This window comes from Geodermatophilus pulveris (assembly GCF_900188375.1).
Taxonomy (GTDB): domain Bacteria; phylum Actinomycetota; class Actinomycetes; order Mycobacteriales; family Geodermatophilaceae; genus Geodermatophilus; species Geodermatophilus pulveris.
In genome coordinates this window covers 168,324-220,159 of the sequence record NZ_FZOO01000008.1, presented here as the reverse complement: position 1 = coordinate 220,159, position 51,836 = coordinate 168,324, and the positions used below count along the sequence as shown (strand labels likewise).

Sequence of the window (51,836 nt, the reverse complement as noted above, 5' to 3'; positions counted from 1 at the left end):
CCACCAGCTCCTCGCAGTACAGCCCGCCGTCGGGACGGCGGAACTGGGTGTGCCGCTTGCGCGGGACCTCACCCACCTGCCGGTAGAACGCCATCACCACTCCTCCTGACGAACTGGATCGGCCACCCTCCAGGGTCCCGCGCCGAGCCTGCGAGGCGTGGGGGACGGGTGGTCCTTCTTCAGAAGTTGCCGCGCTTCTCCTGCTCGCGCTCGATCGCCTCGAACAGCGCCTTGAAGTTGCCGATGCCGAACCCGAGCGAGCCGTGCCGCTCGATGAGCTCGAAGAAGACCGTCGGGCGGTCGCCGATGGGCTTGGTGAAGATCTGCAGCAGGTAGCCGTCCTCGTCCCGGTCGACCAGGATGCCGCGCTGCTGCAGCTCCTCGATCGGCGCCCGGACGCTGCCGATGCGGGCGCGCAGCGCGGGGTCCTCGTAGTAGGAGTCCGGGGTGGCGAGGAACTCGATGCCCTCGGCGCGCAGGGCGTCGACGGTGCCGAGGATGTCGTTGGTGGCCAGCGCCACGTGCTGGGCGCCCGGGCCGCCGTAGAACTCCAGGTACTCGTCGATCTGGGACTTCTTCTTCCCCAGCGCCGGCTCGTTGAGCGGGAACTTCACCCGGTGGTTGCCGTTGGCCACCACCTTGCTCATCAGCGCCGAGTAGTCGGTGGCGATGTCCTCGCCGACGAACTCGGCCATGTTGGTGAAGCCCATGACCCGGTTGTAGAAGTCCACCCACCGGTCCATCGCGCCGAGCTCGACGTTGCCGACGACGTGGTCGACCGCCTGGAAGAGCCGCTTGGGCGCGCCGTCGCGCTTGACGTGGGACGACCTGCGGGCGACGTAGCCGGGCAGGTACGGGCCGGTGTAGCGGGACCGGTCGACGAGGGTGTGCCGGGTGTCGCCGTAGGCGGCGATCGCCGCGGTGCGCACCGTGCCGTGCTGGTCGGTGAGGTCGTGCGGCTGCTCCAGCACGGTCGCGCCCTGCGCGGCGGCGTGCGCGATGCACCGGTCGACGTCCGGGACCGCCAGGGCGATGTCGGAGATGCCGTCGCCGTGGGCCCGGTGGTGGTCGGCCAGCGGGCTGGCCGGGTCGTACGCGCCCGTGACGACGAAGCGCGCCGCACCGGACGTCAGCACGAACGCGCGGTGGTCGCGGTTGCCCGTCTCCGGGCCGGAGTAGGCGACCAGCTCCATGCCGAAGGCGGACTGGAAGAAGTGCGCCGTCTGCGTCGCGTTGCCGACGACCCACACCAGGGAGTCCCAGCCGGACACCGGGAAGGGGTCACCGGAGGCGTCGTACTCGACGAGGCCCACCAGCTGCCTGAGCTGGTCGACGTCCAGCTGGGCGAGGCGCTCCTCGTCGTTCAGCGTGTCCTCGAGGCTCATGGTCGTCTCCCCTCCACCACGGGTCCGTCCGGCGGTGCCGTGGTCACTGCACACCAGCCCGCAGGGCTGCACAAGCAGTGCCGGACTCCATGGTCAGACTGCCTGATCGGGCTAGGCTCCTCCGAGTCGAGCTGAGCAGCCAGCACAGTTCCTGCCGGCAGGTGGAGAGGTCACGGTGACCGCAGGACGGACCTTGGACGCGCTGGACGTGGCCCTGCTGGACGCGATCCGGAACCACCGGCGGGTCGGCGACCTGGAGCTGTCCCGACTCACCGGCGTGGCCCGGGCGACGGTCACGGCACGCCTGGAGCGCCTGGAGGCGGCCGGCGTGGTCACCGGGTACGGCCCGGACGTCGACGTGTCCGCGGCGGGGTTCGGCGTCCAGGCCTTCGTGACCCTGGAGATCGCGCAGGGCGCGATCGACGCCGTGGCCCGCGACCTGGAGGCCATCCCGGGCGTGCTCGAGGCCCATGCCACGACCGGCGTCGGGGACGTGCTGTGCCGGGTGGCCGCGACCTCGCACGAGGCCCTGCAGCAGACGCTGGTCGACCTCAACCGGTCGTCGTCGGTGGTGCGGTCCACCAGCGTGATCGCGTTGTCCGAGATCGTGCCGTGGCGGACGCTGCCGCTGCTGTCGGCCGGCGCCACCCCCAGCGCCGGCCGGTCGGCCATGCGGCCGGCCGGACCGCGGGGCCTCCCCTGCAGGCGGCCTTCGTGACCGGCACCACCCGTCCCCGCTCGGCACCGGTCGCCACGGGGGTGGACGACGCCCGGCTGGCCGGCCTGCGGCGCTGGAACCTGGTGCTCGCGGTGCTGCACGCCGCGCAGGCCGTCGCGGTGCTGCTGCTGGCCAGCGACTTCGCGATCACCGTGACGTCGTCGTTCCCGGCCGGTCCGCCCGGGACTCCGGTGCCGGCCCCGGAGCCGCTGGTCGACGTCGGCGTGGGTGCGGCGATCGCGGTCTTCCTCGCCCTGGCCGCGGTCGACCACGCGGTGACCGCCACGGTGGGCCGCCGCCGCTACGAGGAGGACCTGCGCGGCGGCCTCAACCGGTTCCGCTGGCTGGAGTACTCGCTCAGTTCGACGGTCATGGTGCTGCTGATCTGCGCCTACACCGGCATCACCGGGCTCGCCGCGCTGATCGGCATCGCCGGCGCCAACGTCGCGATGATCCTGTTCGGCTGGCTGCAGGAGCTGGTGAACCCGCCCGGCCGGACCCGGACGACGATGCTGCCGTTCTGGTTCGGCTGCGTCGCCGGGGCCGCCCCGTGGGTGGCGATCACCGCCAACATCCTCGGCGCCGAGCAGATCCCCGGCTTCGTCTACGGGATCTTCGGGTCGCTGTTCGTGTTCTTCACGAGCTTCGCGGTCAACCAGTGGCTGCAGTACCGGCAGCTCGGCCCGTGGCGCAGCTACGCCTACGGCGAGCGGGCCTACCTGGTGCTCAGCCTGGTGGCCAAGAGCGCGCTCGCCTGGCAGGTCTTCGCCGGCTCGCTGGCCACCTGACCCGGCCGCCGGGGTGCGGCGGCGCGCACGCGACACGCCCGTCCCCACGGCACGGGAACACCCCGAGATGTGAAGTGTGTTTCCTGATTCACAGAGCGGTAGTGTGGTCATCGACCGGTCGCCGGTCGGGCGGCCGGTGGACGAGGGAGTGGTCGCCGTGTCGGAGTTCACCACGTGGCTGGCCCTGGGCCTGTGGACGGCCGCCGTCTCGCTCCGGGTGCACCCGCGGACGCACCGCTGGGCGCCCCGCGGCATCGCCGGCGGGTGGGCGGCGCGGTACGCGGCTGCGCCACCGGGCCCGGTCACCGGCACACCCACCCTGCCGGTGCCCCGGCTTGGACCGGCGCCTGGCCCTGGTCGAGGCGGCCCGGCTGCTGGCCGGGGAGGGGCTGGCGGGCCGGCGTCTGGTCGAGGAGCTGATCGACCGCGTCGACCGCCTTCCCGCCGAGGAGAACGTGTTCCTCGCCAGCACCATCGCGCTGCACGACCTGGAGGACCCGGAGGAGGCCACCGCGGTCGTGCCGCTGTTCCGCGGGGTGGGGCCGGACGGGCGGGCCGACGAGCAGTACATCATCACCGAGGCCTCCGACTTCGCCGTCGCCCAGCTGCTCGGCGTCGACCACGCGCTCAGGCTCGTGTGGGCGCGGGGCAGCGGCGGTGACCAGGAGGTCTCCCTGGACCAGGAGGACCGGATGCGGTTCCGCGGCACCGTCGACTTCGGCCCCGAGCGCAGCGTCGAGCCGGCCACCGAGGAGACCGTGGTCCCGGGGACCAGCGTGTTCCCGCCCGCCGCCGTCCAGCCCGGGGCCGTGGCCGACGCCGAGTGGTCCTCGGCCGTGGTGCTGCCCAGCGGGCTGGTGCTCAACGCCCAGGTCGTCGCCAACGACACCGGGCTGCACGACCGCGCCACCGACATCGACGTCCACGACCGGCAGGTGACGATGGAGCTGCTGGACGGCTTCCAGGGCGGCGACCAGCTCTGCTACCACTTCGTCACCGACTCCTCCGACCCCGTCGCGGCCACCCTGGAGGCCGGCGTCTACGCCCCGCGGCTCGCCGAGCTGCCCCGCTTCGGGGAGAGCCCGCTGGACGACCGCTCCGCGCTGCTCGGCCCCTCCCCGAACATCAACGGCCGCGAGGGCCGCGACGACCCGGAGCGGCAGGGGCTGAACTACACGGTGGCCAGCGGCGGGGAGGACCCGATCAACGTCTTCCTCCTGGACCCGGACAACCGGCGCGCGTACGACAACGACCACAGCCCGATGTGGGACGCGCACGTCAACCAGTGGACCCGTGCGGCCGTGGACGCCGGCGAGCGGCGCCGGATCACCGGCTTCGCCGACCTGCGGGCGCTGGTCGACGAGGGGCTGGTGGAGAGCGGGGCGATCAGCCCGGAGGGGCCGGGCAGCCCGTTCGTGGCGGGGCTGCGGCCGAGCAACATCATCATCAACTGCCCGGTGATCCCCCAGCCGTTCGAGACCGAGGAGGACGACGACCCCACCACCTGACCCCGGCGAGAGGGGTGGCGCGGTCCGTCCGGGGAGCGACCCGGGCGGACCGCGCCCACCGGCTCACCGGTCGTGGCCGGCCCGTCGTCGAGCTCGGCGGCGCGTCGCAGCGCGCGGCGCCGCCGCACCCCCCACACCGCGAGGGCGACGCCGACCGCGGGCGTGGCCCAGGGCAGGTCGACGCCCTCGCCCGAGCCCACCCGGGAGACCACCCCGTCCCAGCACGACGGCCAGCCAGACGGCGAGGAGCACGACGACCACCCCGTGGGTCCGGGGGTCGCGCGGCAGCCGGGGCCGTTCCCGCTCGAGCAGCTCGCGGGCCCACTCGGCGGCCACCGGACGCAGCCGCGGGTCGGGCAGCCGGCGTCCCCTCGGGACGTCCTCGGCGATCCGCGACGCGTCCCCGGCCGAGAGCCCGTGCCTCCGGACCGGGTCCCGCCACGGGTCCGGCTCGGCGTCGGGGCGCAACCGCGACCGGAGCGGCCGGCGGGCGACCCACACCGCGAGCAGCGGCAGGCCCACGGCGAGCACCAGGACGGCGACGAGCGGCACGGTCACCCGGGGACGATGACCAGACACCCCCGGGACGACCCGGACCGAACGGCCCGGTCACCCGTCCGGGTGACCGGGGCCGGACCGCCCGGCCGGGCTGCGGGTCCGCCGGGGGCACCCGCCGGCTGCGCTGCGGGTCCGCGGGGGCGCCCGCCGGCCGGAGGGTGCCGCCCGCGGGTCCTCAGCTCAGCGTGCAGGTGTCGAGCAGCGCCGGGTCGGTGGCGCCGTTGCCGGCCGGCCGCGGCACCGTGGCGCTCGCCGGGGGCTCCTCGCGGTCCTCCACCCAGGCGGTGAGGGCGTCGAACGCGGTCCGGGCGCACGGCAGCATCGGCCGCAGGCGCTGCGGGTCGAGGCCGACCAGGCTGTCGACGTGGTTGCCGCCCTCGATGCGGTAGTAGCGGTGCAGCCGGTCCCGGTGCTGGTCGGCGACCATCGCGGCGTACACGTCGCTGTCGGTGCTGATCGGCAGCAGGGTGTCGAGGGTGCCGTGCAGGGTCAGCAGCGGCTTCTTGATCTTGCCCGTGAGGCTGATGCGGGCCAGGGCGTCGTGCACCGGCTGCGATGCCGGGTCGGCGAACCAGGCGTCGTAGTCGGCGTCACTGGCGCAGGGGGCGAGGATCTCGGGCAGCGTGGTGCCCGCCGTCGCCCCGGGGCAGGTGGGGTCGTAGTCCGGGTCGAACTCCGCCCGGTACACCTTCTGCGTCAGGCCCCAGTACACCTGCTGATGGTAGGGCCACAGCGACTCCGACCCGCGCGCGAAGCCGGCGGCGTACATGTCGTCGGCGTCGGCCCGGCCCAGCGTGTAGCGCACCGCCGTGGGCAGGTAGGTGAACAGGTTCGGGCCGTCCGGCGTGAAGAGGGTGCCCTCCCAGTCGACGCCGCCGTCGTACAGCTCCGGGCGGTTCTCGAGCTGCCAGCGCACCAGGTAGCCGCCGTTGCTGATGCCGGCCATGTACGTGCGCTCCGGCGCGTGGCCGTAGCGCTCCTTCAAGGCACCCCTCGCCGCGACGGCCAGCTGGGTGACGCGGTCGTGCCACTCGGCGACGGCGTCGGCGGGCTGCTCGCCGTCAAGGTAGAAGTCCGGGCTGTTGTTGCCCTTGTCCGTCGAGGCGTAGGCGAAGCCCTGGGCGACGACGGAGTCCGAGAACAGGAAGTCCGAGGCGTACTGCTTGCGGTTGCCCGGAGCGCCGGTGACCACCAGGCCGCCGTTCCAGTCGTCCGGGATCCGCAGCACGAACTGGCTGTCGTGGTCCCAGCCGTGCGTGGTGTTGAACGAGGAGGTGTCCGGGAAGTAGCCGTCGACCTGCAGCCCCGGCACCCCGCTGGGGTTGGTCGTCCCGGGGGCGTGCAGGGGGAGCCAGTCGGCCTGGTCGGTGTACTGGCCCGGCGGCGCCGTGAGCAGGCCGGCCGTCGTGATGTCGGGCAGGCAGGTGGTCTCGGCGCGTTCCGCGCCCGGCACCTCGACGCTGTCGGCCGCCGTGCACGGGCGCGGCGTCGCGGGCCGGTCCGGGCCGTGCCCACCGGGGTGGGCGGCCGCGGGCGCCATCTGCAGGGCGAGCGCCGCGGCGGTGCCGAGCGTGAGGACCAACGGGACGGGCCGGCGGCGCAGGTGCAACGGGACTCCTTCGTCCGTGGTGCGGGTGCCGCGATGGTGTCGGAGGCCACACCCCGGCGCAACCCTGCGTATCGCTGCGCGCACGCTCCACGCGCGCGGCCCGGTCGTGATCCCGGAGCCGCACGCACGGCCGCGGCTGTCCGCGGGGTCTGCGATCGCACGCTGTCGACCCGGGACGAGCCGGTGTCCGCCCGTCCGTTCACCCGTATGGGTGACACGCGAGCCGATCGACGCCGCCGCGGTGCCCGACCTGCCGTTGGGGGGACGTCCGGTCCACGACGGAGGTGCACGATGCGGGTCCCGATCCTGCTGTACGGCGTGCTCTACGTCGTCGTGGAGATCGTCGGCGTCCAGCTCGCCACGATCGGCTGGCCGCAGCTCACCGCCCTCGATGTGGCGACCGCGCTGGCCAACGCCTGCCTGACCGTCGCCGTCGGCATCGTCGTCCTGGCCGGCATGGACGTCGCCGGCCGGCGGTGGCGCCGGTCGGTCGAGGCGTGGTGCGAGGAGCGGGCGCTGGCGGCCGGGACGGCGTGGGACGAGCCCAGGACGATCACGGTGCCGTCGTGGCGGACGGAGCCCCTGGCGCTGCCGGCGGGTCCGTCGTCCGGCGGTGCGACGTCCCACGGTGCGACGTCCCACGGTGCGACGTCCCACGGTGCGACGTCCCACGGTGCGACGTCCCACGGTGCGTCGTCCCACCATGCGTCGTCCGACGGTCAGTCGTCCCCCGGGGCACGCGGTGGCCGGCGGCGGGGCCCCACCCCCGGTGGCGACTACGCCGTCCCGCCCCGGGGACGCCCCTTCCCGGAGCAGCCGGGCCACCTGCTCTGAGCAGGCCGCCTCGCCCCCTCCCGCACGCGGACGGCCGGCAGCCGGCCCGGTGCCCGGTGTGGGCGCGGGTCGGCTCCGGCTCGGTCGCGGGTGCGGGTGCGGGTGCGGGTGCGGTGATGGAGCGGCAGTGGTCAAGCGGCGGTGGTGAGCGCTGGTCCGGTTCCGCCTAGTCCGTTGCCGCGCGGCGGCCCGGTTCCGCCCGGTTCAGTACCGCTGGGTCCGGTGCCGCTGGGTCCGGTGTAGATCCGGGTGCCGTCGGGGCTCCAGGTGTGCCACTGCCCGTCGGGTTGACGTTCGACGCGGAAGCCGTGGTGGACCTTGGTGTGGTGCCGTTCGCACAGCAGCGCGGAGTTGGCCAGGCTGGTCTCCCCACCGTTGGCCCACTCCAGCAGGTGGTGCACGTCGCACCACCAAGTGGGCGCACCGCAGCCGGTGAACACGCAGCCGCCGTCACGCACCTCCACCGCCCGGCGCAGCGAGGGTGGGACCAGGCGCAGGGCGCGGCCGTGGTCCAGCGGGATCCCGTCCGGGCCCATCACCACCCGGGTGACGGCCCCGTCGCAGGCCAGCCAGCGGGCCCGCGCCGCGGAGATCAGCGCGCCGGAGGCCAGCTGTGCCGCGCCGCCCCGGTCGCCGGGTCGGTGAGGTCGCCGATGCCGACCGTGACGACCACCTGCGGCTCGTGCCCGCGCAGCACCGGCAGGGCGCCGGCGGCCAGGGCGGTGTCGCACAGCTGCACCAGCGCGTCAGCCTGCTGCTGGGTGCGCGTCCGCTCGGCGGCGGCGGCGGCGGCGGTGCGGCCGGCCTGCACGATGGCCTCGATCGCGGTGCTGAACTCCTCCCCGCCCACGGCGTCCAGATCGCCGCGGAAGCTGACCGACCCGTCGGCGTCCCGCACGATGCTCAACCGCCGGCCCTCGGTCGGATCGGGCTCCGGGCCGTCGGCGTCCAGGCGGTCGCTGTAGTGCCGCACCGCCCTGACGGTGTCGGCATACGGCCGGGTGCGGGCCAGCCCGGTGAGCAGCCCGTCGACCGCGGCCACGCCCACGCCCTGGTCGGCGGCCAGCGCCAGCCTGCCCGGCTCGGCGATCCGGCCGAGCACCGCGGCCTGCTCCCCGGTCACCTCCCCCGCGGCGAACGCCGCCGCCATCACAGGCAGGTGCACCAGCGCGCGGCCGGCGCGCACCACCCGGGCGGCCTCGGCACCCGACAGGTGGGCGTGCCCGCGCAACCGGGGACCCATCGTCTTCAGCCCGTCGTGCTCCACCGCCCCGGACACGTCGCACTCCCGGACCGTGCGGGCCACCTCCGCCGCCAGGCGGTTCTGCGCCAGCAGCAGCGGCCGCAGCCGCTCCAGCAGCGCCGGGCCGAACAGCGGGGCGAGGTCCTCCGCGGCCAGGGCGTCCAGCGCGTCCGACAAGCCGTCCACCACACCTCCTCCCCATCGGCTCGATCACGTGTTCGAAGTCCACCGCGGCAGGCAGGCGTGATCAACGCGAATCCCCAGCTCAGACGCCCGTCCACAGATCCGGCGGGGCCTCGACGAGCGGCGGTCTACCGGTGGAAGAGCGCCCAGCCGAGCGAGCGCGCCGTCCACCCCTCCGGCCGGACGTCCCGGGCCACCGGCAGGCTGGTCACCGGCCGCCGGGCCAGCCCGACGGCGTCGGCCCGGGTCGGACCACCCGGCCGAGGGAGGCACGTCCCCACCTACAGCGAGGCAGGCCCCGCGGAGGTGACGGGTGCCCGGACAGGAGTGGGCGGGTCAGCGGGCGAGCGCGGCGGCCCGGCCGCCCAGGGCGTGCACGACGAGCGCCGCCGCACCGGCGCCGCGGATGCTGCGGGCGAGCGCGATCGCCTCGGCCGCGGTGGCGGGGACGTCCGCGCGCGGCGCCACCGCGCCGGTGAGCACCAGGCGCTCGGCCAGGTCGGCGTCCAGGTCGGCCTCGGCGAGGTCCACGACGTCGACCAGGACGAGGGGTTCGGTGGTCAGCGGGGCGGCGGTCATGGCGGGCGTCCGTTCCTCGGCTCGCCGGGTCCCTCCCGGCACGGACGACGATCCGGGCCGCTCCGCAGGCCGCCGCGCGGGGAGCCGCAGGATCACCGCAAGGTCGCCGACGGCGAAGACGGACCGGCCCCAGCGCCCCGCGGACGCCGTTGTGCGGCTATGGTCGTCCGCGTCGGGAAGGCCTCTGCGCTATGGCAGGACCCCGATGCACCACCTCAGCTAGGAGCGAGCAATGCCCGAAGGAACTGTCAAGTGGTTCAACGCGGAGAAGGGGTTCGGCTTCGCCACCCCTGACGGCGGTGGGCCGGACGTGTTCGTCCACTACTCGGCCATCCAGACCAGCGGGTACCGCTCGCTCGACGAAGGCCAGCGCATCTCGTTCGACATCGAGCAGGGCCAGAAGGGCCCCCAGGCGGCGAACGTCAACCCCGTCTGATCCCCGATCAGCACAGCGCCCCCGTCCGGCTCAGCCGGGCGGGGGCGCTGCCGTTCCCGGGGGTCACCGGGCCCGCGGCACGTAGCCCCCGATGAGCGCCGACATGAGCAGCGCGCCGTCGTCCGGCCCGAGTGACGTCGCCGCCTCGGCCAGGGCCCGCCACCGGGCCCGCTCGACGTCGGTCGGCGCGTTCGACGCCCGCGCGGTGAGCTGCTCGACCAGCCGCTCCCACTCCCCCTGCGGCGTCGGCCACAGCCCGGCCAGCCGCCGCGCCTCGGCCGAGATGCCGGTGAACCGCACGATCTCGCCGGCGTAGTTGGTCAGCGCCTCGACGTAGCCCGCCGACACCAGCGCCCGCGCCGCCGCCGCCACCTGCGGCTTGGGCAGCCCGCTGGCCGGCACCACCTGCCCCAGGTACGGGTTGCCGCCGTGCTCCGACCCGTCGACCAGCCGGGCGATCGCCCGCAGCACGGGCAGGTCGCGGGTGAACCAGACGTCGTCGAGCTGCTCGGGCACCCGGCCAGTCTCCGCCGCGCACGACGGCGCCCCGCCACCCGGGTCACGGGGTGGCGAGGCGCGGCCGCCGGCTCAGCGGGCCCCGGTCAGCTCCGGGCGGAGGAACAGCAGGACGCCGAGCGCGACGTAGCCGACCAGCAGGTGCGCGGCCCCGACGTACTGGGTGACGGCGGGCAGCAGGAACGCGGTCGGGACGACGACCGGCCCCCAGCTCTCGGCGACCAGCGGCCAGAACCGGGCTGCACCGCGCCACCGGCCGGCGATGGCGATCCGGACCCCGAGCGCGGCCATGCCCAGCATGGACAGCGGCCAGAACAGGTCGATGACGAAGAAGAACCCGGTGTCGTAGAGCCCGGGCGTGAACGCCCACATCAGCGACGACACCATGGCCACCGTCAGGAGGCCGTGCTCCACGTGCAGCAGGCCCCGGGCCAGCCGGCCGGTCCCGATGGCCCCGGTGCGCAGCTGCGCGGTCACCAGGAACGCCAGGCCCAGCTGGAAGGCGAAGGCGGCGACGTTCACCACCGCCGCCTGCCAGGTGCCGGCCGGCGGCGTCGTCCCGAGCGCGGCCACGGCGGCGGCCCAGGAGCCGGCGCCGGCGGCGACGGCGATCCCGACCCGGCGGACCAGCCGGGCCGCGACGGCCGGCGCCGCCGTGGCCCCGGGGGCCCCGACCGGGGCGTCGGTGCGGGCGGGGGCGGGGTTGCTGCTGAGGGACATCTGGTCCTCCGTCGTGTCGTCGCGGTGCCCTGTGCACCGGCTGGGAGGACCGTCGCGGGGACGCGTCCCGGGCACCCAGGGCCCGGCGCCCTCGATCCGGTCACGGTCGGTGTCCCGGGTGACACGGGACAGCCGCCCCGTGACGGGCGGGACGCCGGCAGGTGAGGATCTGCGCGTGCAGGTGGGCATCCCGGTGGCCGGGCCGAGCGCCGCGCCGCCGGTCGCCGAGGCGGCGCCCCGCGGGCTGCCCGGGCGGTCATGGCGCCGGAGGGCCGCCGCCTGGACGGTCCTCGGGGTCGCCCTGGGCGCCTCGCTCGCCGCTGCCGTGCTGGACGTGGTGACCCCCGAGGAGTTCCGGGAGGGGCTGGGCCGAAGTGCCGGCTGGCCGGTCACCCTGCCCGGCGTGGCCCTCGCCGTCCCGGCGGCGCTGCTGCTCCTCCGGGCCCCGCGCAACGCCGTCTCCTGGGTCCTGGCCGGCACCGGCCTGCTGTGGGCGGTGGACGGGCTGGCCGACGCGTGGGTCACCCACGCGCTGCGCCACGACCCGCCGCTGGCCGGCGCGAGCCTGGCGTTCTGGACGGTCGAGCGGCTCGGCGCGGCGCTGCTGCTCGGCCTGCCGCTGCTCCTCCTGCTCTACCCGTACGGCCGGCTCCCCTCCGGCCGGTGGCGCCGCTCGCCGTGGCCAGCCTCGCCTCGACCGCGCTGCACGTCCTGCTGCTGCTCGTCGTCCCCTCGGAGGTCGCCTTCTCCCGGGAGGGCACCGGCACCCGGAGGCCTACCGGGCGCTGGACCTCGACCTCACCACCCTCCCGCTGCCGGCCGACGTGGCGCTGTCCCTGCTGCGGGTCGCCTTCCCCGTCGCGGTCCTGGGCATCGTCGTCCCGGCGGCCTCGGTCGTCGCCCGGTACCGGCGGGCGCGGGGCGAGGACCGGCGGCGGCTGCGCTGGCTGCTGTGGGCGGCCGTCGTCGACCTGCTGGTCATGCTCTCGACCCTGCTGCTGCCCGGTGACCCGAGCACCGCCGCCCTGTCGGTCGCCGTGGCGCTGACCGGGACCGCCGTCGCCGTCGCCGTCGGCATCCTGCGGCCGCGCGCGGTCGACATCGACCGGCTGCTCGGCGGCACCGTGGTCTACGGGGTCCTCGGCGTCGGCGTCGTGCTGCTGGACCTCGCGGTGGTCGGCGCCGCCGGCGCGCTGCCCGGCGACCGGCTCGGGGAACGCGACGCCACGCTGCTGACCCTGCTGGTGGTCGCCGCCGTCTACCTGCCCCTGCGCGCGCCGCTGTGGCGGCTGGTCCGCCGGTGGGTGCTCGGCGAGCGGGAGGACCCGTACCGGGTGGTCTCCGGCCCGGCCGAGCGGCTGGAGCGCACCGACGGGGCCGAGGAGCAGCTCATGGCCATCGCCGCGGGCGTGGCCGAGGCCTTCCGCTCGCCCTACGTCGGCGTGGAGGTGGAGCAGGCCGGCGGCGGGCGGGTGCTGGCCGAGCACGGCCGCCGCCCCGCCACGGTGCAGTCGCTGACGATCGCCTACCGCGGCGAGGAGGTCGGCCGGCTGCTGCTCCCCCGGGACGGGGTCCGCGCGCAGCTGGTCACCCGCGACGAGCGGCTGCTCGCCGACGTCGTCCGGCAGGCCGCCGCGGCCGCGCGCGCCAGCTCGCTGGCCGCCCAGCTGCAGCACAGCCGCGAGCAGCTGGTCGCCGCGCGCGAGGAGGAGCGCCGCCGGTTGCGCCGGGACCTGCACGACGGCCTGGGGCCGGCGCTCGGTGCCGTCGTCCTGCGCATAGACACCGCGCGCAACCTGGCCGCGACCCGGCCCGAGGAGTCCGACCGGGTGCTGCGCCAGGTCCGCGACGACGTCGCCGCCGCGCTGGCCGACGTCCGCCGGCTGGTGCACGACCTGCGCCCGCCGGCCCTGGACGACCTCGGCCTGGCCGGCGCGGTGCGCCAGCAGGCCGAGCGGCTGCTCGCGCCCGGGTCGCGGTGACCGTCGAGGCCGGCGACCCCGCCGACCTCCCGGCGGCGGTGGAGGTCGCCGCCTACCGGATCGCGTCGGAGGCGCTGGCCAACGTGGCCCGGCACGCGTCGGCGCGGCGGGTGCGGGTCACGCTGGGACGGCAGGACGACGGCGCGCTGGTGGTGGCCGTCGCCGACGACGGCGTCGGCATCGCCCCGGACGCCCCCGCCGGGGTGGGGCTGGTGTCCCTGCGCGAGCGGGGGGCCGAGCTCGGCGGCCGCTGCGCGGTGGAGTGCCCGGCGTCCGGGGGCACGGTGGTGCGGGCGGTGCTGCCCGCGGACGGAGGGGGTGCCGGTGGAGGGCGCTGAGGAGCCGATCCGGGTGCTGGTCGTCGACGACCACCCGTGTACCGCGACGGGCTGGCCGCGCTGCTCGGCTCGGTGCCCGGGCTGGTGGTGGTCGGCACCGCGGCCGACGGCGCGGCCGCGGTGGCGCTGGCCCGCCACGAGCAGCCCGACGTCGTGGTGATGGACGTGCAGATGCCGGTGCTGGACGGGATCGAGGCCACCCGGCGGGTCGCCACGGAGTCGCCGTCCGTCGGGGTCGTCGTGCTGACCATGAGCGAGGACGACGGCACCGTGTTCGCCGCCGTCCGCGCCGGGGCCCGCGGCTACCTGCTCGAGGGCGCCGACCAGGAGGAGGTGGTCCGCGCGATCACCACGGTCGCCTCCGGCGGGGCGGTGTTCGGGGCGGCGCTGGCGCGGCGGATCGCCGAGTTCTTCGCCGCCGGGCCGACCGGGCCGGAGACGGCGTTCCCCCAGCTGACCGCCCGCGAGCGGGAGGTCCTGGACTTGGTGGCCGCGGGGCGGTCCAACGCGCAGATCGCCGCGACGCTGTACCTGTCGCCGAAGACGGTGCGCAACAACGTGTCCAACGTGCTGGCGAAGCTTCAGGTCACCGACCGGGCCCAGGCCATCGTCCGGGCGCGGGAGGCCGGCCTGGGGCGCTGACCGCGCTGGCGGGCGGCTCGTACCGTGGAGGGCATGACCACGTCCGCGCAGAACCAGCCCCGGGTCACCAGGAGCGACGAGGAGTGGCGGGCCCAGCTGTCGCCGGAGGAGTACGCCGTGCTGCGCCAGGCCGGCACCGAGCGGCCCTGGACCGGCGAGTACGTCGACACGAGGACGCAGGGCGTCTACAGCTGCCGTGCCTGCGGCGCCGAGCTGTTCCGCTCGGAGACGAAGTTCGACTCGCACTGCGGGTGGCCGTCGTTCTACGAGCCGACGTCCGCCGACAACGTGGTGCTCCGCGAGGACCGCGCCTTCGGGATGGTCCGCACCGAGGTGCTGTGCGGCAGCTGCCACAGCCACCTCGGGCACGTCTTCGAGGACGCCCCGCAGACCCCCACCGGCGACCGCTACTGCATCAACTCGGTGAGCATCCGCCTGGAGCCCGCGGAGGGCTGAGCCCCTCGCGTCAGGGGAGGTCGGCGACCAGCTCGGCCACGGGCTTGCGGACGCCGGTGTAGAACGGCACCTCCTCGCGGACGTGCCGCCGCGCGGTCGAGGCCCGCAGGTCGCGCATCAGGTCGACGATCCGGTGCAGCTCGTCGGCCTCGAAGGCCAGCAGCCACTCGTAGTCGCCGAGGGCGAAGGAGGCCACCGTGTTGGCCCGGACGTCGGGGTAGCCGCGGGCCATCTGGCCGTGCTCGGTGAGCATCGCCCGGCGCTCCTCGTCGGGCAGCAGGTACCACTCGTAGGACCGCACGAAGGGGTAGACGCACACGTAGCGGCGCGGCTGCTCGTCGGCCAGGAACGCCGGGATGTGGCTGCGGTTGAACTCCGCGGGCCGGTGCAGGGCCATCTGCGACCAGACCGGCTCCAGGTGCCGGCCCAGCGCGGTGCGGCGCAGCCGGGTGTAGGCCTCCTGCAGCGCCTCGGGCGTCGAGGAGTGCCACCAGACCATCAGGTCGGCGTCGGCCCGCAGGCCGCTCACGTCGTAGGTGCCGCGGACGACGACGTCCTTGCCGGCCAGCTCGTCGAGCAGGCCCTGCACCTCGTCGGCGATCCCGGTGCGCTGCTGCTCGCCCAGCGGGCGGGCCAGCCGGAACACCGACCACATCGTGTAGCGGATGGTGGCGTTGAGCTCGTTCGCGCGCTTGCCGATGCTGCGCTGGTCGGTCTGCTCGCTCATGGACCCATCATCCCCCGTCGGTGGTGCCGGTCCACCGCCGCCCGCCGGTCCGGGGGCGGGCGGCGGCGGCAGGTGTCAGCGGGTCGCCGGAGCGGTGTCCCGCTGGCCCCGGACGGACGCGGCGTGCGCGTCGCGGCAGTCGCCGCAGGCGGCCATCCAGACGTGGTGGCGCAGGCAGCGTGAGGGTCGGAGGACAGGACGGACGGGGTGGTGCACGGTCACGGCAGGTGCAACGGCCCCCGTCCCGCCGCCATGCCGACCGCCACCGTGGCGTCGGGCACGCTCACAGCAGCGCGTCGACGGCCCGCTGCGCGTCGCGGATGCACGCCGGCACGCCCACCCCGCCGAACGCCGCCCCGGCGATCCCCAGCCCCGGCACCGCGGTGACGGCGGCACGGACCGCCGCCACCCGCGCCGGGTGGCCCACCAGGTACTGCGGCAGCCCGCCGCCCCAGCGCACGACCCGGGTGGCCACCGGCTCGGGCCGGGACAGCTGCAGCAGGTCGGCGACGTCGGCGACCACGGCCGCGGCCAGGTCGTCGTCGTCCCGCTGCAGCTGGTGCTCCTCGCCGTACCGGCCCACCGAGGAGCGGACCAGCAGGTGCCCGCCGGGCGCGAGGTGCGGCCACTTGCGGGAGGAGACGGTCACCCCCTTGACCAGCCGGCCGGTCACCGGCGGCACCAGCAGCCCGGACCCGGGGGCCACCTCCTGCGCCGGGAAGGCCATCGCGACCACGGCCATCGAGGCGTACGGGATGCCCCGCAGCGGCTCGACCGCGCCGGGCGCGACCCCGGCCAGCAGCCGGGCGGCCTTGCCGGCCGGCGCGGTGACCAGGACGGCGTCCGCGGCCAGCCGCTCGGGTGCGTCCCCCCGGCCGACCGAGAGCTCCAGGCCGGTCGCCGTCCGGGTCAGGCCGTGGGCCGGGGTGCGCAGCCGGACGTCGGCGCCCGAGGCGGCCACCAGTGCGGCCGGCAGCGAGCCGATGCCGTCGGCGACGGTGACGAACACGGGGGTGCCGGTGTCGAAGCGGCTGCGCGCGCCGGCGTCGCGGGCGGCGGCGGCCGCGGCGAGCACCGACCCGGCGGCGGGCAGCTGCGCGGCCAGCTGCGGCATCGTGGCCTGCAGGGACAGCTCGTCGGCCCGCCCCGCGTAGACGCCGCCGAGCAGCGGCTCCACCAGCCGGTCGACCACCTCGTCGCCCAGCCGGGCGCGCAGCAGGGCGCCGACCGCCACGTCGCCGTCCAGCGTCAGCGGCGGCAGGCCGGCCTCGGCGTGCACCCGGGCCACCCCGGCCGGGGTGAGGATCCCGTCGAGCCCCTCGGCCGACGCCGGGACGCCGAGCACCGTGCCGGCCGGCAGCGGGAACCGGCCGTCGGGCAGCACCACGGTGGCCTGCGTGGTGGCCGGGGCGACCAGCCGGTCGGCCAGCCCGAGCCGCTCGACCAGCCGCACCGCCTCGGGGACCCGCGCGAGCACGGCCTCCGGGCCGGTGTCGTACCACTGCCCGGCCAGCTCGACCCGGTGCACCTTCCCGCCGACCCGGTCCCCCGCCTCCAGGACGACGATCTCGTCGTCCGGGCGCCGGCACCGCCACTCGAACGCGGCGGCCAGGCCGGTGATCCCGGCGCCGACGACGACCAGCCGGGTCACGGGCCCGCCTCGCCGGCGCTCGTGGCGCCCGTGCGCCCGGGTGCTGTGCTCATGCGTGACCTCGCCCGCTCGGTCACGTCGCCGTCAGCTCGTGCACCAGGTCGACGACGGCGGTGAGCACCCCGGGGTCGGTGTCGGGCAGCACGCCGTGGCCGAGGTTGAACACGTGGCCCCGCGCGGCCCGGCCCTGGGCGACCACCCGGCGCACCTCGCGGTCGACGCTGGCCCGGTCGGCGAGCAGGACGGCGGGGTCGAGGTTGCCCTGCAGCGACCGGTCCGGGCCCACCCGGCGGGCGGCCTCGTCCAGGGGCACCCGCCAGTCGACGCCCACGACGTCGGCCCCGGCGTCCCCGAGCAGCGGCAGCAGCTCCCCGGTGCCCACGCCGAAGTGGATGCGCGGCAGGTCCCGGTCGCCCAGGGCGTCGAACACCGCGCGGGAGTGCGGCAGCACCCGCTCGGCGTAGTCGGCCGCCGACAGCACCCCGGCCCAGGAGTCGAACAGCTGCACCGCGGAGGCGCCGGCGTCGGCCTGGGTGGTGAGGAAGGTGGCGGCGGAGACGGCCAGCCGGTCCAGCAGCCGGCCCCACGCCTCCGGCTCGGCGTACATGAACGCCTTGGTGCGGGCGTGCTCCTTCGACGGCCCGCCCTCGATGAGGTAGGTGGCCAGGGTGAACGGCGCGCCGGCGAAGCCGATCAGCGGCGTGCCCCCGAGCTCGGCGACCAGCCGGCGCACGGCGGTGGCCAGGAAGTCCAGCCGGTCGGGCTCCAGCGGCGGCAGCGCGGCCACGTCGGCGACGGTGCGCACCGGCTGGGCGATCACCGGGCCGACCCCGGGCTTGATGTCGATGTCGACGCCGGCGACCACCAGCGGCAGCACGATGTCGGAGAAGAGGATGGCGGCGTCCACCCCGTGCCGGCGCACCGGCTGCAGGGTGATCTCGGTGACCAGGTCCGGGTCCTGGCAGGCCTCGAGCATCCGGGTGCCGGCCCGCAGCGCCCGGTACTCCGGCAGCGAGCGGCCGGCCTGGCGCATGAACCACACCGGGGTGCGCCGCACCGGCAGGCCGCGGGCGGCCCGCACCAGGTCCGACTCGGCGGGGAGGGGCGCGGGCGTCGGAGCGGGAACGGCGGTCACGACGTCCCATCCTCCCAGACCCCGTGCGGCGCGTCGGCAGCAGCGGGCGGTCCGGCGACCTACCCTGCGGACGTGGAGCCTTCCAGCCTCCCCGGTCCCGGGGACCGCGCGGGCGGCGAGCCGCCGGAGGAGTTCCGCGCTGCGCTGGAGGCGCTGGCCGGCGTGACCACCCGGCCCGAGATCGTCCTGGAGGCCATCCCGGCGCCGCAGCGGCTGGCGCCGCACGCGTTCGCGGTGGGGGCGCTGGTCACCGAGCCCGACGGCGACGAGCTCGTCGAGGTCGCCACCGGCCGGTTCATCGTCCTGCACGACCCGGCCGGCCACGACGCCTGGGCCGGCACCACCCGCTGCGTCGGCTACCTGTCGGCCACCACCGACGAGCACATGGTCGACGACGCGATGTTCTCCGAGGTCGCCTGGAGCTGGCTGACCGACGCCCTCGCCGACTGCGGCGCCACGTCGCACGCGCTGGGCGGCACCGTCACCCGCACCGCCTCGACCCGCTTCGGCGAGCTGGCCGGCCCCGAGCACTCGGTCGACGTGGAGATCCGCGCCTCCTGGACCCCGGACGACGGCCGGCTGGACCGGCACCTGAGCGCGTGGCTGGACGTGCTGGGCACCGCGGCCGGGCTGCCGCCGCCCGGCGTCCGGCTGCTCGGGCCGGCCACCCCCTGAGCCCACCACCGACGGCGCACCCCAGCGGGTGCCCGGCCCGGCAGGCCGGGCACTCACTACCATCGGGGTCCCGGGTCTGCCTGGCACCCGCGCGCCGGCGCCCCTCCCCGGGGGCCGCCGCGGTCCGTGCCGCGCGGGCGCGCGCCGTACCCGCTGTCGAGAAGGTGGACCTGCTCTGAGTACCGCGCCCCTCCCGGACGACGAGCCGGCCGCTCCCCCGGCGGTCCCCCTCCTCGCTCCCCGCGACGGGCTGCCACCGGTCATCGAGACCCCACCCGCGCTGGCCGGCTACGCCGAGGCGCTGGCCGCCGGCACCGGCCCGGTCGCCGTGGACGCCGAGCGCGCCTCCGGCTACCGCTACGGCCAGCGGGCCTACCTGGTGCAGCTGCGCCGCGCCGGCGCGGGCACCGGCCTGGTCGACCCCGTGCCGCTGCCGGACCTGTCGGTGGTGCAGGCGGCGATCGCGGACGCCGAGTGGGTGCTGCACGCGGCCAACCAGGACCTGCCCTGCCTGGCCGAGATCGGGCTGGTGCCGACGCGGCTGTTCGACACCGAGCTGGCTGCCCGGCTGGCCGGCCTGCCGCGGGTGGGCCTGGGCGCCGTCGTCGAGTCCCTGCTCGGGTTCTCGCTGCAGAAGGGCCACTCCGCCGCCGACTGGAGCACCCGGCCGCTGCCGGAGGAGTGGCTGGTCTACGCCGCGCTGGACGTCGAGGTGCTCGTCGACCTGCGCGACGCGCTGGCCGGGCTCCTGGCGGAGCAGGGCAAGACCGAGTGGGCGCGGCAGGAGTTCGACGCCATCCTCGCCGCCGGCCCGCCGGCGCCCAAGCCGGACCCGTGGCGGCGGACGTCGGGGGTGCACGGGCTGCGCGACCGCCGGCAGCTGGGCATGCTGCGGTCGCTGTGGCAGGCCCGCGACGAGCTGGCCCGCCGCCGCGACGTCGCCCCGGGACGGGTGCTGCCGGACGCGGCGATGGTGTCCGCGGTGCAGGCCGACCCGCGGACGGAGGCCGCGCTGCTCGAGCTGCCCGTCTTCCGCGGCCGGGCCAACCGCCGGCTGGTCGACACCTGGTTCGGCGCCCTGGCACGCGGCCGGGAGCTGCCGGAGACCGAGCTGCCGCAGCACAGCCGGCCCAGCGAGGGCCCGCCGCCGGCCAACCGCTGGGCCGACCGCGACCCGGCGGCCGCCACCCGGCTGCGGGCCGCCCGCGCCGCGCTGGCCGGGCTGGCCGCGGCGCACGCCGTCCCGGTGGAGAACCTGGTCTCCCCCGACCTGGTGCGCCGGCTCATGTGGAGCCCGCCCGAGCCCCGGGACGCCGACACGGTGGCCGCGGCGCTGTGCGCCGGTGGCGCCCGCGAGTGGCAGGTCGGGCTCACCCGCGACGTGCTCGCCGACGCGCTCACCCGCGCCTGAGAGGTCGCTCGGAGGCATGGGACCGCTTGGTCCGTCGGTTACCGGCGGGTAACTTGTCGGGTGCCGCGCCGTCCCGGCCGGTTCCCCACCCCCGCGGAGGTCCTGTGTCATCCCGAGAGCGGCCGTCACGCTCGCTGCGCGAGGTCGTCTTCGTCGACGGCGTGCGCACCCCCTTCGGCAAGGCCGGCCCGAAGGGCGTCTACGCCGAGACCCGCGCCGACGACCTCGTCGTCCGCGTCATCCGCGAGCTGCTGCGCCGCAACCCGGCGCTGCCGGCCGAGCGGGTCGACGAGGTGGCCATCGCCGCCAGCACCCAGGTCGGCGACCAGGGCCTCACCATCGGCCGCACCGCCGCGCTGCTGGCCGGGCTGCCCGCGTCCGTCCCGGGCTACGCCATCGACCGGATGTGCGCCGGCGCCATGACCGCCGTGACCACCACCGCCAGCGGCATCGCGTTCGGCGCCTACGACGTCGCCATCGCCGGCGGTGTCGAGCACATGGGCCGCCACCCGATGGGCGAGGGCGCCGATCCCAACCCGCGGTTCTTCAGCGAGCAGCTGGTCGACGGCTCGGCGCTGGTCATGGGCTCCACCGCGGAGAACCTGCACGACCGCTTCCCGCACCTGACCCGGGAGCGGGCCGACTCCTTCGCGCTGGCCAGCCAGCAGCGGTACGCCGAGGCCGTGGCCAACGGGCAGATCGGCCCGGAGCTGGTCAGCGTCGCCACCCGCAGCGCCGAGCACGGCTGGGGCCTGGCCACCGCCGACGAGCCGCCGCGGCCGGGCACCACCCCCGACGGGCTGGCCACGCTCAAGACCCCGTTCCGCCCGCACGGCCACGTGACCGCCGGCAACGCGGCGGGCCTCAACGACGGCGCCACCGGCTGCATCCTGGCCGCCGAGGAGGTGGCCGCCGAGCTGGGGCTCACCGCCGGCATGCGGCTGGTCGGCTACGGCTTCGCCGGCGTCGAGCCCGAGGTCATGGGCGTCGGCCCGGTGCCCTCCACCGAGCGCGCGCTGGCCCGCACCGGCCTGGCCATCGGCGACATCGGGCTGTTCGAGCTCAACGAGGCCTTCGCCGTCCAGGTGCTCGCCTTCCTCGACCACTTCGGCATCGCCGACGACGACGAGCGGGTCAACCCGTGGGGCGGCGCGATCGCCGTCGGCCACCCGCTGGCCTCCTCCGGCGTGCGGCTGATGACCCAGCTGTCCCGCCAGTTCGCCGAGCGGCCCGACGTCCGCTACGGCCTCACCGCCATGTGCGTGGGCCTGGGCATGGGCGCCACCGTCATCTGGGAGAACCCCGCCTGGGAAGGAGCAGACGAGTGACCGCCGCGGTGTTCGCCAGCGAGGTCGTGACCGAGGCGAGGGTCCGGTACCTGCGGGTGCCCGGCCTGGCCGGCGAGATCGCGCTGGTCACCCTCGACAACGGGCACGACCACACCCGCCCGTCCACCTTCGGCCCCGGCGGGCTGGCGTCGCTGGACGCCGCGCTCGACGCGATCGAGGCGCACACGCCGGCACCGGCGGCGATCGCCGTCACCGGCAAGCCGTTCGTCTTCGCCGTCGGCGCCGACCTCTCCGGCGTCCCGGCGGTCACCTCGGCCGGCCAGGCGCGGGAGCTCGCCGAGACCGGCCACCGGGTCTTCCGCCGGCTCAAGGACGCCGGCGTCCCGACGTTCGCGTTCGTCAACGGCGGGGCGCTCGGCGGCGGCCTGGAGCTGGCCCTGCACTGCTCCTACCGGACCGTCTCCAGCACCGCCGTCGTCGGCCTGCCCGAGGTCTTCCTCGGCCTGGTGCCCGGGTGGGGCGGCACCCAGCTGCTGCCGAACCTGATCGGCATCGACGCGGCGGTCACGGTGGCCGTGGAGAACGCGCTGGCGCAGAACCGGATGACGCCGGGACCCAGGGCGGCGAGGCTCGGCATCGCCGACGCGCTGTTCGAGCCGGCCGACTTCCTCGAGCGCTCGCTGGAGTGGGCCGCCGGCGTCCTCGCCGGGGACGTGACGGTCACCCGCCGGCCGGTGGACCGGGGGGCGTGGGACGACGCGATCGCCCGCGCCCGCGGCATCGTCGCGGCCCGCACCCGCAACGCCTCCCCCGGCGCCCTGCGGGCCGTCGAGCTGCTCGACCTCGCCCGCGACGGCGTCGACGGCGAGGCGTTCACCGCCGGCACCGCCGCCGAGGACGCCGCGCTGGCCGACCTGCTGATGAGCGACGAGCTGCGGGCCTCGCTGTACGCCTTCGACCTGGTGAGCAAGCGGGCGAAGCGGCCGGCCGGTGCCCCCGACGAGGGGCTGGCCCGCCCGGTCACCAGGGTCGGCGTGGTCGGGGCCGGGCTGATGGCCTCCCAGCTGGCGCTGCTGCTGGTGCGGCGGCTGGAGGTGCCCGTCGTCCTCACCGACGTCGACCAGGCGCGGGTGGACAAGGGCGTCGGCTGGGTGCACGGCCAGCTGGCGGAGCTGGCCGCCCGCGGCCGGCTGTCGCCGGACCGGCTCAACCGGCTCACGGGCCTGGTGACCGGCGCGCTGGACAAGGCCGCCTTCGCCGACGCCGACCTGGTCGTCGAGGCGGTGTTCGAGGAGATGTCGGTCAAGCAGCAGGTGTTCGCCGAGGTGGAGGCCGTGGTCTCGCCGGAGTGCGTGCTGGCCACCAACACCTCGGCGCTGTCGGTGACCGAGATGGCCGCCAAGCTGGCGCACCCGGAGCGGGTGGTGGGCCTGCACTTCTTCAACCCGGTCGCCGTCCTGCCGCTGGTGGAGGTGGTGCGCGCCGAGCGGACCGACGACGCCACGCTGGCCACCGCCTTCGCCGTCGGGAAGGCGCTGAAGAAGTCCTGCGTGCTGGTCGCCGACGCCCCGGCGTTCGTGGTCAACCGGCTGCTCACCCGGTTCCTCGGCGAGGTCACCGCCGCCGTCGAGCAGGGCACGCCGGTCGCCGTCGCCGAGCGTGCGCTGGACCCGCTGGGCCTGCCGATGACGCCGTTCGAGCTGCTCACGCTGGTCGGCCCGCCGGTGGCGCTGCACGTCGCCGAGCGGATGCACGAGGCCTTCCCCGACCGGTTCGCCGTCGGCGAGGGGCTGCGGCGGATGGTCGAGCTGGGCACGACGAGCGTGTACTCCGAGCCGGGCGCGGTCGACCCCGACCTCGCGGGCATCGATGCCGGCGACGCCCCGCTCACCGGGGAGCAGGTGCGCGAGCGCGCGGCAGGCGCGCTGGCCCAGGAGATCCGGCTGATGCTCGACGAGGGCGTCGTGCAGGCGGTGCAGGACGTCGACCTGTGCATGCTCCTGGGCGCCGGCTGGCCGTTCTGGCTGGGCGGCATCTCCGCCTACCTCGACCGCACCGGGGTGTCCGAGCGGGTCACCGGCGCGCGGTTCCTGCCGCGCGGGGTGGCGTCCCTGCCCGCCTGAGGAGCCGAGGGTGTGCGCCGGCGCCCGGTCCCCGGCGGGGGAACGGGGCGCCGGCGCACCCGCTCAGCGGAACCTGGCGGTGAGGCTGTCCATCGTCCGGTCCACCGAGGCGACCTTGACGTGCGAGATCCCGCTGGTCGCACCGGCGGCGAACATCGCCTCGTGCGCCGCACGGAGGGTGGCCCACACCGCGTCGGGCTCACCCTCGATCGTCGTGCCCAGCGCGCCGACCTCGTGCCGGAGGCCGGACGCCTGGATGACCCGGACGGCCGCCTCGACGTGCGCGTGCGGGTCCTCCGGCGTCCCGGCCGGCGAGGGCGCGACCTGGATCTCGGCGATCACGGCGTTTCCTCGCTGCCGCTCGTCAGCACCGTGATCGCAGGCGATGCTGCATCCTCGTGTGACCTCGCGAGCTCGGTCACGGCCGCTCCTCGACCACCTCGGCCACGCCGCCCTCGGCGCGCTCGGCCAGCACCGCCGTCCACTCGGCGATGCGGCGGGCGACGTCCTGCTCGGTGAGGCCCACGTCGGCGAGCACCTGGCCGACGCTGCCGTGCTCGAGGAACGCCTGCGGCAGGCCGAGCGACCGCAGCGGGACGTCGACGCCGCGGTCCTGCAGCGCCTGGGTCAGCGTGGTGCCGACACCGCCGGCCCGCCCGCCGTCCTCGACGGTGACCACCAGCCGGTGCGCGGCGGCCAGGTCCACCAGCTCGGTCGCGACCGGCAGCACCCACCGCGGGTCGACGACGGTGACCTCGATGCCGTGGTCGGCGGCCCGCTCCGCGGCGGCCAGGCACACCGGGACCATCGAGCCGACGGCGACCAGCAGCACCTCGGCCGCCGCACCGCGCCGCAGCACGTCGACCGGCCCGCGCCGCTCCAGCGCCGGGACGTCCACCGGCGGGGTGCCCTTGGGGAACCGCACGACGGTGGGCCCGTCGGTCACCTGGACCGCCTCGCGCAGCGCCTCGCGCAGCGTCGGCTCGTCGCGGGGCGCGGCCAGGCGCAGCCCGGGGACGACGGAGAGGATCGACATGTCCCACATGCCGTTGTGCGAGGCGCCGTCGCTGCCGGTGACCCCGGCCCGGTCCAGGACGACGGTCACCGGCTGGCGGTGCAGCGCGACGTCCATGAGCAGCTGGTCGAAGGCCCGGTTGAGGAACGTCGAGTAGACGGCGACCACCGGGTGCAGCCCGCCCATGGCCAGCCCCGCGGCCGAGGTGAGCGCGTGCTGCTCGGCGATGCCCACGTCGTAGGTGCGCTCCGGGAAGCGCTCGGCGAAGGCGGTCAGCCCGGTGGGGTGCAGCATCGCGGCGGTGATCGCCACGACGTCGGAGCGCTCGGCGCCGATCCGCGCCAGCTCGTCGCCGAAGGCCGTCGTCCAGTCCCGGCCGGCGGTGGCGGCGCTGGCGCCGCTGTCGGGGTCGAACACCCCGGTGGCGTGCCAGGCGTCGAGCTGGTCGGTCTCGGCCGGCGCGTAGCCGAAGCCCTTGGTGGTGACCGCGTGCACGATGACCGGCCCGCCGAAGGCCCGGGCCCGGCGCAGCGCGGACTCCATCGCCCGGATGTCGTGGCCGTCGACCGGGCCGATGTACTTCAGCCCGAGGTCCTCGAACATGCCCTGCGGGGACAGGACGTCCTTCAGGCCCTTCTTGACGGCGTGCAGCGCGTCGAACAGCGCCGAGCCGACGACCGGGGCGCGGTGCAGGGCCTGGCGGACGGCGAGCAGCATCTGCTCGTAGCCCGGGCGCAGCCGCAGCGAGGCCAGGGCGTCGGCGACCCCGCCGATGGTCGGCGAGTAGGAGCGGCCGTTGTCGTTGACCACGATGACCACCGGCCGGTCCCGGGCGCCGGCGATGTTGTTCAGCGCCTCCCAGGCCATGCCGCCGGTGAGCGCGCCGTCGCCGATGACCGCCACGACCGGCCGGTGCTCGCCGCGGACGGCGAGCGCCTTGGCCAGCCCGTCGGCGTAGGACAGCGAGGTCGAGGCGTGGCTGTTCTCCACCCAGTCGTGCTCGCTCTCCGCCCGGCAGGGGTAGCCGGACAGCCCGCCGCGCTGGCGCAGCTTCGCGAAGCCCTCGACCCGGCCGGTGAGCATCTTGTGCACGTAGCTCTGGTGGCCGGTGTCGAAGACGATCGGCTCGCGCGGGGAGTCGAACACCCGGTGCAGGGCGATGGTGAGCTCGACGGCGCCCAGGTTCGGGCCGAGGTGCCCGCCGGTCCGGGCGACGCTGGTGACCAGCGTGTCCCGGATGTCGGCGGCCAGGGCCGGCAGCTGCCCGGCGGGGAGCGCCTTGAGGTCGTCGGGGGTGCGGAGCGATCGCAGGAGCGACACGAGGAGGTGCGTCCTCTCCATCGGCGGCGGGGCACGGCGTCGTGAGGGCCGCCGACCCACTGTAGCCGCGCGCATGCAGGGTCTTCCGGCCGAGCACCGGCTCCGGATGCGGGCCTCAGAGGCGGGGCACCCAGCGCTCCCCCCGCAGCGCCCCGCCCACCGCGGCGACGCCGCGGGCGGCCGCGGCCAGCCGGGCGCCCTCCCGCTCGTAGGCCGCCATCGCCGCCTCCATCGCGTCCGGCGGCAGGTCGTCGGCCAGCTCCACCCGCACGGTGCGCCAGCCCGCGCGGGCGGCCTCCAGCCCCGCGGCCACGTGGTCGCGGGCGAACCGGGCGAGCAGCACCGGGTAGCGGCGCAGCACCTCGTGCGCCCGGTAGTCCGGCGGCACGAGGTCGAACAGCCAGACGACGGCGGTGTGCTCCCAGTCGGGGGCGCCGGGCGGCCGCACGGCTGCCGGCCAGCCGGGGGGCAGCGTCGGGTCCACCGCACCAGTGTGCCCCATCGGTCGAACACGCGTTCGACCGAGCGCGCCGGCCGGGGGGTCAGGAGGTGGGGCGCTTGAGCCAGAACTGCTCGAAGCCCCAGGTGCCCGCGCCGCTGGAGTGGTAGCTGACCAGCTCCCAGCCCTCGCTGCCGAGCCGGTTGAGGACCGAGCTGGTGTCGCCGGCCTGCCGCTCCAGCTGCCCGCCGGGGAGCTTGACGCTCACCCCGGCACGCAGTGACTGCGCGTCGTTGGCCGTGATGACCGAGGCGTACTCCCAGGTGGTCACGGTCAGCCACGGTAGCCGGTCGGCGTCCGCCCGCCCGCGGACGGCCGGGTCCCCGTCGGCAGGACCCTTCCGTCACGGCCGCACCCGCGATACCGTGACGGGGCGCGCCTGATCGAGTGCTCTCCGTGTCCAGAACCGGAGTCGCCCGGCTCCCGGGCCGCCGCACCCGCCGCTTCCCGTGCACGCCGAGGGGACCGCCCGCATGCTCCGCTCGTCCTCGCCCCGCACCGGCGGCTCCGGCCCCTCCCGGGCCGCGGCCACCGCCCTGGGGGTGCTGGCCTTCGTCGGCATGGCCGCCGGGCTGGGCGCCGTCGCGGCCGACGGGGGCGGGACGCCCGGGCCCGGCGCGGAGGCGGCCGTGCACACGGCGGTCGGCGGCGGCGTCGGCGAGGCGGTGCGGGCCGGCGAGATCGGCGACGCCGCCCGGGCCGGGGAGATCGGCGACGCCGCCCGCGCCGCGGACCCGACCGAGCCGGGCGCCTCCCCCGCCGCGCCGCCGCCCTCCTCCCCGGCCGCGCCGCCGCTCCAGGACACCGGGACGCCACCCGCCCCCGGGGCCCCGGCCGCCGACCCGCCCGCCGGAACGGGGACCACGCCGCCCGCCCCCGACGCCCCGGCGCCCGGCACCGCCGCGGGCAGCCTCGCCCCGGCCCCTGCGCCGGTCCCTGCGCCGGCCGCGGCCGCCCAGCCAGCCGCAGCCGCACCGGCCGCGGAACCCGCGCCGAGGGCCACGGCCCCGGCGGCCCCGGCGGCCCCGGCGGCGAAGGCGGCGGCCACGCCGGCCACGACACCGGGGACGACGGCGTCGGCCGTCCCCTCCACCGGCGCGCCCGCCCCCGGCACGCCGGCCCTGGTGCCGCAGGTCCTCCCCTCCCCCACACCGACGACGGCGGCACCGACGACCCCCGCGACGCCGGCGGGGACGACGGCACCCGCGACCGCCACCGCCGACACCACCGGCCGGGCGGGTCAGGGCTGGGACTGAGCGGCGGTCAGGGCCGGGCGAGCAGCGCCACGCACTCCACGTGCGCGGTCATCGGGAAGGCGTCGAACCCGCGCAGCCCGGCCAGCCGGTAGCCGCCCTCGGCGAAGGCCGCGACGTCGCGGGCCAGCGACGCCGGGTCGCAGGCGACGTAGACGACCGCGCGCGGCCCGGCGGCGGCGAGCACCCGGCTGACCGCCGCCCCGGCGCCGGCCCGAGGCGGGTCGAGGACGACGACGTCGGGGCCGGTGCCCAGCTCGGCCAGCAGGCCGGTGAGCCCCTCGGCGTCCACCTGGCCCTGCCACACCTCGGCCTGCGGCAGCGCGGCGAAGTTGGCCGCCGCGGCGGCGCAGGCGGCCTCGTCGGCCTCCACGCAGACCACCCGCCCCGCCGGCCCGGCCGCGGGGGCGAGCGCGCCGCCGAACAGGCCCGCCCCGGCGTAGAGGTCGAGCACCGTCTCCCCCGGCGCGACGGCGGCGAACCCGGCCACCGCGGCGGCCAGCGCGTCGGCGGCGGCCGGGTGCACCTGCCAGAAGCCGGTGCCCTCGACCTCCCAGTCCCGGCCGGCCGCGGACCGGGCGGCCCGGCCGGCCGGCGCCGGCCCGTCGGCGCCGACCACCCGGGTCGACTGCGGCCGGCCGCGGCGGTCCAGCCGGGTGGTGGTCACCGACCCGGCGGAGTCGACGGCCACGTCCACCGCCCCGGCGCCCGGCCACCGGCGGTCCAGCACCGCCCGGGCGGCCGGCTCCACGGTGATCGGGCAGTCGTCCAGCGGCACCAGGTCGTGCGAGCGGTGCCGGCGCAGCCCCGCGACCCCGGCCCGGTCGACGGCGAACCGGGTCCGGGTGCGCCAGCGCAGCGGCCCGCCGGGCAGCTCCTCGACGGCGAGGTCGCGCACCAGCGGGTCCTCGCCGGGCAGGCCGCCCAGCCGGGTCAGCTGCTCCCGGACCACCGCCGCCTTGAGCCGCCGCTGCCCGGCCGGCGCCACGTGCTGCCAGTCGCAGCCGCCGCAGCGCCCGGGCCCGCTGTGCGGGCAGGGCCGCTCGACGCGGTCGGGCGCGGCGTCCAGCACCTCGACGGCGTCGGCGCGGCAGAAGCCGGGCTGGCGGTCCTCGGTGACCCGGACGGTGACCCGCTCGCCGGGCAGCGCGTGCCGGACGAAGACCACCCGCCCCTCGTGCCGGGCCACGCAGTGCCCGCCGTGCGCGACCGGGCCGACGGTCACCTCGAACTCCCGCCCGGCCCACCCGCCGCCCCGGTCAGGCCGGTCTGCGCGTCCGCGGCGGGAGGGTGCGTCAGCCATACGGGGTGGCGTCGTGCTCGTCGGCCAGCCCGCGGCGCAGGTCGCCGGGTGCCGGCCCGGTGGCGCGCAGCCCGGCGTCCTCCCGGCCGATGGAGCTCTCCAGCTGCCATGGCACCGAGGTGATCATCACGCCGGGCTGGAACTGCAGCCGGGCGCGCAGCCGCAGCGCGCTCTGGTTGTGCAGCACGTTCTCCCACCAGTGGCCGACGACGTACTGCGGCACGAAGACGACGACCAGCTCCCGCGGGCTGTCCCGGCGGATGGACTTCACGAAGTCGACGACCGGCCGGGTGACCTCCCGGTAGGGCGACTCGAGCACGGTCAGCGGGACGGGGATGTCGTAGCGCTCCCACTGCTGCTGCAGCGCCCGGGTGTCGGCGCCGTCCACGTTGACGGTGAGCGCGGTGAGGTGGTCCGGGCGGGTGGCGCGGGCGAAGGCCAGCGCCCGCAGCGTCGGCTTGTGCACCCGGGAGACCAGCACGATGGCGTGCACCTTGCTGGGCAGCAGCCGGGAGTCCGCGTCGGGCACGAGCTGCTCGGCGACGTGCGAGTAGTGCCGGTTGATCGCGCGCATGAGCAGGAACAGGATCGGCATGGCGACCAGCACCAGCCAGGCGCCGCGGGAGAACTTGGTGATGACGATGATCACCAGGACGACGGTGGTCAGCGTGCCGCCGACGGTGTTGATGGCCTGGGAGCGGCGGATCCGGGCCCGGGCCCGGGGGTCGGTCTCGGTGCGCAGTTCCCGGTTCCAGTGCCGCACCATGCCCCACTGGCCGATGGAGAAGGCGGTGAAGACACCCAGGATGTAGAGCTGGATCAGCCGGGTGACGTCGGCGTCGAAGGCGACGATGAGCAGGATGGCGAACCCGGCGAGCAGCAGGATGCCGTTGCTGTAGACCAGCTTGTCGCCGCGGGTGTGCAGCTGGCGGGGCAGGAAGCGGTCCTGGGCGAGCACGGAGCCCAGCAGCGGGAAGCCGTTGAAGGCGGTGTTGGCCGCGAGGATGAGCACCAGCGCGGTGGCTGCCTGGACGTAGAAGAAGCCCGGCGAGGTGTCGCCGCCGAACGTGGCGGCGGCGATCTGGGCGATGACCGTGCGCTGCGGCTCGGTCTCGCAGGCGGTGAACCCCTCCAGGTCGCAGGGGAACTCGGTGTACCGGACGTCGGCGAGGATGGCCAGGGCGGTGACGCCGGAGAACATGGTCGCCGCCAGGCCGCCCATGAGCGCCAGCGTTGTGGCGGCGTTGCGGCTCTTCGGCGGCTTGAACGCCGGGACGCCGTTGGCGATGGCCTCGACCCCGGTGAGCGCGGTGCACCCGGAGGCGAAGGCGCGCAGGGCGAAGAACACCAGCGCCAGGCCGGTGACCTCCTCGTAGCCCTCCTCGGGGATGACGGTGTACTGGGCGCTCTCGGCGGTGATGCCGTCGCCGAAGAAGTGCCGCAGCAGGCCGGTCACGATCAGCACGAGGATCCCGCTGATGAACAGGTAGGCCGGGACGGCGAAGGTGCGGCCGGACTCGCGCACGCCGCGCAGGTTCATCGCCGACAGCAGGGTGACCAGGCCGACGGCGATGCTGACCCGGTACTCGTTGAGGGCGGGGAACGCCGAGATGATGTTGTCGGTGCCGGCGGAGACCGACACCGCCACGGTGAGCACGTAGTCGACCAGCAGCGCGCTGGCGACCACCAGGCCGGCGAACTGGCCGTGGTTCTTGATCGCCACCTCGTAGTCCCCGCCGCCCGAGGGGTAGGCGCGCACCACCTGCCGGTAGGACAGCACCACGGTGATGAGCAGCACGACCACGGCCACCGCCAGCCACGGCGTCAGAAACAGGAACGCCGTCCCGGCCAGGGTGAGCACGATGAGGATCTCCTGCGTGGCGTAGGCCACGGAGGACAGCGGGTCGCTGGCGAAGATCGGCAGGGCCAGGTGCTTGGGCAGCAGGGACTCCCCGAGCCGGTCGCTGCGCACGGGGCGGCCCAGCACCAGGCGCTTGGGGAGTTGTCCGAGCTCGGACAGGATCGGCACGGCGGCGATCGTACGGACGCCGCTCCCGCCGGCGCCCCCGCCGGGAGGGTGAGTTGCGGCGCTGCGCGGCACGGCCCCGGCGGCGGCCGGGTGTAGCTTCGCGGCCGGACACGCGCGGGCGGTCGGCGCCCGGGCACCGCACTCGTCAGCTCAGGAGTCCCCCGTGCACGTGGTCGTGATGGGCTGCGGCCGCGTCGGGTCGGCGATCGCCCGCCGCCTCGAGGACGTCGGCCACAGCGTGGCCGTGATCGACCAGGACCCGGAGGCGTTCCGCCGGCTGGGCCCGGACTTCGCCGGCCGCCAGGTGACCGGTCTGGGCTTCGACCGCCAGACGCTGCTGGACGCCGGCATCGACTCCGCCGGCGCGTTCGCCGCGGTGAGCAGCGGCGACAACTCCAACATCATCAGCGCCCGGGTGGCCCGCGAGACGTTCGGCGTCCAGCACGTCGTGGCCCGCATCTACGACTCCAAGCGCGCCGAGGTGTTCGAGCGCATGGGCATCCCCAGCGTGGCCACCGTGCCGTGGACGGTGAACCGGCTGATGCGGGAGCTGCTCTCGGTCAAGGTCAGCGAGCTGTGGCGGGAGCCCAGCGGGCAGGTCCTGCTCATGCGGGTCACGGTCACCGACGTCTGGGTGGGCCGCCGGCTCTCGGAGCTGGAGGTGGCGTCCGGGGCCCGGGCCTCGTGGCTGGTCCGCTACGGCGAGGCCCAGCTGCCGACGTCGTCCACCGTGCTGCAGGACGGCGACCAGCTCGTGGTCGCCGCGACCGACGCGATCAGCCACCGGGTGCACGAGGTGGTCGGGGCCGGCCCCGGAGGAGGGGGACACCCATGAGGGTCGCGATCGTGGGCGCGGGCGCCGTCGGGCGCTCGATCGCCGGGGAGCTGCTCTCCAACGGGCACACGGTCATGCTCATCGAGAAGGACGGCCGCAAGGTCCGCACCCGGGCGGTGCCCGGCGCGGAGTGGGTGCAGGCCGACGCCTGCGAGGTCTCCTCCCTGGAGGAGGCGCAGCTGGCCACCTGCGACGTCGTGGTCGCCGCCACCGGTGACGACAAGGCCAACCTGGTCGTCTCGCTGCTGGCCAAGACGGAGTTCGCGGTGAACCGCGTCGTCGCCCGGGTCAAGGACCCGCGCAACGAGTGGCTCTACACCGAGGCGTGGGGCGTCGACGTCGCGGTGTCCACGCCGCGGGTGCTCGCCGCCCTGGTCGAGGAGGCGGTCACGGTCGGCGACGTCGTCCGGCTGATGAGCTTCCGCAAGGGCGCGGCGAACCTGGTGGAGATCACCCTCGCCGAGGACACCCCGTGGGTGGGCAAGCCGCTGCGGGAGGTGCCGCTGCCGCGGGAGACGGTGCTGACCGCCGTCCTGCGCGGCGACCGGGTGATCACGCCGACCCCGGACGAGCCGCTGGAGGCCGGCGACGAGCTGTTGTTCGTCACCCACGCCGACGTCGAGGAGCAGCTGCAGCAGGTGCTCTCCCCCACCCACCCCTAGCGAGGAGCCCGACGGGTCAGCGCGCCCCGGCCGCGTCGGTGCGGTGCCGGTGCAGCCGGGAGACGACCCACAGGGTCACCCCGACCTCGACGGCGGTGACCGGCAGGCCGAGCACCAGCGAGGCGGTGCCCAGCAGCTCCACCTCGTCGGCGCGGTACAGCACCCACTGCACGGCCACGCGGAGCAGGAAGACCCCGCCCCACATCAGCGTCAGCCACGAGTAGGCGCGCACCATCCGCGGGTCGTCCCGCCAGTGCCGCTCGGGCTCGGGGTCGGCCGGGCGGGCACCGGTGGCCGGGACGGGGCGGGGCGGGGCTGAGTCGGCCCGGCCGGCCCGGCGGAGCAGGCCGGGCAGCGGCGTGGACGCCATCGCCCCCAGGTGGCTGGGCGACAGGAACTCGGCGACGACGCCGACCAGCGGCCACCGGACGGCGATGGAGCCGATCAGCACCACGCCGAGGGCGGCGTTGCGGATCAGGCCCGGGACGAAGAAGTCGCGGGCCTCCCCGGACGCCGCCGCGATGGCCACCGCGATCGCGACGCCGAACAGCCCGCTGAACGCCTGCTGCACGCTCTCCCGGCGGACCAGCCGCAGGCCGAAGAGCAGCACCGCGGCGACGAGCGCGGCCACTATGCCGGCCCGCAGCCCGGCCACCGAGTTGGCCACGATGAAGGCGACCGTGGGCAGCGTGGCGTCCAGCATGCCGCGCCAGCCGCCCAGCGAGCCGAGCACCAGGTGCCGGTCGAAGGTCACGGCGCCGGGTGCCGCCGCGGCGTCACCGGCCGGGCCCGGCGCACCGGCCGCGCCGGGGCGCCCGTCCCCCTCGGGCGCAGCCGTCACCCGGCGCTCAGCTCGTACCGGGGGTTGTAGATGACCTGCCGGCCGTCGAAGGAGGCGAACCGGCCGCGCGCGGTGAGGGTGCGCCCGGGCTCGATGCCCGGGATGCGCCGGCGGCCCAGCCAGACGAGGGTCACCGAGCCCGAGCCGTCGAACAGCTCCGCCTCCAGCGTGGGCACCGTCTCCCGCGGGGTGTAGACCACCGACTTGAGCCGCCCGGTCACCGTGACGACGGCGCCCTTGCGGCAGGCGCTGACCGCCTCGCAGCCCGCGCTGGCCGTGCCGGCGCGCAGCTCCTCGGCGTCGATGGTGGAGTCGTCGGCGGTCAGCCGCTGCAGCGTCCGCGTGAACCAGCCGCCCTGGCGTGTCTGCGTCACGGGACCAGCGTAGATCGGCCGGACCCGCCCCCGGCGCGGGCACGCAGCCAGTCGCGGGCCACCGCCCACGCGCCGCCCGCCGGGTCGACGGGCGCCATGTGGTCCCCGGGCACCAGCCGCACGTCGACCGGGACGCCCCGCGCCGCGGCGGCCTCGGCGTAGCGGGTGCTGTGCTCGGGCGGGACGGTGTCGTCGCCGGTGCCGTGCACGCAGAGCAGGTCGACCCCGGCCGGGACCAGCCGGACCGGGTCGGCCAGCGCGTAGCGCTCGGGGGCCCCGTCCGGCTCCGCGCCGAGCAGCTCCTGCACCGCGCCGTCGCCCAGCCGCTGCGCCGCCGCCCGCTCCAGGTCCAGCACGCCGGCCTGCAGGACCGCCGCGGCCACCCGGACCCGCGGCCGGGCGCCGGGCGCGCCCTCGGGCAGCAGCGGGCGCCCGGCAGCCCAGGCGGCGAGCTGCCCGCCGGCGGAGTGCCCGACGACCGCGACGCCGGAGAGGTCCAGCCGGCCGCTGCCGGGCAGGTCCGGGAGCGCGTCCAGCGCCGCCGCGACGTCCTCGAGGGTCGCCGGCCAGCCGCCGCCGCTCCCGACCCGGCGGTACTCCACGGCGACGGCCGCAAAGCCGGCGGCGGCGAGGTCCGCGGCCAGCGGCCGGGCCAGCTCCACGCCGTAGGCGGCCCGCCAGAAGCCGCCGTGCAGCACGGCCACCACCGGTGCCGGGCTCTCGCCCGGCGGCAGCGTCAGCTCGACGACCTGGTCGGGGTGCGACCCGTAGGCGGTGCGGGCGGCGCTCACGCCCCGGGCGCCGGGGCGCCCGGGGGTGTCCCGCCGGGCCGGCGCGCGCCCTGCTGGGCGGCCAGCTGCGCGGCGGCCTGCGGCGGCAGGGTCAGCGGCAGCTGCTCGCGCACCGGCATGGGCGCGGTGCCGCGGACGACGACGATCTGCCGGAACGCCTGCTCCAGCGGGGCGGCGGCCTCCGCGCTCTCCGCGGCGGGCCCGCTGATCATGCCGCGCAGGAACCAGCGCGGGCCGTCCACGCCGACGAAGCGGGCGGCCCGGCGCACCGGCGGGGGGGCCGGCTGGCCGGGCTGCGCCTGCGGGGTGGCCCGCACGAAGCCGGCCAGCTCGGGACCGAAGGGCCCCTCGACCTCCCGCAGCGAGCCGCCCTGCCCCGAGGCGCTGACGGCGAGGTCGGCGCGGACGTCGTCCCAGATGCCGTTGGCGCGCGGCGCGGCGAAGACCGCGACCTGCAGCAGCGAGTCGCCGTAGCGCAGCGTGGCGCCGACGACCTTCTGCTGGGCGTTCACGTCGACCCGCAGCTCCGTGCCCGGCACCGCGGGCAGCCGCAGCGACCCGAGGTCGATCCGCGCGGTGCCGTCGGCGGGCGCGTCGGTTGCGTCCCAGGGCCCGGTGGTCCGCTCGATCTCGCGCACCTTGTGCTGCGGCTCCGGGGGCACGCCGCGCTCGCGCAGGCTGCGGTCGATCCGGTTGCGTCGCCGTCCGAACGGCATGTCAGTCGGTTCCCTTCGCCGAGACGCTCGGGTGCCCGCCGGTCGAGCCGTGGCCCCCGGCGCCGCGCACGCTGACCGGCAGCTGCTCGACCGGCACGAACCGGGCGCGCGCCACCGGCTGCACCACCAGCTGCGCGACCCGGTCGCCGCGGCGCAGCGTCAGCGGCGTCGTGGGGTCCAGGTTGACCAGGTTGACCTTGATCTCCCCGCGGTAGCCGGCGTCGATCGTGCCCGGCGCGTTGACCAGGGACAGCCCCACCCGGTGGGCCAGGCCGGAGCGGGGGTGCACGAAGCCGGCGTAACCCTCCGGGATGGCCACCGCGACGCCGGTGCCGACCAGCGCGCGCTGGAACGGCGCGAGCTCGACGTCCTCGGCGATCGCCAGGTCCGCGCCCGCGTCGGCGGGCAGCGCGTAGGCGGGGACGGCGCCCGCCGCGGAGGTCAGCCGCACCGGGACCTCCACCTCGGGGACGGCGGGCACGGAGGGGTCGGGCACGCCCGCGATCCTAGAAGGACCTCCTCGCCCCCCACGCCTCGCACGCTCGGCGCGGGGCCCTGCGAGGAGGCCGTTCCATCAGCTCACCGATGGCCGCGGAGGTCGGCCAGCACCCGGCGGGCCAGGGCCTCGGTGGCGCGGCGGTTGGCGCGGCCGCCGAGCGCCGCGCCGACCAGGAAGGGGGCCGCGCCCGGGACGCTGCGGGCCATCCGCCGGGACAGGCGGCGGCTCAGCGTCCGCATGCCGGCCGACCCCAGGACCGCGCCGAGACCGGGCACGGCCGTGTCGTCGACCGCCCGCTGACGGGTCCAGCTGGACAGGTAGGCCAGCGCGCGGGCGCGGGCGTCGCCCGGGGCGGGGCGGCCGTACAGCTCGTGCAGCTCGCCGAGCAGCACGACCTCGACGGCGGCGGTCAGCACCGTCTCCGCGCCCAGCTCCAGCGGCACCGCCAGCAGCGAGGGCGGGGTCAGCCAGTGCGCCGCGGACAGCCCACCGGTGGCCGCGCCCACCCCGGAGGTGAGCCGCGCGGCCCGGGCGACCAGCGCGTCGGCGATCTCGTCGTCGGTCGCGCCGGGGTGGGCCGCGCGCAGCCGCGCCGCGTCGCGGATCGGCAGCCGCGGCACGGCGGTGGCCAGCAGGTCGCCCAGCAGCGCGCTGGGGGTGCGCCCGCCGCCGTCCGCGGGACCGGCCGCCGGGCCGGCCGCGGCGCGGTCCGCGGCAGCGCGGCCGGCGCGGACCCCGGCCGCGGCGACCGCCGCGACGACGTCCCGCAGGGTCGCGGCGGCCGGCCGGCCGCCACCGGTCGGCCCGGGGGTCCCGCCCACGAGGCCGGACACGGCGTCGGCCAGCAGCCGGCCGGCCCGCGCGAGCGGGCCCGCGTCGGCGGGGTGGACCGCCCCCGCCGTGGGCCCGAGCGGGCGCACCGGGGGCACGTCCCGCACGGGCACGGTGGGCTCTCGGGGATCGGTCACGCTGTCCCTCCAGGTGACGAGCTGGATCGGCCGCCCTGCAGGGTCCCGCGCCGAGCGGAGCGAGGCGTGGGGGGCAGGGTGGTCCTCCTGCTAGGCGGCGCAGTCCCGGCAGTAGAGCTGGTCGCCCTTGGTGGCGGCCAACCGGCTGCGGTGCTGGACCAGGAAGCAGCGCGAGCAGGTGAACTCGTCCTCCTGCTTGGGCAGCACCCGGACGGTCAGCTCCTCGTTGGACAGGTCCGCGCCGGGGAGCTCGAGGTTCTCGTTGAAGTCGGTCTCGTCGACGTCGACCGACGAGGACTGCGCCTCCGCGCGGCGGGCCTTCAGCTCCTCGAGCGAGTCCTCGCCGAGCTCGTCGGCCTCGTTGCGCCGCGGGGCGTCGTAGTCGGTGGCCATGGGAAGTGCCCCTCCTCCGGGGTCGTCGCGGGCGGTGCGCCCGCTTCGTGTGCGTCGGCGCGCGGGGCGCCGCCGTGCTGGCCGGTCGCCGGGCGCGACCGGGGGTCCGGGCGGCCGTTGACCGCCTGCGCGGGCACCGGCCGGTGCGGTGCGGACCGAGCCGTCCGACCCACCGTCGGACGGCGGGTCAGCCGGCACGGTCTGACCGGCGGACCCCCCAACGTCGCGCGGCCGTGGTTTGTGCCCGGTCGGCGAGGGGTGGCACCCCGCTGCCGGACCGGGTCGGTCGGGACGCGGAGCGCCAGAGGTTACCCTGCGCCCGTGTCGACTCCCGTGGGTGCTGATCCGGCCGTCGTGGGGCCCTACCTGGCCTCCGTCCTGGGCGACGAGCGGTGGTCCCGGGTGCGGGTCGACCTCATCGCCGCGGGCATGTCCAACCTGACCTACGTGGTCACGCCGGACGGCGGCGGCGAGGACGACGCGGTGATCCTGCGGCGGCCGCCGACCGGCGCCGTCCTCGCCACCGCGCACGACATGGCGCGTGAGCACCGGGTCGTCTCGGCGCTCGGGCCCACGCCGGTCCCCGTGCCGCGCACGCTGCACCTGTGCACCGACCCCGCGGTGCTCGGCGCGCCGTTCTACGTGATGGAGCGGGTGGTCGGCCTGCACGTGGTCGACCGGCTCCCCGCCGGCTACGCCGACGAGCCCGGGCAGCGGCGGGCGATCGGCGAGGGGCTGGTCGACGTGCTGGCCGACCTGCACGGGGTCGACCACGAGGCGGTGGGGCTGGGCGACTTCGGCCGGCCGGAGGGCTTCATGGCCCGCCAGGTGCGCCGCTGGACCCAGCAGTGGGACGCCACCCGCGACCGGGACCGCCCGGGCCTGGACGCCCTGGCCGCCCGGCTCGCCCAGACGGTGCCCACGACCCAGCGCAACGGGGTCGTCCACGGCGACTTCCGGCTGGACAACTGCCTGCTCGACCCGCACACCCCCGGCCGGGTCCGGGCGGTGCTGGACTGGGAGATGTCCACCCTGGGCGACCCGCTGGCCGACCTCGGCATGCTGCACGTCTACTGGCCGCAGGCCGGGGAGGGGAGCGTCGCCGGGCAGAGCACGGTCACCGCGCTCGACGGCTTCCCCACCCGCGCGGAGGTGGCCGCCCGCTACGCCGACCGCAGCGGCCTGGACCTCACCGACCTGCCCTGGTACGTCGCGTTCGCCTACTTCAAGTTCGCGGCCATCGTCGCCGGGATCGTGGCGCGCTCGGCCGCCGGCGCGATGGCCGGCAAGGACACCTCCGGGTACGCCGACCGCATCGACCCGTGCGTCGAGCGGGGACGCGCCGCGCTCGACGACGGTGCGATCTAGGTCGCTGGACCGGCCCTAGACTCCCGCCGACCGTCAGCGACGAGAGGGACCCGGACCGTGAGCGAGTTGGCGAGCTCACGCGAGGGCACAGCAGCGCCGCGAGCGCGGCCGACGAGCGCCAGCGAGGAGGACACGTGAGCGCGCCGCCCGCCGACCGTCCCGCGGTCCGTCCCCGCAGTGGCCGCCGGCCGGTCCCGCCGCTGGTCTTCCTGCTGGTGCTCGCGCTGGCCGCGCTGGTCGTGTGGTGGAACGTGTTCGACACCGAGGGCGAGGTCGAGGCCGCCGAGGCGCAGGCCTGCGCCAGCGCCGAGGCGGCACCCCCCTCGCTGGACCCCGCGACCGTGGCGCTGCGCGTCTTCAACGCCACCGACACCGCCGGCCTGGCCCAGGAGCTCGCCGCCGCGCTGCAGCAGCGCGGCTTCGTCGTCCAGGAGATCGCCAACGACCCCACCGAGCGCGAGGTCACCGGCGTCGGCGAGCTGCGGCACGGCCCGCGGGGCAACGAGGCCGCCGCCTACGTGGCGCTGTACCTGCCCGGTGCCGGCGACCTGCTCGACACCCGCGCCACCGCGGTCGTCGACTTCGTCATCGGCCCGGACTTCGCCGGCCTCGCCCCGCCGGAGCAGGTGGACGCCGCCCTCGCCGCCGGCGCCAGCGCCGCCGCCGCCTGTTGAGGGCCTCAGGTCGCATGCAGCCGGTCGAGGAGGGCGACGAAGTCGTCGGCGACCGAGGGTGCGACGGCGATGCCCAGCGGCTCGGCGAACGGCCGCCCCGGCAGCCCGGTGACGACCACGCCGGCCTCGGCGGCGACGAGCGCTCCGGCGGCGTGGTCCCAGCGGTGCAGGTGCATCTCGTAGTAGGCGTCCACCCGGCCGGCGGCCACGGTGCACAGGTCCAGGGCCGAGGAGCCGTGCCGCCGGATGTCGCGGACCTCCGGCAGCAGCTCGGCGACCACCGCGGCCTGCGCGCGGCGGTCCTCGGCGCGGTAGCCGAAGCCGGTCGCCACCAGGGACTGCCCGAGGGACGCCGGCCGGCTGCCGGTGAGCCGGACCGGCTCGGCCCCCGGGGCGGTGAGGTGCGCGCCGCCGCCCGCGGTCGCGGACCACAGCTCGCCGGTGGCCGCGTTGAGCACCACGCCCGCCACCGACCGCCCGTCGACCTCGGCGGCGATCGACACCGCGTACGCGGGCAGGCCGTAGACGAAGTTGGTGGTGCCGTCGATCGGGTCGACCACCCAGCGCACCCCGCTGGTCCCGGTCCGCTCGCCGCCCTCCTCCCCCAGCAGCCCGTCGTCCGGGCGGGCGTCGAGCAGCCGGCGGGCGACCAGCTCCTCGCAGGCCCGGTCCACCGCGGTGACCACGTCGGTCGGGCTGGACTTCACGTCGGCGCCCTCCGCGGCCGACGCCCGCCCGCGGGCGACCAGGCCGGCTGCCTCCCGGGCGGTCGCGACGGCGAGGTCGAGCAGGACGGCGGGCTCCGGCGTCGAGGGCATCGGCGAGGTCATGGCCCGATCCTGCCCGAGCTGCCCTGGCACCGGCCCGGGCGATCACTACTCTGACCGCGTGCTCGGGTTCGGCGTGGACATCGGTGGCAGCGGCATCAAGGGGTGCCTGGTCGACCTCGACCGGGGCGAGCTGCAGGGCGAGCGGCTGCGCATCGAGACGCCGCAGCCCTCGCTGCCCGAACCGGTGTACGACGTCGTGGGCCGGATCGTGCACTCCTTCGGCTGGGAGGGCCGCATCGGCGTCACCTTCCCCGGCGTCCTCAAGAGCGGGGTGGTGCGCACCGCGGCGAACGTGGACGAGACGTGGCTGGGCACCCACCTCGCCCAGGGGCTGGCCTCCCGGATCCCCGGCACGGTGCAGACGCTGAACGACGCCGACGCCGCCGGGTTCGCCGAGATGCGCTACGGCGCCGGCCGCGACCGGCGCGGCGTCGTCCTCATGCTGACCTTCGGCACCGGCATCGGCAGCGCGCTGTTCACCGACGGCGTCCTGGTGCCCAACACCGAGTTCGGCCACATCGAGGTCGACGGCGAGGACGGCGAGAAGCGCGCGTCGGCCGCGGCCCGCGAGCGCGAGGACCTCAGCTACCCGCAGTGGGCCGAGCGGGTGGACCGCTACCTCGACGTCCTGGAGGCCGCCGTGTGGCCCGACCTGATCATCGTCGGCGGCGGGGTGAGCCGGAAGGCGCACAAGTGGGTGCCCCTGCTGTCCACCCGCACCCCCGTCGTCCCGGCCGAGCTGCTCAACGACGCCGGCATCATCGGCGCGGCGCTGGCCGCCGAGGAACGCATCGGGCAGTGACGCGCCCCGCCGGCAGGAGCCCGGCGGATCACCACGGAGGGTGAGGACCCCCCTCCGTGCGGGGCACCGTCCCAGGTGGAGGGGGAGGCCCCGTGGTGGAACGGTGGACCTGCCCCGACGCGTCGTTACAATGAGGACGCCACGCCCCGTCGCTCCCCAGCCGAGAGGCATCCCCCGCCTGCGCACCGGTGAAACCCGGGGCCGTCCGTCGGGACCCCTCACGCTCCGGACGGCGGCCGAGGCCGCTGCCCAGGGGCCAGACGGGCACCTGGGGGACGCACCCCGCACGGGAAGGAACCTGAGTGCCCGCCGATCAGCCAGCACCGGCCAAGGCCCCCGCTCGCAAGCGGACGGCCAAGAGCGTGGCGCAGCCCGCCGCCGCCACGGGCGCCCGCAAGCCCGCCATCGCGCCGTCGCCGGGCAGCGGCGAGGGTGCCGTGCTCACCGCCGTCGCCTCCGACGGCGCCACGGTCGCCGTGGTCGACGCCGGCGGCGAGGGTCTCAAGCTCGACGAGACGGTGGTCGCCGGCCCCGACGGCCTCGCCGAGGCCCCCGCCGAGCCCGAGGCGGCCGCCCCGGAGGAGACCGCCGAGGGCGGCGACTTCGAGTGGGACGACGAGGAGGAGTCCGAGGCCCTCCGCCAGGCCCGCAAGGACGCCGAGCTCACCGCCTCGGCGGACTCCGTACGCGCCTACCTCAAGCAGATCGGCAAGGTCGCCCTGCTCAACGCCGAGGAGGAGGTCGACCTCGCCAAGCGCATCGAGGCCGGCCTCTACGGCGCCGAGCGGCTGCGCCAGGCCGAGGAGGAGAACCAGAAGCTCTCCCCGCAGATGCGCCGGGACCTCAACTGGATCGTCCGCGACGGCGAGCGCGCCAAGAACCACCTGCTGGAGGCCAACCTCCGCCTGGTCGTCTCCCTCGCCAAGCGCTACACCGGCCGCGGCATGGCCTTCCTGGACCTCATCCAGGAGGGCAACCTCGGGCTGATCCGCGCGGTGGAGAAGTTCGACTACACCAAGGGCTACAAGTTCTCCACCTACGCCACCTGGTGGATCCGCCAGGCGATCACCCGCGCCATGGCCGACCAGGCCCGCACCATCCGCATCCCGGTGCACATGGTCGAGGTCATCAACAAGCTCGGCCGCATCCAGCGCGAGCTGCTCCAGGACCTCGGGCGCGAGCCCACCCCGGAGGAGCTGGCCAAGGAGATGGACATCACCCCGGACAAGGTGCTGGAGATCCAGCAGTACGCCCGGGAGCCGATCAGCCTCGACCAGACCATCGGCGACGAGGGCGACAGCCAGCTCGGCGACTTCATCGAGGACTCCGAGGCGGTCGTCGCCGTCGACGCGGTGAGCTTCACGCTCATGCAGGACCAGCTGACCAGCGTGCTGCAGACGCTGTCCGAGCGGGAGGCCGGCGTCGTCCGCCTGCGCTTCGGCCTGACCGACGGCCAGCCGCGCACGCTCGACGAGATCGGCCAGGTCTACGGGGTCACCCGCGAGCGGATCCGGCAGATCGAGTCCAAGACGATGTCCAAGCTGCGCCACCCCAGCCGGTCGCAGGTCCTGCGCGACTACCTGGACTAGGAGGAGGACCCCCTCGCCCCGAGGGGCCGCTCCAGCGCCTCGCGGCGGCCCCCGACCCGGCCGGGTCGGGGGCCGTCGCCGTGTCTCGGCGAGGTCACGATCTCACCCCGGGGAGCCGGTCGGCCGGTGTACGCCGTCATGCCCCGGGTAGACGGCGTAGCGTGGGCGTCGTCAAGAACAGCAGCGGACCCACCAGCCGGACGACGACCGGCGCACGCGACCGACGAGAACAGCACGATCCGACAGACCGGCACGACACCAGTGACGTCCCTGCTGAACCCGGACCACCTGCACCACCGGCACCGGCCTCACCGTCCTCGGCGAGTCCGGCACCGCCTCGGTCCGATCGGGAACACAGGGGGACATCCTGGCGCTGTGCAGGAGGCCGATCCGCAGTCGCGGGTCCGTGCGGTAGAGAGCGAGTGATGACCCAGATGACCCAGACGCTGACGACGACCCCGCCCGCCGACGACCTCGTCGTTCCCTTTCACTGTGACCGCTGTGGCGCGCTGGCCAAGGTGCGGGTGGTCCTCGCCAGCGGGAGCGACCTCGTCTTCTGCGGCCACCACGCCCGTGAGTACGAGGGCAAGCTGCGTGACATCGCCGTCGACATCATCGAGACCGACGGCGAGCAGCGCATCAGTCACTGACGGAGGCGCTATCGTCGCCGACAGCGATGAAGTCCTCACCCGACGCCGCCGCCGGCGTCCCTTCTCCGCTCGACGGGGTCGGGACGCCGGCGGCTCCGTCGTTCCCGGGATCCCCCGGTCGACGACACACCGGAGATCCCGCGATGCCCCCGCAGTCCCAGGACCAGAGCGTCCAGCCGTCCCCCGCCGGACCGCCGGGCGACGACGCCCGCACCGGACCGGCCGTCCCCGGCCCCGACCCGGCCGGCACCGGGTCCCCCGACGCGGCGGAGCTGTCCGACGAGACCCGCCCGGTGCCGCGCGACCGCGGACCGGTGGGCCCCGAGGTGCCCGGCCCTCCGGCCACCTCCCCACCGGCCGCCTCCCCGCCGCCCACCGGCACGTCGGTCACGGGCACCACGCCGATCACCACCACACCGGCCGCGGACGGGACGCCCGCGGCCGCCGCCGCGGACCCCGCCGTCGAGGACGGGGGCACGCAGGACATCCGCCTCACCGCCGGGGACGCCGACGACCGCACCGGCGTCCTGCCGCCGGTGCCCGCGGGCGGGCCGGACGCGGGGCCTCGGGACGGCGGAGACCCGCCGGCCGGTGAGGGCCCGCACGCCGGCGCACCGCGGGCGGGCCGCGCGTGGTGGCGGCGCCCGGCCGTCGTCACCCCGGTCGCCGCCGCCGGCGTCCTCGCCGCGGCCTACGGCATCGACCTGGCCGTCACCGGCGACGCCGTGCTGCGCAACACGGTGGTCGCCGGCGTCGACGTCGGCGGGCTGTCCCCCGCCGCCGCCGGCCAGCGGCTGGAGGCCGACCTCGCGCCGCGCGTGGTCGCCGACCACGTCGTGGTCGCCGATGACGTGCAGGCCACCCTCTCCCCCGCCACCGCGGGCATCACCCTCGACGTCCCCGCCACCGTGGAGGCCGCCGCGGACCCGCCGCTGAACCCGTGGACCCGCCTGGTGAGCCTCGTCGGCGAGCGCACCGTCGCCCCGGTCATCACCGGCGAGGACACCGCGCTGGCCGCGCAGATCGACGGGATCGCCGAGCAGGTCGACCGCGCCCCGGTGGACGCCACCATCACCCTGGCCGGGACGTCGGCGAGCATCGTGCAGCCGGTGCCCGGCCGCACCCTGGACCGGGCGGGCGCCGCCGACGCGGTCACCGCCGCGCTGGCCTCCGGCGGCGACCCCAGCGCCCCCATCGAGCTGCCCGTCGAGGTGACCGAGGTGCCGGTCGACGCGGCGGAGGCCGAGCAGGTGCTGGCCGAGACGGTCACCCCCGCGCTCGCCGCGCCGGTCACGGTCTCCGGCCGGGACGGCGCCGCCTCGGTCGAGGTGCCCCCGGCCGCGATCGCCGCCTCCCTGACCTTCACCCCGCAGGAGGACGGCGAGCTCGCCGTCGCCGTCGACCCCGCCGCGCTGCAGGAGGCGATGGGCGACGGGTTCGCCGAGTTCGGCACCCCCGCGCAGGACGCCCGCTTCGAGGTCTCCGGCGGCAGCGTCACCGTCGTCCCGTCGGTCGACGGCACCGGCGTCGACCCGGCCGCGCTGGCCGGCCAGCTGCTGCAGGTGCTGCCGCAGCCGGCCCCGCGCACGGTCACCGCGGAGCTCGGCCCGGTCGAGGCGGACTTCACCACCGCCGAGGCCCAGGCCCTGGGCATCCGCGAGGAGATCAGCAGCTTCACGACGAACTTCACCAGCGCGGCCAGCGGCACCAACATCCGGGTCGCCGCCGCCGAGGTCGACGGGGCGATCGTGCGGCCGGGCGAGACGTTCAGCCTCAACGACCGCACCGGCCCGCGCACCGCGGCGCAGGGCTACGTGGAGGCCGGCGTCATCCAGAACGGCGAGTTCGCCACCGCCATCGGCGGCGGGGTCAGCCAGGTGGCCACGACGATCTTCAACGCCGTCTTCTTCGCCGGCCTCGAGGACGTCTACCACAAGCCGCACAGCTTCTACATCAGCCGCTACCCGGCCGGCCGGGAGGCGACGGTCTACTACGACTCGATCGACCTGCAGTGGCGCAACGACAGCGACGCCGGCGTCTACGTCGACACCCGGTGGACGCCGGGCTCGCTGACGGTCACCTTCTACGGGACCAAGCGCTACGACATCGAGTCCATCAGCAGCGAGCGGTACAACCTGCGCGAGCCGGTGGTGCAGGAGAAGCCCGACGACGGCGACTGCAGCCCCCAGAACGGCTCGACCGGCTTCGACATCACCGTCACCCGGGTGTTCCAGGACCCGGCCAGCGGCGCGGAGCTCCGGCGCGAGGACTTCCGCACCCGCTACGCCGCCGAGCCGCGGGTCGTCTGCGTGCCGGTGGACGACCCGGCCGCCCCGCCGGCGCCCGGCGGGCCGACACCGGCGCCCACCCCGACCCCGGCCCCGCGCGACTGACGGAGAGCCCCGTCCTCCTCACGCCGCGCACGCTCGGCGCGGGCCTCGGGACGGGGCCGGCGGCAGGACCATGCGGGCCGGACGGCGCCCTGACGTGCACACTGGGGCCGTGCGCACCGTCCTGCCCGGCGGCCCCCCGCCCGGCACCGGGCACCCGGGGGACGGCGACGACCCCCCGCCCTCCGGCGCGACCGCGGTCCGCCCGGACGGCGGGGCCGCGCGACCGGGACGGCTGGACCGCTGGCCGGTCGCGCTGCGCGTCCCGCTGCAGGTGCTCGGGCGCACGGTCGCCAAGGCCTGGCAGGACCGCATCCTCGGGCTGTCGGCGGAGGCGGCCTTCTGGCAGATCCTGTCGGTGCCCCCGCTGCTGATCGGGCTGCTCGGCACGCTCGGGTACCTGGGCACGCTGATCGGCGAGGACTCGGTGGCCCAGATCGAGGAGCAGCTGGTCCGGGCCTCCAGCGAGGTCCTCACGCCCGGCGTCGTCGAGTCGCTGGTCGAACCCACCCTGGAGGACATCCTCGGGTCCGGGCGGCTGGACCTGGTCAGCGTCGGCTTCCTGGTGTCCCTGTGGGCCGGCTCGTCGGCGACGGCGACGTTCATGAACACCGTGGTCATCGCCTACGACCAGCGCGACGTCCGCGGGCCGGTCCGCACCCGGCTCATGGCGCTGTGGCTGTTCGTCGTCGGCCTGGTGCTGGCGGTGCTCACGCTGCCGCTGCTCGTGCTCGGCCGCGGGGTGCTGGTCTCGCTGCTGCCCGTGGACTGGCGCGGCACCGCGACCGTGCTGGTCGACGCCGTCTACTGGCCGCTGGTGATCGTCGGGCTCGTGCTGGCGCTGACCAGCTTCTACCACGTGGTGCTGCCGCGGCGGCTGCCGTGGCACCGGCACCTGCCGGGCACCCTGCTGGCGGTCGCGTTCTTCGTCGTCACCGCGCTGGCCACCCGGACCTACGTGGCCGACATCCTCACCACCACGCTGCCCTACGGGGCGCTGGCCACCCCGATCGCGGCGCTGCTGTTCTGCTTCTTCTTCGGCATGTCGGTGCTGCTGGGCGCCGAGCTCAACGCCACCGTGCAGAGCCGCTGGCCGGCCCCGCCGAAGCGGCACCAGCAGCGCAGCCAGGCGCGGCGGGCGGCCAAGCTCGACCGCGCCCGGGAGGACGACGTCGTCGGGTGACGTCCCGCCGGTGGCGGGCGGCCCCCGTCCCGGGGAGGACGGGGTCCTCCTACTTCTTGAGCTGCTCGTAGATCTCCTTGCACGCCGGGCACACCGGGCTGCCCGGCTTCGGGCTCTTGGTGACCGGGAAGACCTCCCCGCACAGGGCCTCGACCATCGTGCCCATGACCGCGCTCTCGGCGATCTTGTTCTTCCGCACGTAGTGGAAGACCTCGTTGGCGTTGCCGGTGTCGCCCTCGCGGACGTCGGGCTCCTCGAGGAGGTCGGTGCTGCTCACGCGGTGCTCCCTGGTCGTCGAGGACGGTCGCTCCGCCGTCCATGATGGCAGGGTGCCGCTGCCCTCCCCCGGTCCGCCCGCCGTCCCCGCGACCGTGCTCGCCCCCGAGGTCGCCGACGCGCTGGCCGGTGGCCGTCCGGTCGTGGCGCTGGAGAGCACGCTGCTGGCCCACGGGCTGCCCCGGCCGGACAACCGGGCCGCGGCCGACCGGGTGGAGGCCGCGGTGCGAGCCGGCGGGGCGGTGCCGGCGACGGTCGCCGTCCTCGACGGGGTGCCGCACGTCGGGCTCACCGCCGACCGGCTGGACCGGGTGTGCGCCGACCCCGGGCTCGCCAAGCTCGCCGTCCGCGACCTGCCGGTCGCCCTGGCGCTGGGCCGCAGCGGGGCGACCACGGTGTCGAGCACCGCGCTGCTGGCCGCCGCCGCGGGCATCGGCGTGTTCGCCACCGGCGGCCTCGGCGGCGTGCACCGCGAGGCGGCCGACACCTTCGACGAGTCCGCGGACCTCACCACGCTGTCGCGTACCCCGCTGCTGGTGGTCTGCGCCGGGGTCAAGTCCATCCTCGACGTCCCGGCGACGCTGGAGCGGCTGGAGTCCCTGTCGGTCACCGTGGTCGGCTACCGGACGACGACCTTCCCCGGCTTCTACGTCGCCGACTCCGGCGCCACGGTGGACTGGGCGGTCTCCTCGCCGGAGGAGGCCGCCGCCGTGCTCGCCGCCCGCCGCGGCCTGGCCCCCGGCGCCGTGGTGGTGGCCAACCCGCTGCCCGACGACGGGCAGCTCGACCCCGCGCTGCACGACCGGGTGATCGCCGACGCGCTGACCGCGGCCGACCGGGCCGGGGTGCGGGGCAAGGCGGTGACGCCGTTCGTGCTCGACCACCTGCACCGGGTCAGCGAGGGCGCGACGCTGGCGGTCAACGTCCGGCTGGTGCTGCGCAACGCCGAGCTGGCCGGCCGGATCGCCGCCGCCCTGGCCGCCCGGGGCGGCTGACCGTGCCGGGGGTCGTGGTCGTCGGCGACCTGGCCACCGACGTCGTCGTGCTGCTCGGCGGCGCGCCGGCCCCGGGCTCCGACCGCCCGGCGGTCATCCGCAGCCACGGCGGCGGGGCCGGCGCGAACGTCGCCGTCCACCTGGCCACCCTGGGCGTGCCGGTCACCCTCGCCGGCTGCGTCGGGGACGACGCGGCGGGCACCGCCCGGGTCGCCGAGCTGGCCGCGGCCGGGGTGCTGCCGGCGGTGCGGACCGTGCCGGGCGCGGCCACCGGGACGGTGGTCAGCCTGGTGGAGCCCGGCGGGCAGCGCAGCATGCTGGCCGACCGCGGCGCCAACCTGGCGCTCACCGCCGCCGACGTCCCGGTGCCGGCCGGCGGCGGGCACCTGCACCTGTCCGGCTACACGCTCTTCGCGCCCGGCCCGCGGGCCGCCGCGCTCGCCGCCCTGGCCGCCGCCCGGAGCGCCGGCTGCACCGTCTCGGTGGACCCGGCGTCCACCGGGCCGCTGGCCGCGCACGGGGTCGAGCGGTGGCTGGCCGACACCGCGGGCGCCACGCTGGTGCTGCCCAACGCGGACGAGGCGCGGCTGCTCACCGGCTGCGCGGACCCGGCGGCGGCCGCGCGGGCGCTCGCCGCCCGCCACCCGGTCGCCGTCGTGACGCTGGGCGCCGACGGGGCGCTGTGGGCCGACGCCGCGCGGCTGGTGCACCGCCCGGCGCACCCGGCGGCGGTCGTGGACACCACCGGTGCCGGTGACGCGTTCGCCGCCGGGCTGCTGGCGGCCTGGCTGGCGGCACCGGACGGCGACCCGTCCGCCGCGCTGGACGCCGGACTCGCGCAGGCCGCGACCGTGGTCGCCCGCCCCGGCGCCCGCTGAGGACGGGGGTCTCCGCTAGTGCTCGATGACGCGGCCCGGGCGGGTCGGGTTCTCCAGGATGCGGTCCGGCCGCGGCGCGGTGTAGCGGTGGGCGTCGAGCTTCTTCTTCGGCGGCCGGTCGTTGGCCATCATCACCGCGATCCAGGGCAGGACCGTGCCGAGCACCGCGAAGATGATCGCCAGCCACAGGGTCTGGTAGAAGACCGCCGCCAGGATGAGGCTCACGCAGCGGACGGCCATCGTGATGACGTACCGCCGCTTCCGGGCGTTGTGCTGCTCGGCCAGGCTGGGTGCAGCCTCGGTGATGAGCACCGGCTCCGACCGGTGGGCGCGCGCGGGCTGCTGGCTCGAGGCCACGGGTTTCCTCCCCTCCGCCGCCCCCCGTGGGACCGGCGGATCCCTCCGCGGGCTGCGGCGCCCGGCGTCCCGACGGCGCCCGGGTCCCCGTCAGCCCGGGGTCCGCGGCCCATGGTGCCACCGGATCCGGGGCCGTGCAGACACCCCCGGCTTGCCCCTCAGGAGGCCGCGGCGGCCCTCGCCGCGCGCTTGGCCTCCTGCTTCCCGGCGCGCACCTCGGCCAGCGACTCCGGCCCGGTGACGTCGGCGACCGACCGCCGGGCACCCTGCCGGCCGTAGTCGCCGGCGGCCTCCCGCCAGCCGGGCGGGGTGACGCCGTACTGCTTGCCGAGCAGCGCGACCAGGATCCTCGCCTTCTGCGCGCCGAAGCCGGGCAGCTCGCCGATCCGCTCCCGCAGCGTCGCGCCGTCCGGCACGCCGGCCCACAGGCCCTCGGCCCGGCCGCCGTAGCGGTCCACCACCAGCCGGCACACCGCCTGCGTGCGGGCGGCCATCGACCCCGGGTAGCGGTGCACCGCCGGCGGGCCCCGGAACCAGGTCACCACCTGCTCGGGGTCGGCGGCGGCGAGGTCGGCCGCCGACAGGGTGTCCACGCCCATCCGGTCGGCCAGCAGCCGGGGCCCGGCGAAGGCGCGCTCCATCGGGAACTGCTGGTCGAGGAGCATGCCGAGCAGCAGGGCCAGCGGGTCGCGGCCGAGCAGCTCGTCGGCGGCGGCGTCCTGGGTGACGCACAGCGGGGGCACACCGGGAGTGTGCCGCACGACCCGCGCGCGGCCGGGCCGCTCGCGACCGGAGGATGTCCCGGTGCGCGCGGTGGTGAGCAGGGTCGCCACGGCGGCCGTGACGGTGGGCGGCGCGGTCGTCGGGGAGATCGGGCCCGGGCTGCTCGCGCTGGTCGGCGTGGGCCGGGAGGACGACGCCGACCGGGCCCGGGCGCTGGCCCGCAAGGTGCACGAGCTGCGGGTGTTCCCCACCGGGGACGGCGCCCGCTCCGTGGGCGACCTGGGCCTGCCGGTGCTGGTCGTCAGCCAGTTCACCCTCTACGCCGACACGCGGAAGGGCCGCCGTCCCTCCTGGGCCGACGCCGCGCCCGGCGAGGTCGCCGAGCCGCTGGTCGACGAGGTGGTCGCCGAGCTGCGCCGCCGCGGCAGCGAGGTGGCCACGGGCGTGTTCGGGGCCCGGATGCTGGTGTCGTCGGTGAACGAGGGCCCGATGACCGTGCTGCTGGAGGTCTGAGCCGTCGTTGGTGTGGGTACAGCGACGTGACGAGGCACACGTCCTGTGCATCTGCTGTGAAACGGGCCCCCGTGGAACACCCGACCCCGTCAGCGCCGTTGGACCGGGCGTACCACAAGGACAGACAGAGCGGGGGCTCACCGGCCGACCCCGAGCCGGCCGAGCGACCAGACCCCCGACGCCCCGGGGCACAGCGTCGCCGACGACGGCGCGCGGTGTGCATCCGATCCGAAGGCAAGGACGAAGACAGATCGTGACGCTGCTGCAGTCTTCCACCACCGACGCTCTCGAGGTGCGCGCCCCGCGCCGCGAGCCGGACACCAGCGGCCTGGTGTCCACCGACCTCGTCCGGGTGTACCTCAACACCATCGGCAAGACCGCGCTGCTGACCGCCGAGCAGGAAGTCGAGCTCTCCAAGCGCATCGAGGCCGGCCTGTACGCCGAGCGGCTGCTCACCGAGCGGCAGCTCACCCCTGCCCTGCAGCGGGACTACAAGGCACTGGCCGCCGACGGCAAGGCCGCCAAGCGGCACCTGCTGGAGGCCAACCTGCGCCTGGTCGTCTCGGTGGCCAAGCGCTACACCGGTCACGGCATGACGTTCCTGGACCTGATCCAGGAGGGCAACGTCGGCCTGATCCGGGCGGTCGAGAAGTTCGACTACACCAAGGGCTTCAAGTTCTCGACCTACGCCACGTGGTGGATCCGCCAGGCCATCACCCGCGCGATGGCCGACTCGGGCCGCACCATCCGGCTGCCCGTGCACCTCGCCGAGCAGGTCAACAAGGTGGTGCGCACCCGGCGCCGGATCCACCAGGAGCTGGAGCGCGAGCCCACCGCCGAGGAGCTCGGCCTGGAGCTCGACATGACCCCGGAGCGGATCACCGAGCTGCTGGAGTACTCCCGCGACCTGGTGAGCCTGGACCAGACCGTCGGTGCCGACGAGGAGTCCCGGCTGGGCGACTTCATCGAGGACGCCGACGCGGCGGTCGCCGAGGACGCCGTGGCCTTCCAGATGATGAAGGGCGACGTGCGCACCGTGCTCTCCACGCTGGAGGACCGGGAGCGCGACGTGGTCGTGCTGCGCTTCGGCCTGGACGGCGGCCAGCCGCGCACGCTGGAGCAGATCGGCAAGCAGTTCGGCCTCTCCCGCGAGCGGGTCCGCCAGATCGAGCGCGAGACGATGGCCAAGCTGCGCTCCCCCGAGCGCGCCGAGGCCCTCCGGGACTACCTCGCCTGAGGTCCTCCCGCCGCCCTCCGCCGGGGGCCGGTGGGGCCCCGCGTCGTGGTGCCGTGGCCCGCGCAGCGGCTCCGGTCGCCTGCACCACCGCTGGGCACGTGTCGGGAGCCGGTCACCGGTCGGTGACCGGCTCTCGCCGTCTCCGCATCACATCGGGTTGCGCATGCGGCGCGGGCCGGGCTCGACGCGGGCGGTCGGCGGGCCGACCCGGGCCGCGGCGCCGGCCACGACCAGCGACCGCCCGCCGTGCCACGGGTCCGGCGGGCCGACGAGGACCGGCTCCATGCTCAGCTGCAGCACCTCGGGCAGGTCGTCGGCCATCCGGGCGACCCGCAGCAGCAGGTCCTCCAGCGCGGCGACGTCGACC

56 protein-coding genes (1 of these 56 only partly in view) are annotated in these 51,836 nt (G+C 76.2%); 27 read left to right on the top strand and 29 right to left on the bottom strand.

The features are described 5' to 3' along the window. Positions 1-179 precede the first annotated feature (179 nt). Entirely contained in the window at positions 180-1,385 is a 1,206-nt protein-coding gene (gene hppD / locus CHB98_RS16660; protein ID WP_089306707.1) for a 4-hydroxyphenylpyruvate dioxygenase, read from the bottom strand. A gap of 175 nt (positions 1,386-1,560) precedes the next feature. Here hppD and CHB98_RS16655 point away from each other — a divergent pair, with 175 nt between their 5' ends. The 3 genes from CHB98_RS16655 to CHB98_RS16645 all read left to right on the top strand — a co-directional run bounded on the left by CHB98_RS16655 (position 1,561) and on the right by CHB98_RS16645 (position 4,399). Further along, positions 1,561-2,103, top strand: a complete 543-nt coding sequence (locus CHB98_RS16655; protein WP_089306706.1) for an Lrp/AsnC family transcriptional regulator — start codon at positions 1,561-1,563, stop codon at positions 2,101-2,103. Then, positions 2,100-2,891 (top strand): heliorhodopsin HeR, encoded by a 792-nt coding sequence (heR, locus tag CHB98_RS16650; RefSeq protein ID WP_089306705.1) that lies wholly within the window; start codon positions 2,100-2,102, stop codon positions 2,889-2,891. Before CHB98_RS16655 ends, heR begins: the two co-directional genes overlap by 4 nt. 335 nt (positions 2,892-3,226) lie before the next feature. Continuing rightward, positions 3,227-4,399 (top strand): hypothetical protein, encoded by a 1,173-nt coding sequence (locus CHB98_RS16645; RefSeq protein WP_089306704.1) that lies wholly within the window; start codon positions 3,227-3,229, stop codon positions 4,397-4,399. Positions 4,400-4,462: 63 nt separating this feature from the next. Here the strand turns inward: CHB98_RS16645 and CHB98_RS16640 are convergent, their stop codons facing one another. Both CHB98_RS16640 and CHB98_RS16635 read right to left on the bottom strand, forming a co-directional pair. Beyond that, positions 4,463-4,957 carry a hypothetical protein gene (locus CHB98_RS16640; protein WP_089306703.1) on the bottom strand — a complete coding sequence of 165 codons (495 nt, stop codon included), beginning with the start codon at positions 4,955-4,957 and terminating at the stop codon, positions 4,463-4,465. Between the two features lie 175 nt (positions 4,958-5,132). Beyond that, entirely contained in the window at positions 5,133-6,566 is a 1,434-nt protein-coding gene (locus CHB98_RS16635; protein ID WP_245821266.1) for a tannase/feruloyl esterase family alpha/beta hydrolase, read from the bottom strand. Positions 6,567-6,857: 291 nt separating this feature from the next. Here CHB98_RS16635 and CHB98_RS21780 point away from each other — a divergent pair, with 291 nt between their 5' ends. Beyond that, positions 6,858-7,400 carry a hypothetical protein gene (locus CHB98_RS21780; RefSeq protein WP_179224600.1) on the top strand — a complete coding sequence of 181 codons (543 nt, stop codon included), beginning with the start codon at positions 6,858-6,860 and terminating at the stop codon, positions 7,398-7,400. Between the two features lie 131 nt (positions 7,401-7,531). Here CHB98_RS21780 and CHB98_RS22930 read toward each other — a convergent pair whose 3' ends face one another. From CHB98_RS22930 to CHB98_RS16620, 3 genes are all read right to left on the bottom strand, one after another. Then, entirely contained in the window at positions 7,532-7,969 is a 438-nt protein-coding gene (locus tag CHB98_RS22930) for an HNH endonuclease signature motif containing protein (RefSeq protein ID WP_342744042.1), read from the bottom strand. A 23-nt stretch (positions 7,970-7,992) separates the two neighbouring features. Further along, the gene (locus CHB98_RS22925; RefSeq protein ID WP_342744041.1) at positions 7,993-8,829 is read right to left on the bottom strand and encodes a DUF222 domain-containing protein; all 837 of its coding nucleotides are present in this window, start codon (positions 8,827-8,829) and stop codon (positions 7,993-7,995) included. Positions 8,830-9,162: 333 nt separating this feature from the next. Continuing rightward, a complete protein-coding gene (locus CHB98_RS16620; RefSeq protein WP_089306702.1) occupies positions 9,163-9,405 on the bottom strand; it encodes a hypothetical protein in 243 nt (80 codons plus the stop codon). Between the two features lie 232 nt (positions 9,406-9,637). Between CHB98_RS16620 and CHB98_RS16615 the strand changes: the two genes are divergently transcribed. Further along, the gene (locus tag CHB98_RS16615; RefSeq protein ID WP_014741881.1) at positions 9,638-9,841 is read left to right on the top strand and encodes a cold-shock protein; all 204 of its coding nucleotides are present in this window, start codon (positions 9,638-9,640) and stop codon (positions 9,839-9,841) included. A 63-nt stretch (positions 9,842-9,904) separates the two neighbouring features. On the opposite strand, the gene CHB98_RS16610 is transcribed toward CHB98_RS16615, so the two are convergent. Further along, positions 9,905-10,357: a hypothetical protein gene (locus tag CHB98_RS16610; RefSeq protein WP_089306701.1), complete on the bottom strand. Its 453-nt coding sequence runs from the start codon at positions 10,355-10,357 to the stop codon at positions 9,905-9,907. Between the two features lie 72 nt (positions 10,358-10,429). Further along, a complete protein-coding gene (locus tag CHB98_RS16605) occupies positions 10,430-11,077 on the bottom strand; it encodes a hypothetical protein (protein WP_089306700.1) in 648 nt (215 codons plus the stop codon). 824 nt (positions 11,078-11,901) lie between these two features. On the opposite strand from CHB98_RS16605, the gene CHB98_RS22105 reads away from it, so the two are divergent. Genes CHB98_RS22105 through msrB form a run of 4 tightly spaced genes read left to right on the top strand, consistent with a single transcriptional unit; the run spans position 11,902 to position 14,495 of the window. Further along, positions 11,902-13,059 carry a histidine kinase gene (locus CHB98_RS22105; RefSeq protein ID WP_089306699.1) on the top strand — a complete coding sequence of 386 codons (1,158 nt, stop codon included), beginning with the start codon at positions 11,902-11,904 and terminating at the stop codon, positions 13,057-13,059. Further along, entirely contained in the window at positions 13,056-13,397 is a 342-nt protein-coding gene (locus tag CHB98_RS22100) for a sensor histidine kinase (protein ID WP_089306698.1), read from the top strand. Before CHB98_RS22105 ends, CHB98_RS22100 begins: the two co-directional genes overlap by 4 nt. A 36-nt stretch (positions 13,398-13,433) precedes the next feature. Next, positions 13,434-14,039 (top strand): response regulator, encoded by a 606-nt coding sequence (locus CHB98_RS16590; RefSeq protein ID WP_089306697.1) that lies wholly within the window; start codon positions 13,434-13,436, stop codon positions 14,037-14,039. A 33-nt stretch (positions 14,040-14,072) separates the two neighbouring features. Then, positions 14,073-14,495, top strand: a complete 423-nt coding sequence (gene msrB / locus CHB98_RS16585) for a peptide-methionine (R)-S-oxide reductase MsrB (protein WP_089306696.1) — start codon at positions 14,073-14,075, stop codon at positions 14,493-14,495. Positions 14,496-14,505: 10 nt separating this feature from the next. Here the strand turns inward: msrB and hemQ are convergent, their stop codons facing one another. The 3 genes from hemQ to hemE all read right to left on the bottom strand — a co-directional run bounded on the left by hemQ (position 14,506) and on the right by hemE (position 18,008). Next, a complete protein-coding gene (hemQ, locus tag CHB98_RS16580; protein ID WP_089306695.1) occupies positions 14,506-15,222 on the bottom strand; it encodes a hydrogen peroxide-dependent heme synthase in 717 nt (238 codons plus the stop codon). Positions 15,223-15,505: 283 nt separating this feature from the next. Further along, the gene (gene hemG / locus CHB98_RS16575) at positions 15,506-16,873 is read right to left on the bottom strand and encodes a protoporphyrinogen oxidase (RefSeq protein ID WP_089306694.1); all 1,368 of its coding nucleotides are present in this window, start codon (positions 16,871-16,873) and stop codon (positions 15,506-15,508) included. A 73-nt stretch (positions 16,874-16,946) separates the two neighbouring features. Further along, complete coding sequence (gene hemE, locus CHB98_RS16570) at positions 16,947-18,008, bottom strand: uroporphyrinogen decarboxylase (protein WP_089306693.1); 1,062 nt, start codon at positions 18,006-18,008, stop codon at positions 16,947-16,949. A gap of 72 nt (positions 18,009-18,080) precedes the next feature. Here hemE and CHB98_RS16565 point away from each other — a divergent pair, with 72 nt between their 5' ends. The 4 genes from CHB98_RS16565 to CHB98_RS16550 all read left to right on the top strand — a co-directional run bounded on the left by CHB98_RS16565 (position 18,081) and on the right by CHB98_RS16550 (position 23,506). Further along, positions 18,081-18,683, top strand: a complete 603-nt coding sequence (locus tag CHB98_RS16565; RefSeq protein ID WP_089306692.1) for a DUF3000 domain-containing protein — start codon at positions 18,081-18,083, stop codon at positions 18,681-18,683. A 175-nt stretch (positions 18,684-18,858) separates the two neighbouring features. Beyond that, the gene (locus tag CHB98_RS16560; RefSeq protein ID WP_089306729.1) at positions 18,859-20,094 is read left to right on the top strand and encodes an HRDC domain-containing protein; all 1,236 of its coding nucleotides are present in this window, start codon (positions 18,859-18,861) and stop codon (positions 20,092-20,094) included. A gap of 104 nt (positions 20,095-20,198) precedes the next feature. Next, positions 20,199-21,422: a thiolase family protein gene (locus CHB98_RS16555; protein WP_089306691.1), complete on the top strand. Its 1,224-nt coding sequence runs from the start codon at positions 20,199-20,201 to the stop codon at positions 21,420-21,422. Next, positions 21,419-23,506, top strand: a complete 2,088-nt coding sequence (locus tag CHB98_RS16550; RefSeq protein ID WP_089306690.1) for a 3-hydroxyacyl-CoA dehydrogenase NAD-binding domain-containing protein — start codon at positions 21,419-21,421, stop codon at positions 23,504-23,506. Before CHB98_RS16555 ends, CHB98_RS16550 begins: the two co-directional genes overlap by 4 nt. Before the next feature lie 63 nt (positions 23,507-23,569). On the opposite strand, the gene CHB98_RS16545 is transcribed toward CHB98_RS16550, so the two are convergent. The 4 genes from CHB98_RS16545 to CHB98_RS16530 form a co-directional block, all read right to left on the bottom strand. Then, the gene (locus tag CHB98_RS16545) at positions 23,570-23,848 is read right to left on the bottom strand and encodes a thiamine-binding protein (protein ID WP_089306689.1); all 279 of its coding nucleotides are present in this window, start codon (positions 23,846-23,848) and stop codon (positions 23,570-23,572) included. Between the two features lie 76 nt (positions 23,849-23,924). After that, the gene (gene dxs / locus CHB98_RS16540; protein WP_089306688.1) at positions 23,925-25,841 is read right to left on the bottom strand and encodes a 1-deoxy-D-xylulose-5-phosphate synthase; all 1,917 of its coding nucleotides are present in this window, start codon (positions 25,839-25,841) and stop codon (positions 23,925-23,927) included. Between the two features lie 115 nt (positions 25,842-25,956). After that, positions 25,957-26,325 carry a hypothetical protein gene (locus tag CHB98_RS16535; protein WP_245821265.1) on the bottom strand — a complete coding sequence of 123 codons (369 nt, stop codon included), beginning with the start codon at positions 26,323-26,325 and terminating at the stop codon, positions 25,957-25,959. A 58-nt stretch (positions 26,326-26,383) separates the two neighbouring features. After that, a complete protein-coding gene (locus tag CHB98_RS16530; RefSeq protein ID WP_089306686.1) occupies positions 26,384-26,611 on the bottom strand; it encodes a DUF4177 domain-containing protein in 228 nt (75 codons plus the stop codon). A gap of 202 nt (positions 26,612-26,813) precedes the next feature. On the opposite strand from CHB98_RS16530, the gene CHB98_RS16525 reads away from it, so the two are divergent. After that, entirely contained in the window at positions 26,814-27,596 is a 783-nt protein-coding gene (locus tag CHB98_RS16525) for a hypothetical protein (RefSeq protein WP_089306685.1), read from the top strand. A 7-nt stretch (positions 27,597-27,603) separates the two neighbouring features. On the opposite strand, the gene CHB98_RS16520 is transcribed toward CHB98_RS16525, so the two are convergent. Together CHB98_RS16520 and CHB98_RS16515 are read right to left on the bottom strand one after the other, a co-directional pair. Continuing rightward, positions 27,604-28,896, bottom strand: a complete 1,293-nt coding sequence (locus CHB98_RS16520; RefSeq protein WP_089306684.1) for a class I SAM-dependent RNA methyltransferase — start codon at positions 28,894-28,896, stop codon at positions 27,604-27,606. Then, positions 28,889-30,925, bottom strand: a complete 2,037-nt coding sequence (locus CHB98_RS16515) for an APC family permease (protein WP_089306683.1) — start codon at positions 30,923-30,925, stop codon at positions 28,889-28,891. The genes CHB98_RS16520 and CHB98_RS16515 overlap by 8 nt, the downstream gene beginning before the upstream one ends. 163 nt (positions 30,926-31,088) lie before the next feature. On the opposite strand from CHB98_RS16515, the gene CHB98_RS16510 reads away from it, so the two are divergent. Together CHB98_RS16510 and CHB98_RS16505 are read left to right on the top strand one after the other, a co-directional pair. Next, entirely contained in the window at positions 31,089-31,760 is a 672-nt protein-coding gene (locus tag CHB98_RS16510) for a potassium channel family protein (RefSeq protein WP_089306682.1), read from the top strand. After that, positions 31,757-32,422: a potassium channel family protein gene (locus CHB98_RS16505; RefSeq protein WP_089306681.1), complete on the top strand. Its 666-nt coding sequence runs from the start codon at positions 31,757-31,759 to the stop codon at positions 32,420-32,422. Before CHB98_RS16510 ends, CHB98_RS16505 begins: the two co-directional genes overlap by 4 nt. Positions 32,423-32,438: 16 nt before the next feature. On the opposite strand, the gene CHB98_RS16500 is transcribed toward CHB98_RS16505, so the two are convergent. The 7 genes from CHB98_RS16500 to CHB98_RS16470 form a co-directional block, all read right to left on the bottom strand. After that, a complete protein-coding gene (locus tag CHB98_RS16500; protein WP_089306680.1) occupies positions 32,439-33,263 on the bottom strand; it encodes a DUF3159 domain-containing protein in 825 nt (274 codons plus the stop codon). Continuing rightward, complete coding sequence (locus tag CHB98_RS16495) at positions 33,260-33,637, bottom strand: OB-fold nucleic acid binding domain-containing protein (RefSeq protein ID WP_089306679.1); 378 nt, start codon at positions 33,635-33,637, stop codon at positions 33,260-33,262. The genes CHB98_RS16500 and CHB98_RS16495 overlap by 4 nt, the downstream gene beginning before the upstream one ends. After that, positions 33,634-34,428 (bottom strand): alpha/beta hydrolase family protein, encoded by a 795-nt coding sequence (locus CHB98_RS16490; RefSeq protein ID WP_089306678.1) that lies wholly within the window; start codon positions 34,426-34,428, stop codon positions 33,634-33,636. Before CHB98_RS16490 ends, CHB98_RS16495 begins: the two co-directional genes overlap by 4 nt. After that, positions 34,425-35,144, bottom strand: a complete 720-nt coding sequence (locus CHB98_RS16485; RefSeq protein WP_089306677.1) for a DUF3710 domain-containing protein — start codon at positions 35,142-35,144, stop codon at positions 34,425-34,427. The genes CHB98_RS16490 and CHB98_RS16485 overlap by 4 nt, the downstream gene beginning before the upstream one ends. A 1-nt stretch (position 35,145) precedes the next feature. After that, positions 35,146-35,640, bottom strand: a complete 495-nt coding sequence (gene dut, locus CHB98_RS16480) for a dUTP diphosphatase (protein ID WP_179224598.1) — start codon at positions 35,638-35,640, stop codon at positions 35,146-35,148. Positions 35,641-35,723: 83 nt separating this feature from the next. After that, complete coding sequence (locus CHB98_RS16475) at positions 35,724-36,611, bottom strand: hypothetical protein (RefSeq protein WP_089306676.1); 888 nt, start codon at positions 36,609-36,611, stop codon at positions 35,724-35,726. A 90-nt stretch (positions 36,612-36,701) separates the two neighbouring features. After that, complete coding sequence (locus CHB98_RS16470) at positions 36,702-37,004, bottom strand: DUF4193 domain-containing protein (RefSeq protein WP_089306675.1); 303 nt, start codon at positions 37,002-37,004, stop codon at positions 36,702-36,704. A 321-nt stretch (positions 37,005-37,325) separates the two neighbouring features. On the opposite strand from CHB98_RS16470, the gene CHB98_RS16465 reads away from it, so the two are divergent. Both CHB98_RS16465 and CHB98_RS16460 read left to right on the top strand, forming a co-directional pair. Further along, positions 37,326-38,372 carry a phosphotransferase family protein gene (locus CHB98_RS16465; RefSeq protein WP_089306674.1) on the top strand — a complete coding sequence of 349 codons (1,047 nt, stop codon included), beginning with the start codon at positions 37,326-37,328 and terminating at the stop codon, positions 38,370-38,372. A 134-nt stretch (positions 38,373-38,506) separates the two neighbouring features. Beyond that, complete coding sequence (locus tag CHB98_RS16460) at positions 38,507-39,046, top strand: LytR C-terminal domain-containing protein (RefSeq protein ID WP_089306673.1); 540 nt, start codon at positions 38,507-38,509, stop codon at positions 39,044-39,046. Positions 39,047-39,051: 5 nt separating this feature from the next. Here CHB98_RS16460 and CHB98_RS16455 read toward each other — a convergent pair whose 3' ends face one another. Further along, a complete protein-coding gene (locus tag CHB98_RS16455; RefSeq protein WP_245821262.1) occupies positions 39,052-39,876 on the bottom strand; it encodes an inositol monophosphatase family protein in 825 nt (274 codons plus the stop codon). A gap of 58 nt (positions 39,877-39,934) precedes the next feature. Between CHB98_RS16455 and ppgK the strand changes: the two genes are divergently transcribed. The 5 genes from ppgK to CHB98_RS16430 all read left to right on the top strand — a co-directional run bounded on the left by ppgK (position 39,935) and on the right by CHB98_RS16430 (position 46,490). Continuing rightward, on the top strand, positions 39,935-40,678 hold the full coding sequence (gene ppgK, locus CHB98_RS16450; RefSeq protein WP_089306672.1) for a polyphosphate--glucose phosphotransferase: 744 nt from the start codon (positions 39,935-39,937) through the stop codon (positions 40,676-40,678). Positions 40,679-40,980: 302 nt separating this feature from the next. After that, a complete protein-coding gene (locus tag CHB98_RS16445; RefSeq protein ID WP_089306671.1) occupies positions 40,981-42,267 on the top strand; it encodes an RNA polymerase sigma factor in 1,287 nt (428 codons plus the stop codon). Between the two features lie 425 nt (positions 42,268-42,692). Continuing rightward, positions 42,693-42,917, top strand: coding sequence for a DUF7455 domain-containing protein (locus tag CHB98_RS16440; RefSeq protein ID WP_089306726.1), 225 nt, complete (start codon positions 42,693-42,695; stop codon positions 42,915-42,917). A 143-nt stretch (positions 42,918-43,060) separates the two neighbouring features. Then, positions 43,061-45,310, top strand: a complete 2,250-nt coding sequence (locus CHB98_RS16435; protein ID WP_089306670.1) for a VanW family protein — start codon at positions 43,061-43,063, stop codon at positions 45,308-45,310. 109 nt (positions 45,311-45,419) lie between these two features. Beyond that, the gene (locus CHB98_RS16430) at positions 45,420-46,490 is read left to right on the top strand and encodes a YihY/virulence factor BrkB family protein (RefSeq protein WP_089306669.1); all 1,071 of its coding nucleotides are present in this window, start codon (positions 45,420-45,422) and stop codon (positions 46,488-46,490) included. A gap of 49 nt (positions 46,491-46,539) precedes the next feature. On the opposite strand, the gene CHB98_RS16425 is transcribed toward CHB98_RS16430, so the two are convergent. Continuing rightward, positions 46,540-46,767 carry a DUF3039 domain-containing protein gene (locus CHB98_RS16425; protein ID WP_089306668.1) on the bottom strand — a complete coding sequence of 76 codons (228 nt, stop codon included), beginning with the start codon at positions 46,765-46,767 and terminating at the stop codon, positions 46,540-46,542. On the opposite strand from CHB98_RS16425, the gene CHB98_RS16420 reads away from it, so the two are divergent. Together CHB98_RS16420 and CHB98_RS16415 are read left to right on the top strand one after the other, a co-directional pair. Continuing rightward, positions 46,757-47,761 (top strand): pseudouridine-5'-phosphate glycosidase, encoded by a 1,005-nt coding sequence (locus tag CHB98_RS16420; protein WP_245821260.1) that lies wholly within the window; start codon positions 46,757-46,759, stop codon positions 47,759-47,761. The genes CHB98_RS16425 and CHB98_RS16420 overlap by 11 nt on opposite strands. Positions 47,762-47,763: 2 nt before the next feature. Next, positions 47,764-48,639, top strand: coding sequence for a carbohydrate kinase family protein (locus CHB98_RS16415; RefSeq protein ID WP_089306667.1), 876 nt, complete (start codon positions 47,764-47,766; stop codon positions 48,637-48,639). Between the two features lie 15 nt (positions 48,640-48,654). On the opposite strand, the gene CHB98_RS16410 is transcribed toward CHB98_RS16415, so the two are convergent. Both CHB98_RS16410 and CHB98_RS16405 read right to left on the bottom strand, forming a co-directional pair. After that, the gene (locus tag CHB98_RS16410) at positions 48,655-48,996 is read right to left on the bottom strand and encodes a DUF3099 domain-containing protein (protein WP_089306666.1); all 342 of its coding nucleotides are present in this window, start codon (positions 48,994-48,996) and stop codon (positions 48,655-48,657) included. Positions 48,997-49,154: 158 nt separating this feature from the next. After that, complete coding sequence (locus tag CHB98_RS16405) at positions 49,155-49,739, bottom strand: HhH-GPD-type base excision DNA repair protein (RefSeq protein ID WP_089306724.1); 585 nt, start codon at positions 49,737-49,739, stop codon at positions 49,155-49,157. 61 nt (positions 49,740-49,800) lie between these two features. Between CHB98_RS16405 and dtd the strand changes: the two genes are divergently transcribed. Together dtd and sigB are read left to right on the top strand one after the other, a co-directional pair. Then, on the top strand, positions 49,801-50,232 hold the full coding sequence (gene dtd / locus CHB98_RS16400; RefSeq protein ID WP_089306665.1) for a D-aminoacyl-tRNA deacylase: 432 nt from the start codon (positions 49,801-49,803) through the stop codon (positions 50,230-50,232). A gap of 253 nt (positions 50,233-50,485) precedes the next feature. Beyond that, positions 50,486-51,469, top strand: coding sequence for an RNA polymerase sigma factor SigB (sigB, locus tag CHB98_RS16395; protein ID WP_089306664.1), 984 nt, complete (start codon positions 50,486-50,488; stop codon positions 51,467-51,469). A 147-nt stretch (positions 51,470-51,616) separates the two neighbouring features. Here sigB and CHB98_RS16390 read toward each other — a convergent pair whose 3' ends face one another. Next, positions 51,617-51,836, bottom strand: the 3' portion of a protein-coding gene (locus tag CHB98_RS16390; protein ID WP_089306663.1) for a bifunctional acetate--CoA ligase family protein/GNAT family N-acetyltransferase. The gene runs 2,531 nt beyond the window's last position; the window shows 220 of its 2,751 coding nt (coding positions 2,532-2,751); the start codon falls outside the window, past its right edge; its stop codon occupies positions 51,617-51,619.

Bases quoted from the DNA above. Each gene is read 5' to 3' on its own strand.
- CHB98_RS16525 (WP_089306685.1), top strand. From the start codon at position 26,814: ATGCTCCGCTCGTCCTCGCCCCGCACCGGCGGCTCCGGCCCCTCCCGG.
- CHB98_RS16440 (WP_089306726.1), top strand. From the start codon at position 42,693: ATGACCCAGATGACCCAGACGCTGACGACGACCCCGCCCGCCGACGAC.
- msrB (WP_089306696.1), top strand. From the start codon at position 14,073: ATGACCACGTCCGCGCAGAACCAGCCCCGGGTCACCAGGAGCGACGAG.
- CHB98_RS16615 (WP_014741881.1), top strand. From the start codon at position 9,638: ATGCCCGAAGGAACTGTCAAGTGGTTCAACGCGGAGAAGGGGTTCGGC.
- CHB98_RS16470 (WP_089306675.1), bottom strand. From the start codon at position 37,004: ATGGCCACCGACTACGACGCCCCGCGGCGCAACGAGGCCGACGAGCTC.
- CHB98_RS16520 (WP_089306684.1), bottom strand. From the start codon at position 28,896: ATGGCTGACGCACCCTCCCGCCGCGGACGCGCAGACCGGCCTGACCGG.
- hppD (WP_089306707.1), bottom strand. From the start codon at position 1,385: ATGAGCCTCGAGGACACGCTGAACGACGAGGAGCGCCTCGCCCAGCTG.
- CHB98_RS21780 (WP_179224600.1), top strand. From the start codon at position 6,858: ATGCGGGTCCCGATCCTGCTGTACGGCGTGCTCTACGTCGTCGTGGAG.
- CHB98_RS16605 (WP_089306700.1), bottom strand. From the start codon at position 11,077: ATGTCCCTCAGCAGCAACCCCGCCCCCGCCCGCACCGACGCCCCGGTC.
- CHB98_RS16435 (WP_089306670.1), top strand. From the start codon at position 43,061: ATGCCCCCGCAGTCCCAGGACCAGAGCGTCCAGCCGTCCCCCGCCGGA.
- CHB98_RS16455 (WP_245821262.1), bottom strand. From the start codon at position 39,876: ATGACCTCGCCGATGCCCTCGACGCCGGAGCCCGCCGTCCTGCTCGAC.
- CHB98_RS16485 (WP_089306677.1), bottom strand. From the start codon at position 35,144: ATGCCGTTCGGACGGCGACGCAACCGGATCGACCGCAGCCTGCGCGAG.
- CHB98_RS16505 (WP_089306681.1), top strand. From the start codon at position 31,757: ATGAGGGTCGCGATCGTGGGCGCGGGCGCCGTCGGGCGCTCGATCGCC.
- hemQ (WP_089306695.1), bottom strand. From the start codon at position 15,222: ATGAGCGAGCAGACCGACCAGCGCAGCATCGGCAAGCGCGCGAACGAG.
- CHB98_RS16620 (WP_089306702.1), bottom strand. From the start codon at position 9,405: ATGACCGCCGCCCCGCTGACCACCGAACCCCTCGTCCTGGTCGACGTC.